General features: G+C 57.2%; 60 protein-coding genes and 1 other RNA gene (2 of these 61 running past the window's edge). 26 read left to right on the plus strand and 35 right to left on the minus strand.

Annotated elements, in window-relative coordinates:
- Positions 1-1,077: the 3' end of a double-strand break repair helicase AddA gene (gene addA, locus KORM41_RS08265; protein WP_068143323.1), read on the plus strand. The gene continues 2,367 nt to the left of window position 1, outside the view; only the last 1,077 of its 3,444 coding nucleotides appear in the window; the start codon falls outside the window, past its left edge; its stop codon occupies positions 1,075-1,077.
- Positions 1,078-1,161: 84 nt separating this feature from the next.
- Positions 1,162-1,560 carry a thioredoxin gene (trxA, locus tag KORM41_RS08270; RefSeq protein WP_331709186.1) on the plus strand — a complete coding sequence of 133 codons (399 nt, stop codon included), beginning with the start codon at positions 1,162-1,164 and terminating at the stop codon, positions 1,558-1,560.
- 166 nt (positions 1,561-1,726) lie between these two features.
- Here trxA and KORM41_RS08275 read toward each other — a convergent pair whose 3' ends face one another.
- From KORM41_RS08275 to KORM41_RS08320, 10 genes are all read right to left on the minus strand, one after another.
- Complete coding sequence (locus tag KORM41_RS08275) at positions 1,727-3,046, minus strand: bifunctional folylpolyglutamate synthase/dihydrofolate synthase (protein WP_156431840.1); 1,320 nt, start codon at positions 3,044-3,046, stop codon at positions 1,727-1,729.
- Positions 3,047-3,110: 64 nt separating this feature from the next.
- Positions 3,111-3,983 carry an acetyl-CoA carboxylase, carboxyltransferase subunit beta gene (gene accD, locus KORM41_RS08280; RefSeq protein WP_068143327.1) on the minus strand — a complete coding sequence of 291 codons (873 nt, stop codon included), beginning with the start codon at positions 3,981-3,983 and terminating at the stop codon, positions 3,111-3,113.
- A gap of 47 nt (positions 3,984-4,030) precedes the next feature.
- Positions 4,031-4,858 carry a tryptophan synthase subunit alpha gene (gene trpA, locus KORM41_RS08285; protein ID WP_068143329.1) on the minus strand — a complete coding sequence of 276 codons (828 nt, stop codon included), beginning with the start codon at positions 4,856-4,858 and terminating at the stop codon, positions 4,031-4,033.
- A gap of 3 nt (positions 4,859-4,861) precedes the next feature.
- Positions 4,862-6,070: a tryptophan synthase subunit beta gene (gene trpB, locus KORM41_RS08290; protein ID WP_068143331.1), complete on the minus strand. Its 1,209-nt coding sequence runs from the start codon at positions 6,068-6,070 to the stop codon at positions 4,862-4,864.
- A 36-nt stretch (positions 6,071-6,106) separates the two neighbouring features.
- Complete coding sequence (locus tag KORM41_RS08295; protein ID WP_068143333.1) at positions 6,107-6,751, minus strand: phosphoribosylanthranilate isomerase; 645 nt, start codon at positions 6,749-6,751, stop codon at positions 6,107-6,109.
- A gap of 43 nt (positions 6,752-6,794) precedes the next feature.
- The gene (locus tag KORM41_RS08300; RefSeq protein WP_068143335.1) at positions 6,795-7,628 is read right to left on the minus strand and encodes a crotonase/enoyl-CoA hydratase family protein; all 834 of its coding nucleotides are present in this window, start codon (positions 7,626-7,628) and stop codon (positions 6,795-6,797) included.
- Between the two features lie 76 nt (positions 7,629-7,704).
- On the minus strand, positions 7,705-9,201 hold the full coding sequence (locus KORM41_RS08305; protein WP_068143336.1) for a hypothetical protein: 1,497 nt from the start codon (positions 9,199-9,201) through the stop codon (positions 7,705-7,707).
- A gap of 91 nt (positions 9,202-9,292) precedes the next feature.
- Positions 9,293-9,934, minus strand: a complete 642-nt coding sequence (locus tag KORM41_RS08310; RefSeq protein WP_068143339.1) for a B3/B4 domain-containing protein — start codon at positions 9,932-9,934, stop codon at positions 9,293-9,295.
- An 88-nt stretch (positions 9,935-10,022) separates the two neighbouring features.
- A complete protein-coding gene (locus tag KORM41_RS08315; protein ID WP_068143342.1) occupies positions 10,023-10,676 on the minus strand; it encodes a TVP38/TMEM64 family protein in 654 nt (217 codons plus the stop codon).
- A gap of 1 nt (position 10,677) precedes the next feature.
- Positions 10,678-11,412 (minus strand): SDR family oxidoreductase, encoded by a 735-nt coding sequence (locus KORM41_RS08320; RefSeq protein ID WP_068143345.1) that lies wholly within the window; start codon positions 11,410-11,412, stop codon positions 10,678-10,680.
- Positions 11,413-11,492: 80 nt separating this feature from the next.
- Between KORM41_RS08320 and KORM41_RS08325 the strand changes: the two genes are divergently transcribed.
- Entirely contained in the window at positions 11,493-12,032 is a 540-nt protein-coding gene (locus KORM41_RS08325) for a Crp/Fnr family transcriptional regulator (protein WP_068143347.1), read from the plus strand.
- Here the strand turns inward: KORM41_RS08325 and KORM41_RS08330 are convergent.
- The 7 genes from KORM41_RS08330 to KORM41_RS08360 form a co-directional block, all read right to left on the minus strand.
- Positions 12,029-12,823: a formyltransferase family protein gene (locus tag KORM41_RS08330; protein WP_068143349.1), complete on the minus strand. Its 795-nt coding sequence runs from the start codon at positions 12,821-12,823 to the stop codon at positions 12,029-12,031. The genes KORM41_RS08325 and KORM41_RS08330 overlap by 4 nt on opposite strands.
- Positions 12,823-14,178 carry a DUF4910 domain-containing protein gene (locus KORM41_RS08335; protein WP_068143351.1) on the minus strand — a complete coding sequence of 452 codons (1,356 nt, stop codon included), beginning with the start codon at positions 14,176-14,178 and terminating at the stop codon, positions 12,823-12,825. Before KORM41_RS08335 ends, KORM41_RS08330 begins: the two co-directional genes overlap by 1 nt.
- 125 nt (positions 14,179-14,303) lie before the next feature.
- Complete coding sequence (locus KORM41_RS08340) at positions 14,304-15,206, minus strand: hypothetical protein (RefSeq protein WP_068143353.1); 903 nt, start codon at positions 15,204-15,206, stop codon at positions 14,304-14,306.
- A 106-nt stretch (positions 15,207-15,312) separates the two neighbouring features.
- Positions 15,313-17,529 carry a 3-hydroxyacyl-CoA dehydrogenase NAD-binding domain-containing protein gene (locus tag KORM41_RS08345; protein ID WP_068143355.1) on the minus strand — a complete coding sequence of 739 codons (2,217 nt, stop codon included), beginning with the start codon at positions 17,527-17,529 and terminating at the stop codon, positions 15,313-15,315.
- Between the two features lie 24 nt (positions 17,530-17,553).
- On the minus strand, positions 17,554-18,759 hold the full coding sequence (locus tag KORM41_RS08350) for an acetyl-CoA C-acetyltransferase (RefSeq protein ID WP_068143357.1): 1,206 nt from the start codon (positions 18,757-18,759) through the stop codon (positions 17,554-17,556).
- Between the two features lie 30 nt (positions 18,760-18,789).
- Positions 18,790-20,583: an acyl-CoA dehydrogenase C-terminal domain-containing protein gene (locus tag KORM41_RS08355; RefSeq protein WP_068143359.1), complete on the minus strand. Its 1,794-nt coding sequence runs from the start codon at positions 20,581-20,583 to the stop codon at positions 18,790-18,792.
- 49 nt (positions 20,584-20,632) lie between these two features.
- On the minus strand, positions 20,633-21,076 hold the full coding sequence (locus KORM41_RS08360) for a MerR family transcriptional regulator (RefSeq protein ID WP_068143362.1): 444 nt from the start codon (positions 21,074-21,076) through the stop codon (positions 20,633-20,635).
- Between the two features lie 217 nt (positions 21,077-21,293).
- Here KORM41_RS08360 and KORM41_RS08365 point away from each other — a divergent pair, with 217 nt between their 5' ends.
- The 4 genes from KORM41_RS08365 to KORM41_RS08380 all read left to right on the plus strand — a co-directional run bounded on the left by KORM41_RS08365 (position 21,294) and on the right by KORM41_RS08380 (position 23,734).
- Positions 21,294-21,659: a DUF962 domain-containing protein gene (locus KORM41_RS08365; protein WP_068143364.1), complete on the plus strand. Its 366-nt coding sequence runs from the start codon at positions 21,294-21,296 to the stop codon at positions 21,657-21,659.
- Positions 21,660-21,769: 110 nt separating this feature from the next.
- A complete protein-coding gene (locus KORM41_RS08370; RefSeq protein WP_068143367.1) occupies positions 21,770-22,711 on the plus strand; it encodes a sulfite exporter TauE/SafE family protein in 942 nt (313 codons plus the stop codon).
- The gene (locus KORM41_RS08375; protein ID WP_068143368.1) at positions 22,711-23,478 is read left to right on the plus strand and encodes a TIGR02186 family protein; all 768 of its coding nucleotides are present in this window, start codon (positions 22,711-22,713) and stop codon (positions 23,476-23,478) included. Before KORM41_RS08370 ends, KORM41_RS08375 begins: the two co-directional genes overlap by 1 nt.
- 7 nt (positions 23,479-23,485) lie before the next feature.
- Positions 23,486-23,734, plus strand: a complete 249-nt coding sequence (locus tag KORM41_RS08380; protein WP_068143370.1) for a hypothetical protein — start codon at positions 23,486-23,488, stop codon at positions 23,732-23,734.
- A gap of 3 nt (positions 23,735-23,737) precedes the next feature.
- On the opposite strand, the gene KORM41_RS08385 is transcribed toward KORM41_RS08380, so the two are convergent.
- From KORM41_RS08385 to KORM41_RS08405, 5 genes are all read right to left on the minus strand, one after another.
- Positions 23,738-23,992, minus strand: coding sequence for a sulfurtransferase TusA family protein (locus tag KORM41_RS08385; protein WP_068143371.1), 255 nt, complete (start codon positions 23,990-23,992; stop codon positions 23,738-23,740).
- 161 nt (positions 23,993-24,153) lie between these two features.
- On the minus strand, positions 24,154-24,936 hold the full coding sequence (locus tag KORM41_RS08390) for a helix-turn-helix transcriptional regulator (protein ID WP_068143373.1): 783 nt from the start codon (positions 24,934-24,936) through the stop codon (positions 24,154-24,156).
- A 262-nt stretch (positions 24,937-25,198) separates the two neighbouring features.
- A complete protein-coding gene (locus tag KORM41_RS08395) occupies positions 25,199-25,423 on the minus strand; it encodes a hypothetical protein (protein ID WP_068143374.1) in 225 nt (74 codons plus the stop codon).
- Positions 25,424-25,638: 215 nt separating this feature from the next.
- The gene (gene bioD, locus KORM41_RS08400; RefSeq protein WP_068143377.1) at positions 25,639-26,325 is read right to left on the minus strand and encodes a dethiobiotin synthase; all 687 of its coding nucleotides are present in this window, start codon (positions 26,323-26,325) and stop codon (positions 25,639-25,641) included.
- 1 nt (position 26,326) lies between these two features.
- Complete coding sequence (locus tag KORM41_RS08405) at positions 26,327-27,517, minus strand: aminotransferase class I/II-fold pyridoxal phosphate-dependent enzyme (RefSeq protein ID WP_197420910.1); 1,191 nt, start codon at positions 27,515-27,517, stop codon at positions 26,327-26,329.
- Between the two features lie 130 nt (positions 27,518-27,647).
- Here KORM41_RS08405 and bioB point away from each other — a divergent pair, with 130 nt between their 5' ends.
- On the plus strand, positions 27,648-28,628 hold the full coding sequence (gene bioB / locus KORM41_RS08410) for a biotin synthase BioB (protein ID WP_068143379.1): 981 nt from the start codon (positions 27,648-27,650) through the stop codon (positions 28,626-28,628).
- Between the two features lies 1 nt (position 28,629).
- Positions 28,630-29,892 carry an adenosylmethionine--8-amino-7-oxononanoate transaminase gene (locus KORM41_RS08415; protein WP_068143381.1) on the plus strand — a complete coding sequence of 421 codons (1,263 nt, stop codon included), beginning with the start codon at positions 28,630-28,632 and terminating at the stop codon, positions 29,890-29,892.
- A gap of 3 nt (positions 29,893-29,895) precedes the next feature.
- Here the strand turns inward: KORM41_RS08415 and KORM41_RS08420 are convergent, their stop codons facing one another.
- The 5 genes from KORM41_RS08420 to KORM41_RS08440 form a co-directional block, all read right to left on the minus strand.
- Positions 29,896-31,080 (minus strand): DUF547 domain-containing protein, encoded by a 1,185-nt coding sequence (locus tag KORM41_RS08420; protein ID WP_068143383.1) that lies wholly within the window; start codon positions 31,078-31,080, stop codon positions 29,896-29,898.
- Positions 31,081-31,262: 182 nt separating this feature from the next.
- On the minus strand, positions 31,263-32,348 hold the full coding sequence (locus KORM41_RS08425) for a DUF547 domain-containing protein (RefSeq protein WP_068143385.1): 1,086 nt from the start codon (positions 32,346-32,348) through the stop codon (positions 31,263-31,265).
- Positions 32,349-32,502: 154 nt separating this feature from the next.
- A complete protein-coding gene (locus tag KORM41_RS08430; RefSeq protein ID WP_068143388.1) occupies positions 32,503-33,231 on the minus strand; it encodes a Bax inhibitor-1/YccA family protein in 729 nt (242 codons plus the stop codon).
- A 139-nt stretch (positions 33,232-33,370) separates the two neighbouring features.
- Positions 33,371-35,905, minus strand: a complete 2,535-nt coding sequence (locus tag KORM41_RS08435) for an ABC transporter permease (protein WP_068143391.1) — start codon at positions 35,903-35,905, stop codon at positions 33,371-33,373.
- Positions 35,902-36,642: an ABC transporter ATP-binding protein gene (locus tag KORM41_RS08440; RefSeq protein ID WP_068143393.1), complete on the minus strand. Its 741-nt coding sequence runs from the start codon at positions 36,640-36,642 to the stop codon at positions 35,902-35,904. The genes KORM41_RS08435 and KORM41_RS08440 overlap by 4 nt, the downstream gene beginning before the upstream one ends.
- 74 nt (positions 36,643-36,716) lie before the next feature.
- Here KORM41_RS08440 and KORM41_RS08445 point away from each other — a divergent pair, with 74 nt between their 5' ends.
- Together KORM41_RS08445 and thpR are read left to right on the plus strand one after the other, a co-directional pair.
- Positions 36,717-37,394: an arylesterase gene (locus KORM41_RS08445; RefSeq protein ID WP_082719640.1), complete on the plus strand. Its 678-nt coding sequence runs from the start codon at positions 36,717-36,719 to the stop codon at positions 37,392-37,394.
- 68 nt (positions 37,395-37,462) lie between these two features.
- The gene (gene thpR / locus KORM41_RS08450; RefSeq protein ID WP_068143395.1) at positions 37,463-38,065 is read left to right on the plus strand and encodes an RNA 2',3'-cyclic phosphodiesterase; all 603 of its coding nucleotides are present in this window, start codon (positions 37,463-37,465) and stop codon (positions 38,063-38,065) included.
- Here the strand turns inward: thpR and KORM41_RS08455 are convergent.
- Positions 38,034-38,918 (minus strand): alpha/beta fold hydrolase, encoded by an 885-nt coding sequence (locus KORM41_RS08455; protein WP_068143397.1) that lies wholly within the window; start codon positions 38,916-38,918, stop codon positions 38,034-38,036. The two genes, thpR and KORM41_RS08455, sit on opposite strands and share 32 nt — an antisense overlap.
- Positions 38,919-39,100: 182 nt before the next feature.
- On the opposite strand from KORM41_RS08455, the gene KORM41_RS08460 reads away from it, so the two are divergent.
- Positions 39,101-40,657 carry an alkaline phosphatase D family protein gene (locus tag KORM41_RS08460; RefSeq protein WP_068143399.1) on the plus strand — a complete coding sequence of 519 codons (1,557 nt, stop codon included), beginning with the start codon at positions 39,101-39,103 and terminating at the stop codon, positions 40,655-40,657.
- On the opposite strand, the gene KORM41_RS08465 is transcribed toward KORM41_RS08460, so the two are convergent.
- Together KORM41_RS08465 and KORM41_RS08470 are read right to left on the minus strand one after the other, a co-directional pair.
- Entirely contained in the window at positions 40,654-41,526 is an 873-nt protein-coding gene (locus KORM41_RS08465) for a fructosamine kinase family protein (RefSeq protein ID WP_082719641.1), read from the minus strand. The two genes, KORM41_RS08460 and KORM41_RS08465, sit on opposite strands and share 4 nt — an antisense overlap.
- A 7-nt stretch (positions 41,527-41,533) precedes the next feature.
- Positions 41,534-42,007, minus strand: coding sequence for a low molecular weight protein-tyrosine-phosphatase (locus KORM41_RS08470; protein WP_068143402.1), 474 nt, complete (start codon positions 42,005-42,007; stop codon positions 41,534-41,536).
- 82 nt (positions 42,008-42,089) lie between these two features.
- Here KORM41_RS08470 and cobB point away from each other — a divergent pair, with 82 nt between their 5' ends.
- Genes cobB through KORM41_RS08485 form a run of 3 tightly spaced genes read left to right on the plus strand, consistent with a single transcriptional unit; the run spans position 42,090 to position 43,528 of the window.
- A complete protein-coding gene (gene cobB / locus KORM41_RS08475) occupies positions 42,090-42,803 on the plus strand; it encodes a Sir2 family NAD+-dependent deacetylase (RefSeq protein WP_068143403.1) in 714 nt (237 codons plus the stop codon).
- A 1-nt stretch (position 42,804) separates the two neighbouring features.
- Complete coding sequence (locus KORM41_RS08480) at positions 42,805-43,104, plus strand: 4a-hydroxytetrahydrobiopterin dehydratase (protein WP_068143405.1); 300 nt, start codon at positions 42,805-42,807, stop codon at positions 43,102-43,104.
- Positions 43,105-43,114: 10 nt separating this feature from the next.
- Positions 43,115-43,528 carry a cupin domain-containing protein gene (locus KORM41_RS08485; RefSeq protein ID WP_068143408.1) on the plus strand — a complete coding sequence of 138 codons (414 nt, stop codon included), beginning with the start codon at positions 43,115-43,117 and terminating at the stop codon, positions 43,526-43,528.
- Between the two features lie 43 nt (positions 43,529-43,571).
- On the opposite strand, the gene KORM41_RS08490 is transcribed toward KORM41_RS08485, so the two are convergent.
- Positions 43,572-44,012, minus strand: coding sequence for a PAS domain-containing protein (locus KORM41_RS08490; protein WP_068143410.1), 441 nt, complete (start codon positions 44,010-44,012; stop codon positions 43,572-43,574).
- A gap of 49 nt (positions 44,013-44,061) precedes the next feature.
- A complete protein-coding gene (gene nudC, locus KORM41_RS08495; RefSeq protein ID WP_068143412.1) occupies positions 44,062-45,039 on the minus strand; it encodes an NAD(+) diphosphatase in 978 nt (325 codons plus the stop codon).
- Positions 45,040-45,124: 85 nt separating this feature from the next.
- Here nudC and ffs point away from each other — a divergent pair.
- From ffs to KORM41_RS08545, 10 genes are all read left to right on the plus strand, one after another.
- An RNA gene (ffs, locus tag KORM41_RS08500) (signal recognition particle sRNA small type) lies at positions 45,125-45,221 on the plus strand.
- 135 nt (positions 45,222-45,356) lie between these two features.
- Positions 45,357-47,147 carry a DNA polymerase III subunit gamma/tau gene (locus tag KORM41_RS08505; protein WP_068143414.1) on the plus strand — a complete coding sequence of 597 codons (1,791 nt, stop codon included), beginning with the start codon at positions 45,357-45,359 and terminating at the stop codon, positions 47,145-47,147.
- A 122-nt stretch (positions 47,148-47,269) separates the two neighbouring features.
- On the plus strand, positions 47,270-47,593 hold the full coding sequence (locus KORM41_RS08510) for a YbaB/EbfC family nucleoid-associated protein (protein WP_068143416.1): 324 nt from the start codon (positions 47,270-47,272) through the stop codon (positions 47,591-47,593).
- 17 nt (positions 47,594-47,610) lie between these two features.
- Positions 47,611-48,330: a CatB-related O-acetyltransferase gene (locus KORM41_RS08515; protein ID WP_082719643.1), complete on the plus strand. Its 720-nt coding sequence runs from the start codon at positions 47,611-47,613 to the stop codon at positions 48,328-48,330.
- Positions 48,327-48,929, plus strand: coding sequence for a hypothetical protein (locus KORM41_RS08520; RefSeq protein WP_068143420.1), 603 nt, complete (start codon positions 48,327-48,329; stop codon positions 48,927-48,929). Before KORM41_RS08515 ends, KORM41_RS08520 begins: the two co-directional genes overlap by 4 nt.
- A gap of 139 nt (positions 48,930-49,068) precedes the next feature.
- Positions 49,069-49,722, plus strand: coding sequence for a DUF5671 domain-containing protein (locus KORM41_RS08525; protein WP_068143422.1), 654 nt, complete (start codon positions 49,069-49,071; stop codon positions 49,720-49,722).
- On the plus strand, positions 49,712-50,161 hold the full coding sequence (locus tag KORM41_RS08530) for a hypothetical protein (protein WP_068143425.1): 450 nt from the start codon (positions 49,712-49,714) through the stop codon (positions 50,159-50,161). The genes KORM41_RS08525 and KORM41_RS08530 overlap by 11 nt, the downstream gene beginning before the upstream one ends.
- Positions 50,142-50,423: a GIY-YIG nuclease family protein gene (locus KORM41_RS08535; RefSeq protein WP_068143428.1), complete on the plus strand. Its 282-nt coding sequence runs from the start codon at positions 50,142-50,144 to the stop codon at positions 50,421-50,423. Before KORM41_RS08530 ends, KORM41_RS08535 begins: the two co-directional genes overlap by 20 nt.
- The gene (recR, locus tag KORM41_RS08540; protein ID WP_068143430.1) at positions 50,424-51,029 is read left to right on the plus strand and encodes a recombination mediator RecR; all 606 of its coding nucleotides are present in this window, start codon (positions 50,424-50,426) and stop codon (positions 51,027-51,029) included.
- Positions 51,029-51,421 carry a GFA family protein gene (locus KORM41_RS08545; RefSeq protein ID WP_068143431.1) on the plus strand — a complete coding sequence of 131 codons (393 nt, stop codon included), beginning with the start codon at positions 51,029-51,031 and terminating at the stop codon, positions 51,419-51,421. The genes recR and KORM41_RS08545 overlap by 1 nt, the downstream gene beginning before the upstream one ends.
- 255 nt (positions 51,422-51,676) lie before the next feature.
- On the opposite strand, the gene dapE is transcribed toward KORM41_RS08545, so the two are convergent.
- From dapE to KORM41_RS08560, 3 genes are all read right to left on the minus strand, one after another.
- Positions 51,677-52,816 carry a succinyl-diaminopimelate desuccinylase gene (dapE, locus tag KORM41_RS08550; protein ID WP_068143433.1) on the minus strand — a complete coding sequence of 380 codons (1,140 nt, stop codon included), beginning with the start codon at positions 52,814-52,816 and terminating at the stop codon, positions 51,677-51,679.
- A 3-nt stretch (positions 52,817-52,819) separates the two neighbouring features.
- On the minus strand, positions 52,820-53,659 hold the full coding sequence (dapD, locus tag KORM41_RS08555; RefSeq protein WP_068143434.1) for a 2,3,4,5-tetrahydropyridine-2,6-dicarboxylate N-succinyltransferase: 840 nt from the start codon (positions 53,657-53,659) through the stop codon (positions 52,820-52,822).
- Between the two features lie 109 nt (positions 53,660-53,768).
- Complete coding sequence (locus tag KORM41_RS08560) at positions 53,769-54,461, minus strand: pyrimidine 5'-nucleotidase (protein WP_068143436.1); 693 nt, start codon at positions 54,459-54,461, stop codon at positions 53,769-53,771.
- Positions 54,462-54,595: 134 nt separating this feature from the next.
- Between KORM41_RS08560 and KORM41_RS08565 the strand changes: the two genes are divergently transcribed.
- On the plus strand, positions 54,596-55,450 hold the 5' portion of the coding sequence (locus tag KORM41_RS08565; protein ID WP_231727048.1) for a sensor domain-containing diguanylate cyclase. The gene runs 795 nt beyond the window's last position; the window shows 855 of its 1,650 coding nt (coding positions 1-855); its start codon is at positions 54,596-54,598; the stop codon falls past the right edge of the window.

A 55,450-nucleotide genomic window follows, 5' to 3' on the forward strand; every position in this document is an offset into this window, starting at 1 on the left:
ACAGCCCACAGCGCCAAGGGCCTTCAGGCGCCGATTGTGTTCCTCTCGGACCTTGTGAGCATGCCGGATGTGAGCCGTGACGGACGCGTGCTGCCCTTGGAGGCAAAAGACCCGGATATGCCGCCGCTATTGCTGTGGACATCGCCTGCCAAGAACCTGGCGATCGTTGAGGAGATGAAAGCGGCGCTGAAGGAGAAGCAGGTTCATGAATATAGGCGGCTTCTTTATGTGGCGCTGACGCGCGCCGAGGACCGGCTTTATATCGCGGGCTGGCAGGACAGGCGGGAGCCGAACGAGCACAGCTGGTTCAAGGCCATCGAGGCCGGTTTTGAGCGCATCGGGGCGGAGGACGTGACGCTTGCGGACGGGCGTGAGGTGAAGCGCCTGACGGTCGAGCAAACTGCCGAAGTGCCACCCGCGAAGGCGAAAGCAAAAGCAGACGCTGTGGCTGCGCTGCCGGATTGGATCACGCAAAGAATGCCCGATGAGCCTGATCCGCCGCGACCGCTGGCGCCCAGCCGCCCGGACGAGGACGAACCTGCCGCCACAAGCCCGACTGCGCGCGGTGACGGCAAGCGGTTCGAACGCGGACGCTTGATCCACACACTGCTAGAGTGGCTACCTGACATGCCTGTGGATACCCGGGCAGACGCCGCGAAAGCCTATCTGCGGCGCTCGGGCGGCTTGCCCGAAAGCGATGTGGATGCCTTCTGGGGCGAGGTGGAAAATATCCTGAATGATCCGGTCTTCAGCCCCTTGTTTGCACCAGGCAGTCGCGCCGAAGTGCAGGTGGCCGGCAGCGTGGGCAGCCGCATCATTTCTGGCCAGGTGGACCGCCTTGTGGTGACCGAATCAGATGTGCTGATTGTCGACTATAAGACCAACCGCCCGCCACCGAGGGATGCCGCGGGTGTGGCGCCAATTTACCTCAAGCAGATGGGGCTCTATAAAAGGGCACTCGAGGGCATATACCCTGGGCGCACGGTCCGTACTGCCCTTTTGTGGACGGACATCGCGCTTCTGATGGAACTCAGCAAAACCCAGATGGATGAAGCACTTAATACCATGGGGCTTTAGCCCATATCTGGTTTGTTTTCACGACCGTGTTACTAAACCTTGACCCCGCGCGGGCCTGTTCTTACGTTAGCTTTCAAGCCGCCAGTGAGGCGGACAAAAGAGGCAACATTCCGCTCGGGCCTTGTAGCGTTCCGGCCCGGCGAGCAAAAGAAAGAAGACAGAGTTATGGCGACTATCACCATCACCGACGACAATTTTGAAGCTGAAGTGCTGAAATCCGACAAGCCAGTTCTGGTTGATTTCTGGGCGCCATGGTGCGGCCCCTGTAAAATGATCGGCCCGGTTCTGGAGCAGATCTCCGGCGAGCGTGACGACATCGTGATCGCGAAGATGGACATCGACGAAAACCCAGAGACGCCAACGTCTTTCGGTGTGCGTTCGATCCCAACCATGCTGATCTTCAAGGGCGGCGAAGCCGTGGCGACCACCATGGGCGCCAAGCCGAAAGCCCAGCTTGAGCAGTGGATTGACAGCGCGCTCTAAGCGTTCGCTTCATCGAGACTTGAGAAAGGCGCCCTATCAGGCGCCTTTTTTTGTTGCGGAAGGCGTCACCCTGAACTTGTTCCAGGGTCCATTGCTTTAGGTGTCAGCGCGGAAGACGAACTGTATGGATACTGAAACAAGTTCAGCATGACAGTTTTTATCCTATTTAGCTCGGCAGGATGCCTGCTTCGCGAAGCACCTGGCCCGCGAGATAGAGCGAGCCTCCGATCAGGACAAAAGGCGGGCGTTCGTCCTGGGCCTTTTCACCCGTCATCTTGAGCGCCGCTGTTACGTCCTTGGCCACCAGTCCATTGATGCCTGCGTCGGTAGCCGCACCCGCAAGGAAGCCGGGTTCCGCGGCACCCGGCTCACCCGGGATCGGCACGGCGATCACTCGGTTGACGATGCCCGAAAGGGGCTTCAGGTAGCCCTTGGCATCCTTGTTCCCGAGCATACCAAGGATCAGAATGATCTCGCGCTCCACCGGGTCCACTTCTGATAGGAACGACCGGATCACTTGCCCTGCCGCCGGGTTATGGCCACCGTCCAGCCACAGGTCATGGCCTTCCGGCAGCATGGCGTTAAGCGGGCTGTTCTTGATCTCCTGGAGGCGCGCTGGCCAGCGCACCCAACCAAGCCCCGCCTTGATTGCGGCATCGGGGATGGTGATGGCCTGTTGCGCGTGCGCAAGGGCAATGGCCATGCCCGCGTTTGTCACCTGGTGTTCGCCCACAAGGTTCGGCATGGGCAGGTCAAATTCGCTTTTCCAGTCACCATAATTGAAGCCGTCACCGCGTGGTTTGATGCTGGCCTGCCAGTCACGCTCAAAAAGTTTCGGCTGTACGCCTTTTTTCTCGCACACGCCCAGGATGGTCCTTGCTGCTTCACCCATTTGTGGGCCAACGACCGTGGGGACGCCTTCCTTGATGATGCCGGCTTTTTCAAACGCGATTTTGGCGAGCGTGTCGCCCAGGAACTGTTCGTGATCCATGCTTACGGGCGTGATGCCCACGGCGGCAGGCTTTGCCACGACATTGGTGGCGTCAAGACGCCCGCCAAGGCCGACCTCGAGGATGCAGAGGTCTGCCGGCGTGCGCGCGAACGCAAGGATGGCAGCGGCAGTGGTCACTTCAAAGAAAGTGATCGGGTCTTCGCCGTTCGCTTGCTCGCATTCTTCCAATAGTTCCGTCAGCGCGTCTTCGGAAATCAGCTTGCCTGCAACACGGATGCGCTCTGCGAACCGAACCAGATGAGGGCTGGTGTAGACATGCACCCGGTGCCCGGCGGCCTCGGCAATCGCGCGCAGGGTAGCGGTGGTGGAGCCCTTGCCGTTTGTGCCGGCGATATGGATCACGGGTGGCAGCTTGTCCTGCGGGCGACCAAGTCGTTCGAGCAAGCGTTCCATGCGGCCAAGCGACAGGTCGATCTTCTTGGGGTGCAGGCGCATCAGGCGCGCCAGAACAGCATCGCTGGCCGATGTATCCACGAATGGGCTCCCTAAAGAAAGGCCGCCTGGCTGGATGCCGGCGGCCGGTCAAGACTTACAAAATTTATTCGGCGGCCTTTTTCTTATGCCGCCCGCCCATCAGGAGGCGGATCATAGTACCCAGCTTTTCGCCCAGCTCATGCCGGTGCACAACCGCGTCCACCATGCCGTGTTCCTGCAGATATTCTGCTGTCTGGAACCGTTCCGGCAGTTTCTCACGGATGGTTTGTTCGATTACACGCTGGCCTGCAAAACCGATCATGCAGCCCGGCTCAGCGATCTGAACGTCGCCCAGCATGGCATAGGATGCAGACACGCCACCTGTTGTCGGGTCTGTCAGCACAACAATGTAAGGCAGGCCCGCGTCGCGGAGCATCTGGATCGCGACCGTGGTGCGCGGCATCTGCATCAGGGAAAGAATGCCTTCCTGCATGCGTGCGCCACCCGAGGCGGTCATCATTACATATGGCGCGCCGATCTTCAGTGCATGGCGAGCGCCGGCAATGATGCCTTCGCCCACGGCCATGCCCATGGAACCGCCCATGAAGAAGAAGTTCTGAACCGCGACGACAACCTGTTCGCCGCCGATCTTGCCCACAGCAACCTTGATGGCATCTTCATCGCCGGTTTTCTTGCGCGCGTTCTTGAGGCGCTCGGAATATCTTTGCGTGTCGCGGAACTTCAGCGGGTCCTGCGTCACGTCTGGCAGGTCGATAAGATCGTAGGTGCCATGATCGAAAAGATTGTCGAACCGGTCGGTGGGCGGTACGCGGTCGTGATGGTCGCAGTGCGCACACACATATTGGTTGGCGACAAATTCTTTCTGGAAGATCATCTGGCCGCAGCTTTTGCACTTGTGCCAAAGGTTGTCTGGTGTTTCCTTTGGGTTCAGTACTTTTTGCAGCTTCGGTTTTACATAGTTGGTGAGCCAGCTCATGCGTCTCAACCCCTTCTCTTATCTGCCTTTTTGGCGCTTGGCGCCCTTCAGCCTTTTGTCCCGGCCCGCACACCTTCTGCGAGTTTCCCGGTAAAGTCCAGCACGTCCTTGACCATACCCTCTTTCGGCATGTGGGTGTCATCGAGCCCGGTTTCAATCAAGGAGACGATTGCGGACCCGACCACAGCCCCATCCGCCACGCGGGCGATGGCTTCGGCCTGTTCAGGCGTGCGGATACCGAATCCGACGGCAACTGGCAAGTCTGTATGTGACTTGATACGCATTACCGCCGATTCGATATCATCTGCCGTAGCAGATTTGCCGCCCGTCACGCCGGCTACGGCTACATAATAGACGAATCCGCTCGCGCCATCCAGTACTGTAGGCAAACGGGCGTCATCGGACGTTGGTGTGGCAAGGCGGATCACGTCGATCCCGGCCGCATTTGCGGGCAGGCGAAGCTCCTCATCTTCCTCGGGCGGCAGGTCGACGACGATCAGCCCGTCAACGCCCGCGGCGGCTGCGTCCGTGCAGAATTTTTCGGTTCCATAAGCATAAATGGGGTTGAAATAACCCATCAGGACAATCGGCGTACTGTTGTCGTCTTTGCGAAACTCACGCACGATTTCAAGGGTCCGATTCATGTTTGCGCCAGCCTTCAGCGCGCGCTGGGCCGCTTTGTCGATTGCTGGGCCATCGGCTGACGGGTCGGTGAAAGGCATCCCCAGTTCGATGATGTCGGCACCTGCGCCGGGCAGGCCTTTCACGATTTCCATCGAGGTCTCATGCGTTGGATCACCGGCGGTTACGAAAGTAACGAAGGCAGCGCGTTTTTCTGCGGCCATGCGCTCAAAGCAATTTGAAAGTCTGCTCATGCTTTAAATCTCCGCACCCAGGGCGTCTGCCACTGTGAAGATGTCCTTATCGCCGCGACCAGACAGGTTCATGACGATGATATGGTCCTTTGGCAGGTCTGGCGCCATGCGGATGACTTGCGCCAGCGCGTGGCTGCTCTCGAGCGCTGGGATGATGCCTTCCGTGCGGCACAAAAGCTGGAAAGCCTCAAGCGCCTCATCATCGGTGGCGGAAACATAGTTCACCCGGCCCGCTTCATGCAGCCACACATGCTCCGGCCCGATGCCAGGGTAATCGAGCCCGGCCGAGATCGAATGCGCTTCGGTGATCTGGCCGTCATCGTTTTGAAGCAGGTACGTGCGGTTACCGTGCAGGACCCCGGGTGTGCCACCGGCGATGGAGGCAGCGTGCTTGTCTGTATCCAGGCCGTGGCCTGAGGCCTCGACCGCATACATCTGCACGTCCGGATCATCAAGGAACGGGTGAAACAGCCCCATGGCGTTCGAGCCGCCACCCACACAGGCCACAAGGCTGTCGGGCAGGCGGCCTTCCTGGGCTTGCAGCTGCTCGCGGGTTTCGCGGCCGATAATGGATTGGAAATCGCGTACCAGCATAGGGTAGGGGTGCGGGCCCGCCACTGTACCGATGATATAGAAGGTGTCATGCACATTGGTGACCCAGTCGCGGAGCGCATCATTCATCGCGTCCTTCAGGGTCGCGGAGCCGCTGGTCACCGGTTTCACCTCTGCGCCCAACAGCTTCATGCGGAACACATTCGGCTTCTGGCGCTCGATGTCCACCGCACCCATGAAGACAGTGCATTCAAGGCCGAAGCGGGCGGCCACGGTGGCGGTGGCAACGCCGTGCTGGCCCGCGCCAGTTTCGGCGATCACGCGGGTCTTGCCCATGCGTTTCGCCAGCAGTACCTGGCCGATGGCGTGGTTGATCTTGTGCGCACCGGTGTGGTTGAGGTCCTCGCGCTTCAGGTAAATCTTGGCGCCGCCCAGATGCTCGGTCAGGCGCTCAGCAAAATAGAGCGGGTTCGGACGGCCAATATATTGGCGGTTCAGTTCGTCCAGCTCGGCCAGATAATCCGGGTCCTTGATGGCGTCGCGGTATGCCTTTTCCACCTGGTGCACCAGTGGCATCAGGGTTTCCGAGACATAGCGTCCACCGAATTTTCCGAAGTGACCCTTTTCATCAGGGCCGGTACGATAACTGTTAAGCGACATTGGTACGTCCTAACTCACATAAAACCACCGGAAACCCTACCTTACGGCTTTCGCAGCACTAAGGAAGGCTTCAATTTTCTCACCGGACTTCTTGCCCGGCGCATCTTCAACGCCCGAGGAGACATCCACGGCGTGGGCACCACTTTCCTGAACCGCCTGCCGGACATTCTCTGGCGTCAGGCCACCTGCCAGCAACCAGGGGTACGGCAGGTCCCTGCCCGACAGCAGGTTCCAGGGGAAGCTGTGCGCGTTGCCGCCCGGGCGGTCAGACCCTTTCGGCGGCTTGGCATCAAACAGGATCGCGTCCACGTGGGGGGCGAACATGTCAGCCTGATCGATATCCTCTGCCGTTGATACCCCGATTGCCTTGATGATTGATACGCCAAGGCGGTTCTTCAGGATCAGTGCCTCATTGGGGTATTCGTCGCCGTGCAGCTGCACCCAGTCCAAATCCAGCGCGTCGCAGGCATCCTCAATGAAATCATGATCCGCGTTAACGAACAGGCCCACCCGTTCAGTTGAGGACGGCAGCTGACGGCGCATGGCAGCAGCGTCCTTGAGCGTCAGGTTCCGGGGCGACTTATCGAAGAAAACAAAGCCAAGCCAGCGGGCGCCATAAAAGGCTGCCAAGTTGGCGTGTTCAGGCTTTGTAATGCCGCAAATCTTTACCGAAACAGACATGCCCCATGGGTTCCTCAAAACCGGCGTGGGGCAGGGTGCGCCCTTAGGCCGGATCGTCGCTTTTCATCAGATCGTCGAATTCCACGCTTTGGCGCGTCAGCGCAGCCGTTGCGGCCTTCATCAGATCTTCGCCAAGGAGCATCCCGCTGTTCCAGGTGGCGACATAATCAAGGCCGTCCGCAACCGAATGATCCCGTGCATGATTGAGTACAGCTTTTGTGCCTGCAACCGCAAGAGGACTTTTGGAAGCAATTTCTTGCGCGATCCGTAAGGCCTGCTGGTGCAAGTCGTCACGGTCTTTCGCGATATGATTGAGGAAACCTAACCTGTGGGCTTCGTCCGTGTGCATCTTGCGGCCCGTGTAGGCCAATTCCTTGACGATGCCGAACGGGAGCACGTGCGGGGCACGCTGCAGCGTGCCCACATCCGCCACGATTCCCACGTTGATTTCCTGGATGGTGAAATAGGCGTCCTCAACCGCCAAACGGATATCGCAGGCGGTGATCACATCCACGCCCGCGCCGATGCAGGCACCGTGGACAGCGGAGATTACAGGCACGCGGCAAGTGTCAATGGCGGTGAAACAGTCCTGCAGCCAGAGGATATGACGGCGGAGCTTTTCACGGATGCGCGCGGGGTCGCCTTCTGTTGCCCCCAGCACCGCGCCGCTTTCCTTCAGGTCCAGCCCAGCGGTGAAATGCTTGCCGTTGCCGGACAGGATCACTGCCCTTACGGAAGGGTTTTCATCAAGCTCGCGGAAGGCTTTGCCGATCTCGCCGAACATGGTGCCGTTCATGGCATTAAGCTTGTCTGGCCGGTTGAAGGCCACATGGGCGATATGGTCCTTGATCTCAACAGTGATGGTTTCAAACGTCATGCGTGGCTCCTCCCGGCTGTTCTGCTCCATTATATTGGGCGAAACAGCCGGGGGGCCACCTTGCTGCCGTGATTTTTTACCGGTAGAGCGCGACCAGCTCTTCGAAGCTTCCGGCCTTGGCCATATCCTTGCCGATGCGGCCTTTCTGGAACCAGTTGTTCGCGAATTTGCGGGCCTTTTTGTCTTTGATGTGCATATCCAGATGGTCTGCGACAGACTGCATATCGGCATAGCCGACGCTCAGGTCCGCGCGCATACTGCGCACCAGGGCGAAGAACTCGTCGCGGCCGAGGAGTTCATCTAATACATTGAAGGTAAGTGTGCTGACGGTATTGATCTTGCTGTCAAATCCTTCAACTGCATACTCGGTCAAAGGTGTCTTTGAAAACATTGGGTCTTTGGACGCGAATTCTCTGACGGATCTGTAAGCGCCTTTTCTCAAGTGCGGGAGGGCGACCTCTTCATTCAGTCGAATCTGAAGATACCGATCAATCCCAACAGCCCAATGATCCTGCTTGCCTCTTGGGTTCAAACGCCATAGGTCGATCAAGTTTGATCGTACAAATCCTTCGGACAGGTGACCAGTGACACCATTGGCCTGAAAGATATCGTCTGTATTGTCTTCAATTGGATGGACCCGTCCTGTTTTTTGCGCCAAATCAGGGACATTGATCTGATCCAGAGTTAGCAGGGCAAGGCCGGTGTCGCGCGGGTGTTTAAATCCATCGGGGATTTCGGCGATTGTAAGGTGTTTGGAATTTGGCAGTGGACCCAGAATATTCGACAGGCTCGATATTTCCCTTTCCAGAGATACGGCCACAGCTGCTGCAGATGATTGGTCCATAGTCATATACGCCAGGCTTGCCGCTGGTTGCGGCATGAACTTATAAGGCCCTATGGCGAGTGTCATCAGGCCGGTGGGTTGCTCGCTTTTCATTTCGAACTTGGTGATGTCGCCATCGGTGGTTTTCTGGGCAATCTTCAGGTTGCCGACCACGGAGTTCAAGCCGGGCACGTCAAGGAAGGCGACCTGATAAAAGGGTTTGTGGGTCCACGCCTCTTGGATGGACAACCTATCTGCGTCTGCGAACACAGGATAGCCGAAGCTTTGGGCGCGGATCATGGTGAAATCTGGGTGCAGCGTTTCCTTGACCCCCACGAGGCCGGTCTGCGAGAGGTCCTGCAGATACCCGCGGTAATGCACTACGATCTCCAAGCGGCTTTCACCCTTGCGCAGCGATTTTGGCAGGGTCACCTCGGCGACGTTCAGCTCTAACGGACGCATACCCGTTGCGGACGCAACCCGGCTGGTCAATTTGAGCGTCTTGCCGCCTGGACCCACAACTTTGTCGAATTGCAGGCCGGGGTTGAGAAGGAGGGAGATCTTGCTTACCGGCGTGTCGCCAATGTTGCGGAAGCTGACCTGATAAGCCCCCACCATCTGGCCGTCAGGTGCCTCTTCCGCGAAATGGAACTTGGCCACCAGTGTGGCGTTCAGAAGCTCGATATCGCTTTCCGCCCTGGCGCTGACAGCCCCCAGCAACAGCAACAATGCCCCAACCAACAATCGCATGATGTTCCCCAACTTCATTAACGTAATAGAATAACATAATGATAATTGGAGGGAAGGATCAAGCTAAAAAATGCGGGTGGTTGCCCTGGGGTCAGTCCGGTGCGCAGAAACGGGTGATCAGCGTATCGCCGATCTCGGCTGCCGCTTCCACGTGCGCGATATCGATATTCAGGCCAAAAAGCACCATTACGATGTGCGTGGTGTCTTCCGTCACCGCCGTGCGGGCGCTGTCGGAAAAGGGGGTGCCGAAGGGGCCTTTGTCGTCCTTCAGGACCGGTAGGCCCTCAAGGTTGATCGGCCCGCGGCCGATGCCTTCGTATGTGTCGCCTTTCGCACCGATGGTCAGCGTCATATCGCCATCGATTTTGGCGGTGTCATAGATGCCGATCGGGATGCCGGTCATCAGCGACACAAGGTTGCCGCTGTCGACCACATTATTGACCTGATATAAGGGCTTGCCCGCGATCACTCGGCGGGTCAGGGATTCAGATGACGGGCGGTAGCGGCTCGGGTCCTTGCCGCAGGCCTTGAAGGCGGCTCGCACGTTCGCGATCACCGGGTCGCTCGCCGCCGCTTCGCCCAAAAGTTCCTGCAGCCGCATCTCTGCGCCGTCCTCAATGGAGGTAACAAGGCCCGGCGGTGACGGCCGCACAGCGACATCATAATCAAGCGCGCCCACATGGACGGCAAAACCAAGTTCCTGAAACCGGGGATCGATGGATAGCTGCGGCATAATATACTCCCTGACTACCTCCATCTTAACGGGCGGTTTCCGTAAAGGCCATAATCTCCGCAGCACAAATTTCCGGCCGCGTGTGGGCTCAGATTTTGGCCCATATCCGCCGGTGAAAATAGAACCAGGCGCCCCAAAGGGTGGCCGAGAGCGTAAGCGCGGCATAGATGGCGGGCATGGGGTCATCCACCGTGCTGACTGAACCGGCATAGGCCGCGATCAGGCAATAGGGGACGGTGCCCAGCCACCATGCTGTCAGGAAGCGGCTGAAGCGCATCCGCGTGATACCCGACATGCAGGCTGACACTTCCGGGATGATGGGCATGGCGCGCCCGATCAGGATCATCAGGAAACCGTGCTTCTGGAACATGTCCTTGGCTTCAGCCACTTGCTGTGGGTTTCGGGCAATGCGCGCGAGAAGCTTGTCGCCATACAGGCGGCTCAGGCCGTGGCCCGCTATGCCTGCCAACGTCAGGCCGGTGATAGACGCCATGCTGCCGACGCCAAAGCCCAGAAAATAGCCCGCGAGCAGGCATAGCGTCAGGGTTGGCATGGCGATGAACAGGTCTGCAAACAAAAGGGCGGCGATGATGGCGGCGACAAGGCCCGGCGACAGGTTCGAGGCGGCATCAAGCCAGCCTTCGATCTGCGCGACAGAAAGAATGCCAGTGGCTTTCAGCACCACAAATGTTGATGCGAAGGCGAGCGCCAGCATCAGGAATATTTTCACAAGGGCTGCCATGTCATGCTCCCTTCAGGATGCGTGCGGCCAGTGCCGGGCTCAGGCGGCGGATGAACATCAGCAATTTCACTTTGCCAATGAAGTTGTCCGGAGTCCCGCGCTCAAGCCCCTTTAGGATGCCCTGCGCGGCCTCCAACGGGGATATCTTGCCGCTGCCCCGGCCTGTGGTCATGGCCGTGTCAACAAGGGGCAGGAAAGCCTGCTGAATCTCAACCCCCGTGTCTTCAAGCTGATACCTCAGCGACTGCGTCAGGATGTTGAGCGCGCCTTTGGTGGCGCAGTAAACAGCAGAGCTTTTCTTTGGTACCAAGCCGAGGGCTGAGTTGATATTCAGGATGCGGGCGTCTCCTGCGGCCTCAAGGCAGGGCAGCAGGCCATGGATCAGGTAGCAGACGCTGGTGAAATTGGTCGTGACCTCTTCCGCGATGGATGCTGGGTTGAAACCCGGGTCCGTGAACAGGGGCGTATGCTGGATGGCGGCATTGTTGATCAGGACATCAATTGGCCCCAAAGTTTGCAGGTGCTTGATTGCGGCGCGCAAGGCCTGAAGGTCTGTAAGGTCGGCGCGGATGGTCGTAACATTTGGCGCGGCCTGTGCCAGTTTCTGAAGTTTCTCTTTGCTACGGCCCAGTACGATCACCTGGTTTTCATGGCAGAGCATCTCCACAAGCGCGCGCCCCACGCCCGACGTGCCGCCCGTGACCAGAATCCGCTTATCCTTCAATTGAAATTGCATTTTCGCCTCGCTTGTTCCTTATTTGTGTGCGGACCATAAGGCGCGGCCAATGGGGCGGCATTAACCTGGGTTAAGAGGCGATGGATTTTTCCGAATTCCTGAATGAGCATGCAGAGACGCGCCAGTTTGTGCGGGGTGACCATGTCTTTCGGCAGGGCGACGCGGACCGCAGCCTTTATTTCGTGAAGGCGGGTTTCCTCAAGGCCTATTACCTGACAGAAAGCGGTGGGGAGCAGATCAAGTCTTTCATGGATCAGGGCAAGGTGATCGGCAGCCTGACGGCAGCGGTTGCGGCGGAACCCAATACCTTCAGCCTTGTGTGCCTTGAGGATTGCACATTGATGCGCTTCTCTTTTAGTGCCCTGCGTGAGAAGGCAGCGCATTCGCCCGCATTATCAGACATGGTGACCGGCCTGCTCCTGGAACTTGCGATGAAGAAAGAGCGCCGGGAATATGAACTTCTGTGCCTGTCGGCCGAGGAACGCTACCGACGCCTGCTAAAGCGCATGCCTGAGCTGACGTCACGCGTGCCCCAGCAGGACATCGCGCTTTATCTTGGCATCACGCCTGTGGCCCTTAGTCGGATCAAGAAGCGGCTTGCTGAACGGGGCGCGACTTAAAGAGGCTGGCGATGCAGGCTCGGCGCGCGCTGTTCGATCTTGCCGTCTAGATACATATCGACAATCCGATCACCGTACACTTCATAGACCATCCTAAGGTGTTCGGGCCTCCAATCTCCGGATGGCCAAAGCTTGCCGGATGTCTTGTGGTCTTTTTTGGCAATCTCGTGCCCGGCCGCGAGGCGCGCGACAAGCGCAGGCAGGTCGGCTGCCAGGCTCAAAACGGCGCGACAGGCCAGGTCATGCAGGCCATCGCCGCGAACCAGTTCGGCGACGCATTGGTGAACTACGGCACCAGCGTCCAGTTGGTTGGTCAGATCATGCAGTGTCATGCCGGTCATCTGCGGCTCCAGCATGTAACTGGGCCAGAAATGAGTAATAGCGCCCTTGTACCAGGGGGACAGGCCGCCATGGATGTTCCAGCGCTCGCTCGTGGCACAAGCCAGCGTTTCGTCCGACAGCTTGTGGCAGCCATAGGACAACAAGAGATCGGGTGCCTGCTTCTTGATGAAAGCCTGCACTTCTTTGCTATTACAGTCGGCCGGGTCAATGGACATCAGCGGCACATCGGGCCATTCGGCCAGGCCGTAGAACTTTTCTTCGCTGGCGATATGGCGTTCGAAATGCGTTCGGTACAGGGCCTGCAGGTCGGGTGCGAGATCTTCCGGCGGCTCCGGCAGGAACAAGGCGCGCTCCTCGCGAATGATGGCTGCCAGGTGGCCGGTGGCGGCTAGGGTGCGAGCCATGAAGGCGTGACGCCTGTGATTGCCGGTGAAGAAAACGATTTTCATCAGACAGGGTCCTTCTGGTGATAGGAAATCAGCTTTTCTTCTTCCAACCGTTCAATGATGCCCTTCAACTCGCCAATGCTGCAACCGCACTTGTCGGCAATTTCCGCAAGGGAGGTTTGCCCGTCCGCCATATTGAGAACCCACAGAAGCCGCTCCAGGCTGGTTCGACCGTCTGACAAGGCATCGTTTGAATCCGATCGTGTCTTTTCGGAATTCATGTTGGGGTAGAGATTACGTTTCCCAAGCTGTGGTTCGCCAAAAGGCGAATGATTGACCGGGTTGCCAGCAATCTCACCAAGTGACAGGAAGTGTTCTAGCGCGTCAACGCTTTCCACAAGATTGTCGATGCCCATGAAGTCTTTGGTGTCGTGCGAATTGTGGTAGCCGTCATAAAATCCATATGCTGCGCGTGCCACCTGTCCCATCGGCAGGTTAAAGCCGGGCGCACAATATTGCCGTTCATCACTGCCGCCGGTGGGGGTGAAATCCATATAGCTGAATGGCAAAGGGCCTTCTTCTTTCCCATTCGTGAAGCGCATGGCCAACGAATCAAAAAGGCTGTTGCCGCGTCGGCTGGCCTTATAGCGCAGGCCGGGTGCGCCGCCGCCGATACAGGTCACAATCAGGCCCGCTTCCAGCTTTTCCCGAAGGTGGTTGTGATAATCATAGAGGAAGCAAAGAGACCCGATGGTCTCTGGATTTAGCACGAAGCGATAGCTATAGCGCCGCTTGGGCCAAGCCTTGATGCGGCGATAGAGTGCGAGAAGCGTCAGCGGACCGCTCAGCTCATTGTTGGCCAGCGACGGGTGGCACAGATAGCTTGTCAGCATGATTTCCCTGTCGCTGTCGCCGGGCAAAACGCACGTGGCGTAGGGAACGCCGCCGTCCTTGAAGTCGCTCTCGATCAACACACGGTACTGGCCGGGCTGCAACGATTGCCGCGTCTCGTGGCTCATGCAAAAGCCCCAGGTGCGCTTATAGTAGCTTGTCACATACGGGATGGCGTCGGGAAGATCGGGCAGGCTGTGGAGATGCGGCTCTAGTTCTTCAAGGCTGAAGGTGCCGTCCACCGGCTCCGCATAGTTCACGACCGACAGGTTGTTCACCTCTGTGTCGCATAGAAGCGTGCCGTCGGGCGCCCAAAGGCGGGCTCGCTTGCAGTGCCACTCAGGCGGCACCGTCCAGTCGAACACCTCCGAACCGGTAGGAATCTTTTTGACTTCCAGGGGCATAAATTGCCTGAAATAGTCGATGGACGCCTCAATTCCCGGCCCGGTGATCGAACGGAAAAGCGGAAAAAGGTGGTCGAAACTCTGGTCAAGGAGGTCGAAATCCGTCTGAAAGCGGTCAAACATGCAAGAAGCCTACACTCAAATTTCTGAAAAATATGGTTTTCTTCGATCTAAAGCTCAGCAAGCACCATGCCAACGATGTCGTAAGGTCAAAACAAACAACTAACAGGGCTGTCCTTCCCTAGGGCTCACTTTGTCTGAATGGCGGCCAAAAACTCAGAGAAATGGGGCCGATTATGCTGGTATGTACCGTTTATCCCCATATATGCGACGCCGATAACGCCATTCGATGTAGGCCAAGATACAAATTCTTTGTGCAAAGCTGTGGCCTCATCCAGAATATGATCGCTGGTAAGTGGTGTGCTTGGGATTTTCAGTTTGGTTGTCCCAGCGGACATTCCAAATTGCTGCGTCCAGAAAGACTTGAACTTTTCTTCGTCAGAATCTGCGGTGTAGATAAGCATCAGGGTCGCTTGTGAATGCCCGTCTTTGCCTTCATGGTGCGCCGAGCCCGTGGATATAATCGCCAATTGGGTCTGTTGGCCATTGTTGGCTGTGAAATCGCGCAAGTCGCCAACCATAAAATAGTAAGGAACTCGCGTATGCCATGCTCCTGTTTTGGAGCCAACTTGAAGCATGCCATTTTCAAAGGTGAGAGTGAATGAATCTGGTACATGGCGAGAAGAGGGGATTGGTCCCATCTTCAATGGCTTGACTGCTTCATAAACCATAGACCCACCATAAACACCTAACCGCTCCGCCCATGAAAAGAGCGTGGCCAATATAAGGTCCGGTTCGCCTATTGGTGCGGTTGCAACCCCGCCATATTGGTTCTTATTGTGAGAATTGATCAGGTAATACAGGTGTTCACGAATTTGGGGTAGGCGATCTTCTGAGATTCTATCAATGTTTGCGTTGAGCCAATTATTGAGTTTCGCTGTGTAAACTGCGACCTCGGCCTCAGAATAAATTGCTTTGAGCGGTGTTATAGCTGTGTAGTTAATTTGTTCTAGCGAGGCAGGGTTTTGTGTCGCGGTGGCGGGCGAGTTTGTGATCAGAAAACCGGCGATCAGAAAGAGCAAGAATTTCATTATTTCCCCCATGGTTTCCAGCACGCTAACAAAAAGGGGCCGCCTAAGCGACCCCTTTGATACTCGATACAGCGCCAGAAACTGACATTTAACTGGCTGATCTGTTTTACGCAGCCTTGGCCGGGATTTTCCCGCGGCTGTCGCCCTTCGTGTAGAAGGTCTCGCCCTTGTCGGCCATGTCGCGCAGAAGCTGCGGCGGCGTGAAGCGGGCACCGTAGGCTTGCGCCAGGCGGTCGGCTTCTGCCACGAACTCATCCACGCCCATGGTGTCGATGAAGCTGAACGGGCCGCCGGTGAAGGGCGCGAAGCCCCAGCCGAAGATGGCGCCGATGTCGCCCGAGGCCGTGTCGCGCAGGACGCCTTCCTCGAAGCAGCGCGCGCATTCAACAGCCATGCGCACCATCAGGCGGGATTTCACCTCGTCAACGCTTGGCTGGTCGTCCGCCAGCGGGAAGTGCTCGGCAAGGCCAGGCCACAGGTGCTTGGGGCTACCGTCGGTCGGATAGTCATAGGCACCCTTGCCGTTCTTGCGGCCGAAGCGCTCCAGCTTTTCCACCATGGTTTCAACGAACCCGTCAGCAGGGCTTGGGACATATTTGTCGCCAAGGGCTTTCCTTGTCGCCATGCCCACTTTGTAGGAAAGGTCGATCGCCACTTCGTCGCCAACCGCCAGCGGGCCAACCGGCATGCCGGCCATCTTGCCTGCGTTCTCGATGAGCGCCGGGTTCACGCCTTCCTTGACCATCGCATAGCCTTCCTGCACGTAGGTGCCGAAGCAGCGGCTGGTGTAGAAGCCGCGGCTGTCGTTCACGACAATCGGGGTCTTCTTGATCTGGGAGACATAATCGAGCGCGAGCGCAAGCGTTGCGTCGTCGGTCTTTTCACCCATGATGATCTCAACAAGCGGCATTTTGTCCACCGGCGAGAAGAAGTGAATGCCGATGAACTGGTGCGGGCGGGTGAAGTTTTTCGCCAGGCCCGTGATCGGCAGTGTGGAGGTGTTCGAGGCGAACACTACATCCTTGCCGATAACCGCTTCGGTCTTTTCCGTAACGTCCTTCTTGATGTCTTCGGCCTCAAACACGGCCTCGATGATCAGGTCGCAATCCTTCAGGTCGTCGTAATTGTCGGTCGGGATGATGCGCTCAAGAAGGGCGTCGCCCTTTTCCTGGGTTACCTTGCCGCGCTCCATGCCTTTCTTGACCAGGTTGCGGCTATAGTCCTTGCCTTTTTCAGCAGCGGCCATGTCGCGGTCCAGAAGCACCACTTCCATGCCGGCTTTTGCGGAAACATAGGCAACACCTGCGCCCATCAGGCCCGCGCCCAGCATACCAAGGCGCTTCACTTTCTTGCGCTCAAACCCAGCGGGGCGGAGCGAACCCTTTTCAACGGCCTGCTTGTTGATGAACAGGCTGCGGATCATGTTCGGTGCCACAGGGCCCGAGAGGAGCTTCATGAAATATTTGCTCTCGATCCGGATTGCGGTGTCGAAATCAACAATGCCTCCTTCATAAAGGCACGAGAGAATCGCTTCCACAGCTGGGTAGTTGTGCTGTGTCTGCTTTTGCGCCATGGCGTTCGCGCCAATGAAGGTCTGAACGGCCGCCGGGTTCATGGCACCTGCACCGCCCGGATATTTGAAGCCTTTCTTGTCCCATGGGGCAAGCGCGGATGGCGTTTTCTTGACCCATTCCTTGGCCTTAGCGACAACCTGGTCGGTGGGCACCATTTCCTGAACGATGCCAAGGCCCATGGCGATCTGGCCATTATATGGCTTGCCGGTGGTGATGGCTTGCGCCGCTGCCTGAATGCCCGTCAGGCGTGGCAGGCGCTGAGTGCCGCCAGCACCAGGCAGCAGGCCAACCATCACTTCTGGGAAGCCAAGTTGCATGGCAGGGGTGTCGGAGATCACGCGGTGGTGGCAGGCAAGCACCAGCTCGAACCCGCCGCCGAGCGCGAGGCCGTTCACGGCTGCTGCGAAAGGCTTGGTGCCTTCCTTCATCAGTACCTTGCGGTCTTTGTCGCCAGTTTCCATTTTGCGGAAAATTTTGTTCAGACGGAAAGCGTTCTCAAACGCCTGCTCAGGCGTCTGGTTGGCGTCCGCGCTGCCGAGCATATTGAGGTCAGCGCCAGCGAGGAACGCATCCTTGCCGGAGGTGATTACAGCGCCCTTGACGTTTTCGTCGGCCAGCACTTTGTCCACACACGCGTCCAGATCTTCAATGAGTTGCGCGTTGAAAACATTCATGTTGGCGTTTGGCAGGTCGATCGTCAGAAGCGCGATGCCGTCGCCGTCTACTTCATAGCGGATGGTCTCAGTCATTGGTTTAAACTCCCCTTGCGCTTCTTAAACACGTTCGATGATGGTTGCGGTGCCCATGCCGGCGCCGATGCAAAGTGTTGCGAGCGCGGTGGATTTGCCGGAGCGCTCCAGCTCATCGAGAACCGTACCCAGGATCATTGCGCCGGTCGCGCCGAGCGGGTGGCCCATGGCGATTGCGCCGCCGTTCACGTTGATGTCGCTATGGTCGATATCCAGCGCTTCCATGAAACGCAGAACAACAGACGCGAAGGCTTCGTTAAGCTCCCACACATCAATATCGGATTTGTCCATGCCGGCGCGCTTAAGGGCTTTCTGGGCCGCGAATTCAGGGCCTGTCAGCATGATAGTTGGCTCAGAGCCGATAGACGCCATTGAACGGATGCGGGCACGAGGCTTCAGGCCGAACTTCTCCCCCATTTCCTTGCTGCCGAGAAGGATAGCAGCGGCACCGTCCACGATGCCGGAAGAGTTGCCCGCATGATGCACGTGGTTGATGCGCTCATACTCAGGGTATTTCTGTAGGGCCACATTGTCGAAGCCGAACTCGCCCATCTGCACGAAGCTTGGCTTCAGGGCGCCAAGGCTTTGCATGGTTGTCTCTGGGCGCATGAACTCGTCATGGTCCAGCACAGTCATGCCGACAACGTCCTTGACCGGCACGATGGACTTGGAGAAACGGCCTTCGTCCCAAGCCATTTTCGCACGCTTCTGGCTTTCAACAGCATAGGCATCTACGTCATCGCGGCTGTGGCCGTATTTGGTGGCGATAAGGTCAGCCGAAACACCTTGCGGTACGAAATAGCTGTGGAAAGCGACAGATGGGTCAACTGGCCATGCGCCGCCGTCGCTGCCCATAGGCACGCGGCTCATGCTTTCGACACCGCCGCCGATGGCCATGTCGGCCTCGCCTGACATGATTTTTGCGGCCGCGATGTTGGTTGCTTCAAGGCCAGAGGCACAGAAGCGGTTTACCTGAAAACCAGCTGTCGTCTCAGCGTAACCTGCGTTGATCGCGGCAACGCGGGCGATATCCGCCCCTTGCTCACCTACAGGGGAAACACAGCCAAAAGCGATGTCATCCACATTTTCAGTGTCGATCTCGTTCCTGTCACGCACCGCCTGCAGAACCTGTGTCGCCAGCTGGATCGGTGTGATTTCGTGAAGGCTGCCATCCTTGCGGCCACGGCCCCGTGGCGTCCTGACGGCATCATAAATATAGGCTTCGGTCATTTTGGATTAACTCCCCTTGGATCCCTATGCTTAGAAGTTCGCTGCGTCGAGCGCCATGACGTCGTCGGCGCCAGTCTCAAGCTCAGCGAGCAATGCTTTGATCTCTGGCATGCGGCGCTTCATATAGTAGCGACCCGTGGCCAGCTTGTTCTCATAGAAGGTAGGATCGGATGTGCCCGCGTCCAGCGCATCAGTGGAAACTTTTGCCATCTGGGTCCACATCAGGCCCAGAAGCACATGACCAAAGAGGTGCATGTAAGGCGTGGAGGCGGCCCCGGCATTGTCCGGGTTGGCCATGCCGTTTTGCATCAGCCACATGGTGGCTTGCTGAAGGTCTTTCAGGCCAGAGCCAAGCGCGTCAGTGAATGGACGCAGGCGGTCGTCGCCCTTGGCGCTTTCGCGGATTTCACCGGCATATTTGAAGAAGGCCTGCATCGCGCGGCCACCGTTGGCTGGCAGCTTGCGGCCCACCAGGTCAAGCGCCTGGATGCCGTTTGCGCCTTCATAGATTTGTGCAATGCGGGCATCGCGCACGAACTGTTCCATGCCGGTTTCAGCGATATAGCCATGGCCACCAAAGATCTGCTGGCTGGACACGCAATACTCAAAGCCGCGGTCGGTGAAGACGCCTTTGATGATTGGCGTCAGGAGGCCGATCATATCGTCCGCCCATTGGCGCTCTTCTTCGGTTTCGGCCTTGTGCACAAGGTCAACGAGCAAGCCACACCATAGGCTGGCGGCGCGGGATGCCTCATTGAACGCCTTGGCGTTCATCAGCATGCGGCGCACGTCAGGATGTACGATAATCGGGTCCGCCGGGCCGTCCGGGTTCTTCGGCCCCGTGAGCGAGCGGCCCTGGATGCGGTCGCGGGCGTATTCAACAGCGTTCTGGTAGGCGACTTCAGAGTTCGCAAGGCCCTGCATGCCAACGCCGATCCGTGCTGCGTTCATCATGATGAACATGGACTTCAGACCCTTGTGCGGCTCGCCGATCAGATAGCCTTCGGAGCCCTCATAGTTCAGAACGCACGTGGAGTTGCCGTGAATACCCATCTTTTCTTCGATGGAGGCCACATTCACATTGTTGAATTCACCCGGCGTACCGTCTGCGTTCAGCTTGTATTTCGGCACAATAAAGAGGGAGATACCCTTCACGCCCTTCGGGGCATCGGGCAGGCGCGCCAGCACCAGGTGGATGATGTTTTCCGCCATGTCGTGGTCGCCGGCGGAGATGAAGATTTTCGTGCCGGAAATGGCGTAGGAGCCATCTGCATTGGGCTCGGCTTTGGTGCGCAGCATACCCAGGTCGGTACCGCAGTGCGGTTCCGTCAGGTTCATGGTGCCGGTCCATTCGCCGGTGATCATTTTCGGCAGGTAGGTCTGTTTCTGTTCGTCCGACCCGTCGATGCTGATCGCAGCTTGCGCGCCGGCGGCCAAGCCTGGATACATGGCAAAAGCGTGGTTCGAGCTGATCATCATTTCTTCAAAGCAGAAGCCCAGCACATGCGGCATGCCCTGACCACCATATTCAGGGTCAGACGTCAGGCTTGGCCAGCCGTTCTCAATGAACTTCTGATAGGCTTCCTTGAAACCCTTGGGCGTGGTGACAGAGCCGTCTTCATGACGGGTGCAGCCTTCGCGATCGCCGGAATAATTGAGCGGCTGAAGCTCGTTCTCACAGAATTTGGCGCCTTCCTCAAGGATGGCGCTCACAAGGTCTGGGGTCGCTTCCGAATAGCCCGGCAGGTTGGAATATTTGCCGATATTCAGCACTTCATTCAGGATGAAGAGCTGGTCTTTCACAGGGGCGCGATAGATTGGCATTTTAGGTCCTCAACTATGTTGTGTGTTCTGATGAATCGATGAATGTCTGTTACGGCTGATATTTACCGAGCGGTTCACCGGTGTCCCGGCGTACCCAAAGGCCGCGGTCCTTGTCGCGGACCAGATTGGAGATCAGCTCGCTGAATTCTTGAAGCTCCTCGATGGTGGCGTTGATGTCGTCCCGCTGGGCTTCCAGTGCGCGAATACGCTCGCGGCAGCGCTCAGCCGTCACGGCGCGCTGGGTCTCGCGGCCATCGCCGACATTGTAGAGATCAAGCATCTCGCCGATCTCTGACAGTGAAAAGCCCACGCGCTTGCCGCGCAAAATCCAGGCAAGGCGCACGCGGTCCTCAGCGCTGTAGATGCGGTTCTGGCCCTGGCGCTCGGGCGAAATCAGGCCCTGGTCCTCATAGTGACGAAGCGTTCTTGGCGTCACGCCGAAGTCGCAGGCCAGCTCTTTGATAGAGTATGTTTTTGGCTTGTCTGCAGGCATGAAAGGTTCCCTCTAATGTGCCCCATTAGATAGTTGACGTTTACGTTAACGTCAACCTTGATCCGATCACAATTGCTAGACTCTTGGAAATCCTTTATATTTTCTGGACGCATGAGTTTGATTTCGGCCGAAATGGTATATTTCAATGGCTGAAGAAGGTGCGACTCGAGGCCTTGGGGGAGGCTTTGGCCGCAATAGCCTGCGAAGGGGAGAGAAAATGGCACCAAAATTTGACAGTTTCCGGGAGTTTTTCCCTTACTATCTGGCCGAACACGCCGACCCGGTGTGTCGGGCGCTCCATTATATGGGCACAACATTGGCGACACTGGTTTTGCTTTATGCCCTTTACAGCCAGAATTGGTGGCTGCTTCTGGTGGTGCCGCTGTGTGGCTACAGCTTTGCCTGGGTTGGCCATTTCGTGTTTGAGAAGAACAAGCCTGCGACATTTGATTATTGGAAATGGTCCCTGATCGGGGACTATAAAATGTACAGCCTTTGGATCACTGGAAGGCTTGGCCCGGCACTTGAAGATGCGCTTGCACAGTATGGTCGCCGCAACAGCAAAGGCGTCACTGGCGCGTAAAGGCACATAAAGGCCCTATTTCGTTAGGCCTTTGTTTGCATTTTACAATTAGTTTCGGTAGGTCTTAGCCTTAAGTCGTCCGCGGTCCATCTTTTGGAATCCGAAGCAGCATGCCTCTGTATCTACCCATTGCAGAACTGTCGATGAATGTCTTTGTTGTCATGGGCATGGGCGCCCTTGTGGGCCTTTTGTCCGGCATCTTTGGCGTGGGCGGCGGCTTCCTGATGACACCGCTACTGATTTTCGCAGGCGTGCCGCCGGCCGTTGCTGTGGCGACCCAGTCGAATCAGATTACCGCAGCGAGCGTATCGGGCGTGATTGCTCATTGGCGCCGTCAGGGCGTCGATGTGAAAATGGGCGTTGTGTTGATTGCGGGCGGCGCGGTGGGCGCTTTCATCGGCGCTGAAATCTTCACCTATTTGCGATCGCTCGGGCAGGTCGATCTGATGATCTCGATCGCCTATGTAGTGTTCCTCGGGCTCATTGGCGGCCTGATGTTCTGGGAAAGCATGCGGGCGATCATGCGCCAGCGGCGCGGCTATGTGCCGCCGCGGAAACCCCGCGAGGAAAGGCACAAGGCCTGGATTCACGCGCTACCTTTCAAGATGAGGTTTCGCAAATCCCGGCTCTATATTTCGGCGCTGCTGCCGCTGTTGATCGGCTTCTTTGTTGGTGTGCTTTCAGCCATCATGGGCGTGGGCGGCGGTTTCGTGATGGTGCCCGCCATGATCTATATCCTTGCGATGCCAACCAACGTGGTGATCGGCACCTCGCTGTTCCAGATCATATTTGTGACGGCCCTGACCACCATTTTCCATTCGGTGAATACCCAGACGGTGGACATCTTTCTTGCGATCCTGTTGCTGCCGGGGGCCGTGATCGGCGCCCAAATCGGCGCCCGGATCGGTATGAAGCTGAAAGCTGAACAGCTTCGCGCGCTTCTGGCGCTGATGGTGCTACTTGTGTGCGCAAAGATGGCTGTGGCGCTGGTGGTTGAACCGCCAGAGCTTTATTCGGTCGCAGACCTCGAGGAAATCGGGGAGCGGCACTGATGGCGATCAGGAAGGCAATGGCCCTCATGTTGCTGCTTGGCCTGGCACTGGTGCCAAGCTCATCTGCGCATGCCCTGGTGACGGATCTATCGAACAAGCGGATCGAAATTCGCTACAGCTTCTCTGGCGCCGAACTGATCCTTTTCGGCGCTGTCGGGTCCACCAACATTGATGTGCGGCAGGAAGACTATGACGTGGTCATTGTGGTGCGTGGTCCTGAAGCGCCTGCGGTTGTGCGCAAGAAGGCCAGGGTAGGCGCCATCTGGGTCAACGCAGATGATATGCGCTTCCCAAGTGCGCCTGGTTATTATGCGGTGGCGGCCACGCGCCCGCTCAATGAAATTGCCAATCCGGTTGCTTTCGCGTCATACGGCATTGGTTTCCATAACTTGCCGCTGGTGGCAGACAGTGGCAATGGCCTGATGATGCCTGATCCAGAATTTCGCGAGGCGCTTTTCCGTCTCAGAAGCGGTGATGGCCTTTACCGGCAGGAAAAGGACGAAGTCGCGATTATCGGCCAGGGTCTGTTTCGCACCAATGTGCACCTGCCCGCCAATGTGCCGGTTGGCGAGTTTATTGTGGAAACCTTTATTTTCCAGCACGGTAGCATGCGGTCCAGAAACCGGATCAGCCTGACTGTGGACAAAGAAGGCTTTGAGCGGGCGGCCTATAATTTCGCTCACGGCTATCCCTTCTGGTACGGCATTGTGGCCGTTATTGTGGCGCTTGCTGCCGGTTGGCTTGCTGGTGTGCTGGGCAAGAAATAGAATTTTCATGAGCCGCGCGAACAAACTTTTTTTCTTGCTGTTGCTGGTGATTACGGTTGCTGGAGTATCACACTGGCCCTCTGTTTGGTTTGCGGTTTTTTGCTTCTTTGCGTGGGCGGCACTGTTTGCGCGTCTATATGCCGAGCAACAGAAAAAATGCCCGGCTTGTGGGCTTGAGGTTTACAAAGATAAGAACGGTATCTTGCACGCCTGGAACAAACGCTTTGCCTGCCCCCATTGCGGCGCAAAGCTATAGCGATTAACGCTCGCTACTGCCTTTCCTGATCTCAAATAAATATTTGTCACCTTCAACGCGTGCCATCACCAGTGTATGGCCAGCCATTGAACAAAAGGCTGGCATATCCTGAACCACGGCCGGATCAGTTGCGGTCAGCAGCAGCATATCGCCGGGGGCAAGATCATCCAGCTTTCGCCGGGCGCGAAGGATCGGCATCGGGCATAACATGCCTGAAACGTCCAGATGAGCTGCGAACCGTTCGTCGGTATCATCCATTATTCATAACCCTAACCCAATGGGTGACAGGATCGCCGCGGTTTAACCGGGCGCTACCTTGGCTTTGAGTTTAATGGCCATTTCTCAATAGCGCGTTAACAGGCGCGCTATATAGAAGCCGGGCGGGGGTATGGCAAGGCGGTCTTCGCCGTTTGATGAGGTCAGTCTTCGAGAATGCCAAGGCGAAGGGCGCTTGGTAGGATCTCGCGGGTGGAGGTGACCTCAAGCGCGTCTTTCAGTTCCTTGATGTGAAAGGAGACCGTTGGTGCGCTGACGCCAAGGCGTTCGGCGATCTGGCCGTTTGTAAGGCCCGCGTTCAGTTGCTGCAGGACTTCGAGCGGGCGTCCCTTGATGCCGACGCTTGCGGCACGCTCGGTGCGCTCCAGCGGCTGATAGAAGGTGTGCATATAAAGGCTTGCCAGATGCACCTCGTCGCCGTGCATTCGCATGATGTTCTTGAGGTCACCAATCCGCTTTTCGCAGTGCAGTGTCACTTCCCCATGGCCGCGCCCAAACGGATGCCTGAGCGGGAAGCCGACGGCAGAAAAGATGCCATAATGCTCGGCTCGTTGCAGAATGAAATCGAAGCCTTCGAAATTGGGATCGCGAGGGTCCAGAAGGTCGCGCGCCATGTAAAGTGGCTGCATGGACCGGCGTTCGATCTGGTGGATCATCGGGTCCACCTTTTCGTATTTGCGGCTCAGATATTCCTCGACGCCTTCTTTGGGCATGCTGGTGATCCAGGTTCTGCCTGCCAACGACACCCGGACGTGTGTATCTTTGCCGTTTTCAGTTACAATTCGGGAATTGATGGGTGCATAGCTATAGCCATAAGTGGCGCATTTAAAGCCACGCTCGCCAACAAAATCAAGAAACAGCTGCCATACATCATGGCTGGTATCGACCGCCTCCAGTTGGCCGATCAGGGTGCTGACACTTTCCACAAAAGAGTCTCCGTTTGGTGATCGGTATTGCTTTATTATTTGTAACAATGAGCAGAACAGCCGCCAATTAAACGAAATATATACATTTCACCGAACAATGTCGCCCCTTGATCGTGATTATTTCTGGTGGCCATAAATAAAGCCCGCCCTGGGTGAGGGCGGGCTTTTACCGGGTTGGGTGTTCCCGGTAAAACGGACGGAACGGTTGGGTGCCGGGTGCTGAGAGATGTTCCGTCCGCAAACTCAAAACTGAAACTGGTGCCTAGTGAACAACGGCCCGGTTGGGTTTGAACGAACCTGCTGCGATCGTGGTCAGATGCTCATGAATCGATAGCCACAGGTCGAAACCCTCGTCGTCACCAATTGCCTTCATCTTGGAAAGCGCCTCATCCGCATAGTCGAGCGCCTTGGGGCCCAAATTCTTCAAAAGGTTCTCGGCGACGAGACCAAAATAAAAGTTTGGGTCGAATGGCTGGGACTGTTGCATCTGATTAACTCCTCGAAGCGGCGTTTGAAACTTGCCCTCCTTATGAGCAACAGGCGTGCCAACTTTTGGCCTTTAGGGTTTTCAAGGGGTTGGGGGGATATGCCCGCTATTGTGTCACCCGTCAGGCGTGAGAGCGGACAAAGCTGCCGGGTGAAAGCTGCCGCCTGTTGGTAAGGCTTGCCGTGTCAAATTGGGGCAGGAGGGTGCTTGCCCGTTCAGGCCTCAAGCAGATGCAGTAGTGCTGGCGCATGGCGCCACGGGTCGGTTGCCTGAATACGGGGAATAGTCGCAACCGGTAGGTTGGTCAGGCCCTCGATCTCCTCTGCCGTCTCGGACAGGTCAGGGTTGTCATAGATCGTGCCGGGCGCGCTTTCACTGACAATGATACCCCGCACCTTTAGCCCGCGCGCCTGCATGGCCTCCACTGTACTGATGGTGTGGGAAATGGTGCCCAGGTAACTGCCGACCACCAGCAGGCTTTCAAGCCCAAGGTCCGCGATCCAGTCGGCCACAAGCCGGTCGCCGGTGAGCGGCACAAAAGATCCGCCAACGCCCTCGATAAGCGTGAAAGTATCAGCCTCAAGGGCTTTCCTGCATGTGCTGATCACGGCATCATATTCAAGCGTGCGGCTTTCTGCCTTTGCCGCCATCGTAGGGGCCAGCGGGGCCTTGAAGCGGAACGGTGAGATCTGGTCCAGCGTGTCGGCGTGGATGGGCAGTCCAAGCGCTTTGGCGATCACAGCCGTGTCGCTTTCAGCCATGGTGTTGTCGTCAAAGCCGCTGATAATGGGCTTCAGGGCTGTCAGATCCATGCCCATTTCGCGGGCCTGATGGCACAGTGCTGCGGTCACAAGTGTCTTGCCGATCTCAGTGCCGGAGGATGTGATGAAAAGTCCAGCCATATCAGTCTCCCAAACCAAGTTTTTTGCATACGGCAATCAGCCTGTCGACGTCAGCATCCCGGTGGCTCGCGGAAAAGCTGAACCTGAGCCGCGACGTGCCTTCAGGCACAGTGGGCGGGCGGAAGGCGATCACCTTGAAGCCTTCAGTGGCCAGTGCGTCGGATGCCCCTAGCGCGTCAGCCTCTGTACCAATCACAAGGGGAACGATGGGCGTGTCGGGTGCTGGAAGGCCAAGTGCAGCCGCAAAGGTTCGCGCCAGTTTGACGGGGCGCGCGACCTTTTCCTGGTCGTTTTCGATGAGTTCAAGCGCTTTCAGGCTGGCACCAACGGCGGCAGGCGGCAGGCCCGTCGTATAGATGAAAGACCGTGCGCGGGTCTTGATCAGGTCAATCACAGGCTTTGATGCAGCCAGGTATCCGCCGTACGAGCCAACAGCTTTCGAGAGCGTTCCCATCTGCAGCGGCACCAGGCCTTCAGCGCCAGTGGCGTGCATGGACCCGCGCCCGCCACCGATGGTACCCAGTGCGTGGGCGTCATCTGCCAGAAGCCAGGCATCATGGTTTTGTGCAAGCAGGCCAAGTTCCTTCAGGGGGGCGATGTCGCCGTCCATGGAATAGACGCCGTCCACAACCATTAGGCAGCGGCCATGAGCTGCTCTGTGCTCCGCCAGCAATTCTGCCGCGTGGCCCACGTCATTATGGCGGAAGAATTTCACGGTGGCGCGTGAAAGCTGGACGCCCGCGTGGATGCAGGTATGCACCAGCTCATCTGCGATGATCAGGTCTTCCTTGCCCACAAGGGTTGGGATAATGCCCACGTTCGCCAGATAGCCTGACCCGAACACGGCAGCATCTTCTGTGCCTTTGAGGGCAGCGATCTTCTGTTCCAGTTTGCGGTAAAGCGGGTGATTGCCGGTCACGAGGCGGCTGGCCCCGGCCCCGGCCCCGAACTGGTCTGCGGCTGCCTTGGCAGCGTCGATAACGTCTGGGTGGGTTGACAGACCCAGATAGTCATTGTCCGTGAAGCTGATAAGCGGCGCACCACCATCAACTGAAAGCGCCATGGCCATGGACCGCGCCGTGTCCACAAGCGTGCGCCGCTGGTTTTTTGCTTCAAGTGAAGCCAGCTTTCCAAGGGCAAAATCTGACAGGCTGTCTGGCATGGCGGGGTGGGGCTTTTTGATCTGTTGCATGGGGGCTGACTTAAGGCCTGCGGAAGGCCCAGTCAATGCCCGTTTTTCCTTGACTTCCCAGCCTATCCCTTCACATTAGCGCCCGCAAAAAGACCACCCGCACACAGGCGTGCGGCAAGGAGAGAAACGCATGAACGCCCCAGCTAAAATCGACACTCAGGACGCCCCGATCCGCCATGACTGGACACGGGAAGAGGTTATGGCCTTGTTTGAAAAGCCGTTTATGGATCTGGTGTTTGAGGCCGGGCGTGTTCACCGCCTTTATCATGACCCCAACAAGGTGCAGCTTAGCCAGCTGATTTCGATCAAGACGGGCGGTTGTGCCGAAGATTGCGGCTATTGCTCCCAGTCAGCGAAGTACAAGAACGGTACCGGCCTTGACGCGACCAAGCTGATGGAGGTCGAGCGCGTGGTGGAAGCCGCGAAGAAAGCAAAAGCCGGTGGTGCGTCACGCTACTGCATGGGGGCGGCATGGACGAGCCCCAAGGACCGCGACATGGACACCATTGTCGCTATGGTCGAAGGCGTGAAGGAATTGGGCATGGAAACCTGCATGACACTGGGCATGCTCTCCGATTGCCACACAAAAAAGCTGAAGGACGCGGGCCTCGATTACTATAACCACAATGTGGATACGTCCGAGGAATTTTACGGTGAAATCATTACAACACGGACCTATCAGGACCGCATCGATACACTGAATCGCGTCCGTGAGGCGGGAATCAATGTCTGCTCCGGCGGTATCGTCGGCATGGGCGAGCGCGTTGAAGACCGTGCGGGTATGTTGCAGACGCTCGCGAACCTGGACCATCACCCGGACAGTGTGCCGATCAACATGCTGGTGGCTGTGCCGGGCACGCCGCTTGAACATGTCGAACGGCTCGATCCGCTTGAGTTCGTGCGCACCATCGCGGTCGCGCGCATCATGATGCCGAAATCTGAGGTGCGGCTTTCTGCAGGCCGTCAGGAAATGACGGAAGAGGCGCAGGCGCTGTGTTTCCTCGCGGGCGCCAGCAGCATATTCTATGGCGAGCAGCTTTTGACCACGCCGAACCCGGAAAACAACAAGGATATGGCCCTGTTCCAAAAGCTCGGCCTCAGCCCGGCATAAGATGACAGGCCAGCCAACATGGTTTGACGAGGGTATCGGGCATATATGGCTGCCCTATACCCAAATGAAAACCGCTACCCCACCGCTGCCGGTGAAGGCGACAAACGGCGTGCGGATCACGCTTGAGGACGGGCGCCAACTGATCGACGGCATCTCCAGTTGGTGGGCTGCGGCGCACGGCTATAACCACCCGCATATCATTGAAGCCATGAAAGCCCAGCTGGATACCATGCCGCACGTGATGTTTGGTGGTTTGGTGCATGAGCAGGCGCTGAAGTTGTCGAAGCGGCTGGCCGATATGCTGCCGGGGGACCTGAACCGTGCATTCATCGCCGAATCCGGTTCTGTGTCGGTCGAGGTGGCCATGAAGATGGCGGCGCAATATTTCATGAACCGCGGTGAAAAGCGCACCAAGTTTGTTCATTTTCGCGGCACCTACCACGGTGACACGCTTGGCACCATGGCAGTGTGTGACCCGGAAGAGGGTATGCACGGCCTCTTCAAAGGCATGCTGGCGGAAAACCTGCTAACGGATTTGCCGCGCACCCCGGAAGATGCCGAACGCTTCGCCGCCTTCCTCAAGGTGAATGCCCCCGACGTGGCCGCGGTTATTACAGAGCCACTGGTGCAGGGTGCGGGCGGCATGGTGTTCCACACGCCTGAAACGCTCAAGTGGATCCGTATGGCGTGCGATGCAGCGGGCGTGCTGATGATCGTGGACGAGATTTTCACAGGCTTTTACCGCACAGGCACCCGCTTCGCCATCGATCAGGCCGACATCGTGCCTGATATGGTAACGCTGTCGAAAGCCTTGTCTGGGGGTGTGGCGCCGCTCAGCGTCTGTGTGGCCCGGGACGCAATATTTGATGCCTTCTATGACGACGATCCGATGAAGGCGCTGATGCACGGGCCCACCTATATGGCGCATGCGCTTGGCTGTGCGGCGGCCAATGCGTCGCTTGATCTGTTCGAGCGGGAAGATTACGCCGCGCGGGCAGAAGCTATCCAGCATCAGATGATGGCGGAGCTGGCGCCGTGCGGGTTTCTGGACAATGTGAAAAGCGTGAGGGTGAAGGGTGCCATCGGTGTTGTGCAGCTTGAAGACGCGTCAGGCATTGAAGCGCTGAAGCCGAAGTTTGTGGCAGAGGGCGTGTGGATCAGGCCTTTCCGCGACATTGTCTATCTGACGCCGCCACTTATCATTGAGCCGGCGGACTTAACGAAGCTCACCGGCTCAATCTACAAGGTATTGTCTGAGGTTTAAGGCTTAGCGGCCATCTGGTTCGCCATCCTCCGCCTTGGTTGGCGCAACCTCGATTTCCTCATCCATTTCTGTTTCAGGTGCTGCTTTTGGATCCAGCTTTACTTGCTGGATGCTGACATTTCCGGCGCGATTCATGTTCCGCCTGACAACGTCCACTAACAGGCGCTGCACATGTGGCGGATACATGCTGACATCAAGGTTTCGGCCATTTCGACCAACTGACTGGAAGTTGGCGCCGCCGTTGGCAGCGCTAAGATAGCCATTATAGAGATCGGCGATATGCCAGTCCTCCAGCTTCACCTCGATGCTGGTCACGGGACCAAGCAGGAAGCCGAAATCACGTCGGGCGTATTTGTTGATATGTGCCAGAAGGTCGCGTTCGAAATTCGGGAACTTTTGCGCGACATCCCGATAATAGGTAGAGACGCGGAGAATATAATCATCCTTGATACGGGTGCCGCGAATGCTGTTCACAAAGTCTCGCGCGTTGTCTTCAAGGTCGGCATAGACGGTCTCTCCAGTGTAAGCTTTGGTACGCAGGTTGGGCGAACCCACCGAGCCCAGGAAGAAGCCGTAAATGACAACCGGGTCATCCCAGTTATCGAGCACATGCTGGCGGATGTCATAAGGTGAAACCATGGTGCCCATGACATCAAATTGGCGGTCGCAATAGAAACGGTCTTCATGGTCTGGGTCTGTGCAGTCACCATACAGGCGGTCAACAAGCGTGACCGGATAGCGGTCAGCAATCTTGGCATAGACAATCGCGTTGTGCAGGTTCAGCCAATAGGCCAGTTGCTCGTTTTTGTTCAACCTTGTGAGGTCAATTTTCTCCGGCAGGTCCAAGAGCACGTCCCGCACCTCGCGTACCACGAACTCCTGCTCGCTGGTCTTGATGTCATGGAACATGATCCGGTTGCCCTCAAGGCGCGAAGGTTCGGGGTTGTCGCGCACGAAACGTGTCCCGGTGCCAGAGCCCGGCCAAACGCGCCGGGCTGGCTTATGGTCGGACCGTCCCAGTGGCAGGACTGTCTTTTCCAGAAGATAGTCCATGTCCTCATACTTGAGGGCAGTTTGTGAATTCGGATTATAGGCTGTCGGCAAAAGCGGCTCAGAAGCCGTTGCAGAGATGCTTACGGTCAGAATTGCGCCGGTGATGGCCGCGCAGGCACCCTTGATGATGTTCATTGAAATTCCCCACTATCTCGCGTCAATGAAGTTGTTTTAATTATAAGAAAAATATAGGGGCAGTATTCCAAGTCTACAAGTATGACTGGTCTGAAACTATGCTTTGCGGAGTATTTTTATAACTTTAGCTCGGTGTAGTAATCGGTCAGGCTGCGGGTGTCACACCAAATACGGGCTATGAGCTATTGATCTGCAATCTCTCCTGGGTCGAGCTCTTCAATCCCAACCTCTGCTTCCCGCAGGTGTCGCTTCCGCTCAACCAACTCTGTCAGGAATTCCTGCACATGCCTGGGGTATTTTCCGGATGATGAAGTTTTTCGGATTATAGCAGCGATGTCTTGTGGGGACGCATTTGGGTTTGATGCGGTGGCTAAAACAATTCTTGCCGGGTTCGTGTTGGCGGAGGTCGTCAGACCGAGATGTCCGTTATAGAGATCGGCTATGTACCAGTCTGAAATGTCAGGCTCGAATGTGCTCAGATTGGCAATCAGGCTGGTCATGCGAACGTCTGTATAGCGCATCAGGTGAGCTTTCAGGTTCCGGTCAAAGTCGGGAAATAAGGAGGCATAATTGGCATAAAGCGTTGAGACGCGCGCACCTTCATCCCACAACTGGATGCCGCGCAGGCTGTTAACAAATTCGCGCGCATTATCTTCAAGGTTGGCCCAAACATTTTGCGCGGTATAAGCCTCGCGTCGCAGGTTTGGCCCGCCGATGGTGCCCTGGTAGAAACCATAAAGCACCCGGGGATCCTGCCAGTGGTTTACCACATAGGTTTCAATATCCTTGAGCGACATCCGCTTGCCTGCAACGGTTAGTATCTTTCTTGTCCAGTTTTCTTTGTGAAAGCCCTTCAAGTTTGATTGGGGATACACTTGGGCGATCTGGGTGAAGGCCGTGGCGTTATGTAGGTTCAGCCAGTAGGCGAGCTGCTCATCTGGTGAAAATTCGGTCAGCGGAACATCATCTGGCACGCGGGACAGACCGTCTACAATCGCAGCCACATAGGCTTTGTTGCTGTCCCCAAGTGCATGGAAAAACACTCTGTTGGCTTCAAGTCGGGTGGGGTTGGGGTTGGTTTTTGTGAGCCTTGACGCTGGGGCGGTTTTAATACGCGCTGCGGGTTTGCGGTCAGACCGCCCTGTATCCATCACAGTTTCCTTCAGAACCATGTCCCAGTCGGCATAGCTGATGGATAGTTTTTCCTCTGCGAGTGCAGGGTGCGCGAATAATAATGCGATTGTCAGTATGGCTAAAAGCGGTCGCATGCAAAGTCTCTCCCCCAGTATCGAGTTGAAGAGATGTTAGCCTTAAAGTGTTATTAAGACAACTATTGCGATGAGGAGCTGTCTACACGCACAGGCCAAAGAAAAAGCCCGGCGGTGAGGCCGGGCTTTGTGTGTTTCTTATGCAGCTTTTCGCCTATTCGCGATTGCCAAGGAAGCTCAGCAGATACATGAACAGGTTCACGAAATCGAGGTACAGGCTTACAGCACCCATGATCGCGCCTTTGGCGACAGCTTCGCCCGTGGCCATCATATAGTAGCTGTGCTTGATGCGCTGCGTGTCATAGGCAGTGAGGCCAGCGAAGATCAGTACGCCTGCAACAGAAATAACGAACTGCATCATCGAAGACTGCATGAACATGTTCACAACGCTTGCGATGATCAGGCCAATCAGGCCCATGAACAGGAAGGTGCCCATGCCGGACAGGCTTTTCTTCGTGGTATAGCCGTAAAGGCTAAGCGCACCGAAAGAAGCTGCAGTGATGAAGAAAGTCCGTGCGATACTCTCACCGGTGTAAACTAGGAAAATCGACGCCAGCGACAGGCCCATAACGGTGGCGAACGCCCAGAAGACCATCTGCAGTGTGCCGGAGCTCATTTTTTGAACACCGAAGCTCATCACCATAATGAAGGCTAGCGGCGCGAGCGCCAGAACCCAACGAAGCGGCGAGCCGTATACAGTTTGAACCAGCTCCTGGCTGCCCATCAGCATGTTGCCAAAAACCATGGCAACAATGCCGGTCAGCAGAACGCCGGACGCCATATAGTTATAGACCTTGAGCATGTAGGCGCGCAGGCCTTCATCGAACTCAGCAGTTTGGGTGGCAGAGCCAGCCCGGAAAGTAGTATTGTATCGTTCCACGATAGTTGCTCCCCATGGGGTTACAGTCAGTTGCAGCTAATATGGGCATTCGCCCTTTTGCTTGCAACCGTATTCGCAAGAATTTGATCGCAGAATTTCCAAGGCGATAGACTTTATCTATCACTGAAAATCCTGCATTTGATCACTCGGTCCGCAGGACCGCGTTCGGCTTGATCCCCAGTGCCCTGTAGCTAGAGCCCAAACCGAACAGAATGGTCACCAACAGGCTTGTGACCACGGTGAAAATCATCGGCGCGGGCAGGAAGCTGAATTCCATATCCATGACGAAATCCACCACGATCCATCCCGTAAGGCTGCCAAGCCCCAGCGCGATGGCGGCTGTAATCAGGCCGATAAGGGTATATTCCAACAGGTATGCCCTGAGAATCTGGCCCCTGACGGCGCCCACCACCTTCAGGATCACGCTTTCATAGACCCGCTGGCGGAAACCGGCAGCAATCGCGCCCGCCAACACCAGAATGCCGGCGATGATGGCAACAGCGGCTGTCGCCCGCACGGCAGTGCCGATCTGGTCCATCATGGTGTTGACGCTTGAGAGCACCTCTTTCATGCGGATGGCCGTGACATTGGGGAAAGCGTTCGTCAGCACTTTGTGGGCTTCCACTTCCGCTTCGTTCGACGCCTTCAGTGTTGCCATATAGGTGTGCGGCGCGGCCTTGAGCGTGTTCGGGTCAAACAGGATCACGAAATTGAAGCCGAAGGTGCCCCAGTCAATCTCCCTGAGCGACCGGACTGTCGCTGTGATCTCACGCCCCAGCACAGAAACGCTGATGGTGTCGCCTATTTTGAGGCCGAGGCCGTCTGCAGCTTCCTTGCCTAGGCTGACTTCAGGTTCACCTGCATAGCCAGCGGGCCACCAGTCGCCTTCAACCAGATGGCTGCCGTTGCCCAGCTCTTCCATATAGGAAAGGCCGCGGTCCCCGCGCAAGATCCAGCGCACATTCTGGGCCACTTCAACTTCAGACGCGTTCACGCCGTTCAGTTTGGTCACCCGGCCCCTGAGGTTCGGCACACTCACCAGCTCCTCAACCCCGTCGATGCCCTTGGCTTTCGCTTCGAATTCCGCAAGCTGATGGCCCTGAATGTCCAGAAGGAAGAAGGCCGGGGCCTCTTCCGGCACCTGTTCAGTCAGGCGTTCTGACAAGTTGCCTTCAATCAGCGCCAGCGTGGAAAAGAGCGTCAGGCCAAGCCCGAGCGAGATCACGACCGCACCCGTGGCCGCCCCGGGCCGGTGCAGGTTCGCAACGGCCATGCGGATCAGTGGGTTTCGTGACCGCGGCGCCTTGGATGCCAGCCGTTCAATCAGCCAACTGGTGAACCTTAGAAGGCCAAGTGTCAGCCCAGCGCCGCCCATGAAGCCTGCCGCGAGCATACGGTTGTCTGACATGCCAACCGCCAGCAGCACTACAACGGTGGCGGCACCGAAGATGGTGGCAACATAGATGAAGCGCGGCCAGCGGCTCTCAGGTGCCACGAGCGCCCGGAACAGGCGCACCGGCGGCAGGTCCCGCGCTTTGCCAAGCGGCCAAACCGCGAAGGCGACGGTGATCATCAGGCCATAAAGGGCAGAGAGGAAGAGCGCCAAAGGGTAAACCCCGCCATCGGGGCGGACCGGGAGCGTGTCAGGCAGGAACATCGCCAGCACGCTCGGTAGCATTGAACCCACGATCATGCCAACCGCGATGGCGATCAGGCCAATCAGCAGTATCTGGAAGAAATAGGTTTTGAAAACTGTGCTGCCGTCCGCACCCAGTATCTTGAAGGTGGCGATGGTCTTGGTCTTGCGGTCCATATAGCCGCGCACCGCATTGCCCACACCCACACCGCCAACAACCAGCGCGGAAATGCCGACGAGCGTGAGGAAGATACCCATCTGGTCAATGAAGCGGCGAAGTCCCGGCGCACTCGTGGACCGGTCACGCACCCGCCAGTTGGCGTCCGGGAAAGCTTCCTTCAAATCTTCGCGCACGGCCTTGATATCGGTGCCTGCAGGCATTTTAAGTTTGTAATAGAAGTTCACCAGGCTGCCGGTTGTGATCAGGCCGGTTTCTTCAAGGGCTGCGCGGCGGATCATCACGCTGGGGCCAAGCTGGAAGCCCATGTTGGCCTTGTCGGGTTCCTTCTCAATGAACGCGCGGATATCGGCTTTCACGTTGCCGAAGATCAGTGTGTCGCCGGGTTCAACGCCCAGGCGGTCAGCCAGCAGCGGGTCAATCGCCACGCCCCATTTACCCGCGCGCTTTTCAAACAGCGCTTCGTTATCGAGCATTGGTTTGGTGACGAAATCCCCATAAAGCGGGTATAGGCCATCGACCGCCCGGAGTTCCACAAGGGTGGACCGGGGCGCGCCGTCAACCCGCGCCATGGTGCGAAGGCGCGCGCTATCGGAAAGCGTGCCGCGTTCATTCAGCCATGTTCTGGCTTCAGGCCCCAGTTGAGCCTGGAAAATGTTGATCTCCATGTCGCCGCCAAGGATCGATTGTCCTTCGCGCTCCATGCCTTCCTGGATCGCGCGGGTGAGCGAGCCGACGGCGGCGATGGCAGTCACGCCCAAAATCAGGCAGGCCATGAAGATGCGGAAGCCCGAAAGGCCGCCACGAAGTTCCCGAAGCGCCAGCCTTAACGCCACTGGCAGGGCGGGGTTGCGGCTGATCATTTGTTTGACACCTTGCCCATAACGCCCATGTCGCCAGTGACGGACTTGGTGTTGCCCGTATCGTCCACCACTTTACCATCGGCCATTGAAATCACACGGTCGCAGCGGTCGGCGAGCTCCGGGTCGTGGGTCACCAGCACAAGGGTGGACCCGCGCGCTTCGGCGAGATCGAAGATCAGTTTGATGATGGCATGGCCGGTCTTGCCGTCCAGGTTGCCTGTGGGTTCGTCACCAAACAGGATTGCGGGCTCAGGGGCCAGTGCGCGGGCCAAAGCCACTCGCTGTTGTTCGCCGCCCGAAAGCTGCGCCGGGTAATGGTCCATCCGGTGCGCAAGGCCCACAGCCTCAAGTTCCTTGGCCGCGCGGTCGAAGGCGTCGTTGACGCCCGCAAGTTCAAGTGGCACGGCCACGTTTTCCAATGCCGTCATGGTGGGGATCAGGTGGAAGGCTTGCATCACGATGCCCACGCCCTTCAGCCGGTGGCGGGCAAGCGTGTCTTCGTCTGCGCCCTCGAATGTCAGGCCGTCAACTTCTACTGATCCGGTCGTTGCCTGCTCCAGGCCGGTCATCAGGCTCATCAGCGATGATTTGCCGCTGCCCGATGGGCCAACAATGCCCACAGTTTCGCCTTTTTCGATGCCGAAACTGATGCCCTTCAGGATATTCACAGGGCCCGCGCCGCTCTCGAGCGTCAGCGTGACATCGGATAATTTGATGATGCTGGAAGTGTCAGCCATTGTAATTGTCTCTCTTCGCTGCCAGATATTCTGATTATGGTTTTAAACGTCTCTATAAGCTGGGAGTTTGCCTCGTGAAGGTCAATCAAACGCTCAAACTTTTTTTCTATACGCTTACTGCGGTCATTTGGACGACTTTTGCGCCCGGAAGCACCGTAAGCGCGACGGATGGCGAAAGTGCGGCAGATACGGTTGAAATACTGGCGTTTGGCGACAGCTTGACCGCAGGCTATGGCCTTGAGGCAGGAGACGGTTTCACGGACCAGCTTGAAGACTGGCTGAATGCCAATATGAATGTCCCGGTAAAGGTGACGAATGCGGGCGTGTCTGGTGATACCACATCGGGCGGCCGGTCACGGCTTGAGTGGGGGCTTGCACCTTTTGAAGGCGGCAGGCCGGATCTCGTGATCCTGACACTGGGCGGCAATGATGGCCTTCGGGGGATCGACCCAAAAATCACTCGCGACAATATTGATGCCATGGTCGGGCTTCTGACCGAACGCGGTATCCCGGTGTTGATTGGCGGCATGATGGCGCCGCCAAACCTGGGCCCGGATTATGCTGAAATCTTCAATCCATCCTACAAGGCAACGGCGGAAAAATACGGCCAGCCGCTTTATCCCTTCTTTCTTGAAGGGGTGGCAGCCGATCCGGCGCTTAACCAGACTGACGGAATTCACCCCAACGCCGAGGGCGTAAAAATTATCGTGAATAATATCGGACCAGTAGTCAAAGACCTGATTTTACGCTAGAGTTAGTGTGTCGTGGGTATGTGACCCACGAAATCTTGTCGCTTACGACTCTTTTAGGGAGGTCGACCATGGTTCGTTTATTTGTCGGCCTGGAAATTCCCGAAAATGTGCGATCTGCGCTCGATGAGGCGCGCGGCGGTGTGGAATGTGCACACTGGCAGCGGGATGACCAGCTCCATCTAACCCTTGCTTTTATCGGCGATGTTCCCAAGCGAACAATGCATGAAATCGAAAGCGAGCTTTCCCGGATAATTGTGACGCCCTTTGAGCTCGACCTCAGGGGCGTTGGTCTTTTTGGGAAGCCCAAACAGCCCAAGAACCTGTGGGCCGGTGTGTCTGACAGAAAGCCACTTGTACATTTGCATGAGAAGATTTGCTTCGCGCTGGAAAGCGTGGGGGTGGATGTGGAACGCAGGAAATACAAGCCGCATGTTACGCTGGCGCGGTTTCGCCGGGGGGCGCAGGCTCGCATCGGCGACTGGCTGACGGAGCATGAAATCCTGCGGACACCCGCGTGGACGGTGGATCATTTCACGCTGTTTTCCAGCCAGCTGACGTGCGAGGGGTCCTTCTACACCGTCGAAAGCCGGTTTGGCCGTGCCTATGAGGGCGAGACCGAGGACGAGGATTTCACTGCCTTCAGCGGCTTTGAACTGGAACCAGCCTGGTAGCAGGCAGCCTGGACGCCATGTCGGTTATGGCGTCCAACAGCGCGCCGCGCGCATTCCAGGGCAGGAAATGGTTGGTGCCTTCAAGGGTAACCAGCTTTGGCACCGTGTCCGTAAATTCCCGCAGCATATAATCCGTGTTGGCATAGGGTACCAGCTCGTCTGCCGTGCCGTGCACGATGGTGACCGGCACATGGATGTTCTTGAGGCGTGGCTCAAGGGCGCGTAGTTCATCTTCAAGGCCGATCAGCTCAAGATTGGCATTCCTGAGTTCCCGTTGCAGCAGCCAGGAAAAGGGTGGCACGGCCCCCAGTCGCTGTATCCACATGACTTCTTCAAGGTCAGGATCCAGTGCACCCGCTGCGATGATGATACCGCCAACCTTGTCACCATACAGCGTGGCCGCTGCAGCCACAATCGGGCCGCCCAGCGAGTGGCCGACCAGAATGGGCTTGCCGCGTTCCGGCATGGTAATGAGCGGCCCCAGCGCCTGGGCCTGTGCCATGATGGATGTCTGGGCACGGTCAGGTCGGGTCTGGCCAAAGCCGGGCCGATCAACGGCGATAAACTGAAACCCATCGGGTGCGTTCTTCAGCATGTCATACCAGTCTGATGAATCGCCGGGCGTGCCATGCACAAAAATAACCCGCTGACCCGTAGGGGCTCCGCCCTCAAGATAGCTGAGCTGGTAGAGCTCCTCGGCCTTGGTGGCAACAGCCCGGCGCATGGCGAATTCGTCATGATCGAACCGCGGCTGCATGGAGATATAAGCGGAGGCGCAACCAACCAGAAGAAAGGGAAGCGCCAGGAGACAGCACCAGAATTTCTTTGATTTCAGGATCGCCAGTATGCGCATGGGTAGTCCTCGCTTTATGCCTTTATGCCTGCCCCATTCAAATCATAGGCGGTCAGGACCATGCAGCCAGTGACATCATCTCAACTTTGCGTGACGCGATTGCTTCCCATTTGGTCATAAATCTGTGACACTCGCCGCGTAATCCTGACTGTTCAGACAAGATTTTCCAGAAGGGGGCTTTCATGGGCAATTTTTCACGGCGTCAGATTTTGCGGGGGGCTAGCCTTCTTGGCTTGGCGGCATTTTCGAAACCGCTCTTGGCTACGCCAGCATGGTTGACGGGTAAACCTCGTTTTGCCAGCTATCCCTTCACATTGGGCGTGGCATCGGGCGACCCGCTTCCCACGGGTTTTGTGATCTGGACACGGTTGGCCCCCAACCCGCTTGACGCGATGGCTGTGGGCGGCGACCCGGTCCCTGTGCGCTATGAAGTGGCTGTGGATGACCGGTTCAGGAAAGTGGTGCGACAGGGAAGCGCCATTGCTTACCCTGAAAATGCGCACGCGGTGCATGTGGATGTAACGGGGCTGGAGCCGGGCAGGCCATACTTTTACCGCTTCATGGCGGGGGATGAGGTCAGCCCGGTGGGGCGGGGCCGCACCACGCCAGCCTTCATGGCACCAACAGACTGCTACCGTTTTGCTTTTGCCTCCTGCCAGAATTACACTGTCGGTTATTTCAAGGCATACCGCGATATGATCGCGCAGGATGTCGACCTGATCGTGCATCTGGGCGACTATATCTATGAGCACTCCTATGACCCGATATTGCGGCATGTGCCGACGATGCTGGCCCGATCGCTTGATGACTATCGCGCGCTGCATGCGGCCTATAAGCTTGATACAGACCTGCAGGCCGCCCATGCCCATACAAGCTGGCTGCTGACATGGGATGATCATGAAGTCGCCAATGATTATGCCGCAGACCAGGATGCGCTTTATGAAGACCCGCGCACCTTCCTGATCCGAAGGGCGGCTGCCTATAAAGCCTATTTTGAGCATTTGCCGCTGCGCCGGGCAGCCACGCCGGCAGGGCCCGATATGCATCTCTATCAGCGGGTCAATTTCGGTGACCTGATGGAAATCAGCATGCTGGATACGCGCCAGTACAGGTCAGACCAGCCGTGCCAGACACCGGAAGACGGGGGTTGGCAGCAGGTGAATTGCGCGGAGCGGTTTGACCCCAATCGCACTATTCTGGGCGAGGCCCAGGAAAAGTGGCTGGGCTGGGGGTATGGCCGGTCCGGGGCGAAGTGGAATGTGATGGCCCAGGGCATGCTGTTTTCCAAGCATGACTATCAGTTGGGCGAGGGCGAGCTGATTGGCAGCGAATATTGGGACGGCTATGTGGCCTCGCGCGACAAGGTGCTTGACCTGATCGAACAACGGCCCGTCTCAAACCCGATCATTATCGGCGGCGATGTGCATGCGTCCTACGTGTGTGACGTGAAGCAGGACTTCAGCGACCCGGCATCGAAAACACTGGCCAGTGAATTTGTCGCAACCTCGATTACAAGCGGCAACAGCCATTGGCCGAAAAACGTCAGGTCCTTGCCGGAAAACCCGCATATCAAGCTCTATGAAGGCAGGCACCGTGGTTATACCCTGTGCGACCTGACAAAGGACACATTCACAGCCGACTTGCGCGTGGTTAACGATGTGCTGAAGCCGGACCTGGAGGCCAGCAGTTTCAAGCGATATGTGGTGGAAGACGGCGTGGCTGGCCCACAGGAAGCTTAAACGCCGAAGCGCTCCAGAATGTTGGCTGTTTGGTGAACGTACCCGCCACCGAACAGCCGTACGTGGACCAGAAGCGGCCATAGCTGATAGAGCGCCGTGCGTTCTTCCATAAAGCCGGGCTCGATGGCGAAATGCGCGTGATAAGCATCGAAGAAAGCCGGGTCCATTCCGCCCATCAGCTGAATGAAGGCCAGGTCCATTTCGCGGTGGCCATAGGATATGGCGGGGTCGATAAAGCCAGCGGCACGGTCACCATCAATCAGCATGTTCCCGGCCCACAGGTCACCATGCAGCAGGCTAGCGCCGGGGTCGGCAGGGATTAGGTCTGGCAGTTTGACGGCCAGCGCCTCAACCCTTTTCATGAAGGCTGCGTCAATGCGGCTGGTGTTGAGGCATGACCGCGCCATGGCCAAGAGGCGGTTGTCACGGAAAAAAGTGATCCAGTCTGCGCATAGCGTGTTCTTCTGCGGCAAGGGGCCGATCACGGTGTCCGCCTTGAAGCCATAGGGCTTCTTGCCTGTGTCTATCACGCGGTGAAGTGCCGACACGTGCTTTGCCACATCCTCAGCCGCCGCGCGCGGGTCAATGATGCCCTTGTGGTCTATATGGCTGATCACCAATATGCCGGCTTCCTGGAACAACACGTCCGGTACCGGCAGATCGCTCGCGGCCCGAAGATGCTTCAGCATCATGGCTTCAAGCTTGGTGGTGTCACCCTGATCGGCGCGTGGGCGCTTGGCCACTACCTTGCGTCCGTCCCCCAGTGTCAGGCAGGAGACATCGGCGATGTCGCCGCCGCGCATGGGTTTTGAGGCCGTCACGGGGCTACCAAGTGCTTTCGCGAGTTTCTGTGCGAGCGGGGAAGCCATGGCGCGTCTAAAGGTGTCGCGCTTTGATGGCTTCAAGAAGGCCCGCGGCAGCTTCCGCTGCTGCCTCAAAGCACAGGTCGAACTGGTTCACTTCACCATAGTATGGGTCTGGCATTTCTTCATAAGGGTGGTCGGGCGCGTAGCTCATGAACAGCTCGATCCGGCCCTGGTGTTCAGGTGCTGCGCGGTCCATCAGGTTCTGCAGGTTGTCGTGGTCCATCACCAGGATATGGTCGAAGGTGTGGAAGTCGTCGTCGCGCACCTGTCGTGCCCGCTGGCCGGAAATATCGATGCCGTTCTTTTTCGCGGTGGCCTGGGCGCGACGGTCGGGCGGGTTGCCAGCGTGATAGCTGATGGTGCCGGCGCTGTCGATTGTGATGCGGTCTGAAAGCCCCGCTTTGTCGACGGCAGCACGGAACGCACCTTCCGCCATCGGGGACCGGCAGATGTTCCCCATGCAAACAAACAAAACTTTCACCATCTGGATTTGCTCCCGCGCCGCTTTTGCCTATAAGTATCCCTTGTTAACCAGTAGCGTATCTTGACGGGGAGAGAAAGAGCGCATGGGGCCATACAGGGACATCGTCATACTGACCGGGGCGGGTGTTTCCGCCGAATCCGGCGTGCGCACCTTTCGCGACAATGACGGGCTGTGGGAAGAACACCGGGTGGAAGATGTGGCCACACCTGAAGCCTTCGCGCGTGACCCCAAGCTGGTGCAGCGCTTCTATAACCTTAGGCGCGCTCAGCTGCCTACTGTTCAGCCCAATGATGCTCACAAGGCCATCGCCCGTCTCCAAAAGGAGCTGGATGGCCGCGTGACGGTGGTGACCCAGAATGTCGATAACCTGCACGAGCGCGGCGGAGCAGAGGGTGTGATCCATATGCACGGCGAACTCTGCCGGGTCAGGTGCGTGCACTGCGGCATGCGCCATGATTGGACGACCGATTGCACGCAGGCAACACCCTGCCCATCATGTGGCGCTGCACCCGGACTTCGGCCCGACATCGTCTGGTTCGGCGAGATGCCATACCATATGGACCTGATTTATACGCGCCTCAGGGCCTGCGACCTGTTCATATCGGTTGGGACCAGCGGCAATGTCTATCCGGCGGCCGGCTTTGTGGCAGAGGTGCGGCGGATCGGGCACGCACATACAATTGAAGTCAACCTGGAGCCCAGCGCGGGCGTCAGCTATTTTGAAGAATGCCGCCACGGCATGGCAGGCGAACTGATGCCGCCCCTGGTGGATGAGTTATTGAAGAAGGGACAGTAAAATGAGTGACAGACCAACAAAGATGACAGACGCCGAACGCGATGCAGCCCTGGCTACAGTTTCCGGCTGGGTCTATGATGCGGATGAGAAAGCCATCAAGAAGACTTTTCAGTTTGCCGATTTTTCCGAAGCCTGGGGCTTCATGAATCGTGCTGCTCTTCTGGCCGAAAAAATGGACCATCACCCTGAATGGTTCAATGTCTATAACCGGGTTGAGGTGAAGATGACCACGCACGACGCCGACGGTGTCACAACCCTTGATTTCCAGATGGCGACCGCGATGGATGGTTTCGCCGCTTAAGGAGACTGCCATGAAAACCACGGCAATGGCCCTTGCGGTCAGCATGTTTGTTGCTGGACCTGCAATAGCGGGGGCGGATGTGAAGCTGAAGGGCACAGAAGACGTTCTGGGGAACAAGATCGGTTACCCGGAAGGGCAGGCAGAGATCACAGGTGTTGACGTGGTGCAGAAGCCCGGGGAATGCAACGGCTGGCATAGCCACCCGGTGCCCACCTTCGGGCTGGTGAAATCAGGGGAGCTGACCGTCACTTACGCCACGGGTGAGGTGAAGCTGTTCAAGGCCGGCGATATGCTGATCGAAGCGCAGCATGTCGCGCATGAGGGCTGCAATACAGGTAATGCGGACCTGGAAGTCCTGGTGTTTTACGCCGGGTCCAAAGGTGTGCCTAACACGAACATGCGCGAAGACGAACGACCGCAATAGCGGCTGGGACCCGGGGCTGGCCGAGCTTCACCCCCTTGGGTGGTCAGGCAGTCTTGGAAATGAAGTTGCTCACCAGCAAAATTTTGTCCGGTGTCTGGTGGTCGTTCGCAAGTGGCAGGAAAAGAAGCGTGGAGCGCAGGAAGGCCTTTTGCGGCCCGACATAGGGCACTTCGCGGAAAAGCGGTTCCTTGCTGGTGCGCACGGTGTCCAGAAATTCCCAAATCTTGCTGCCGGGGCCCTTGCCTTCCATCTCGCTCAGTTTCATGCCTGTATAGTCGCCGTGCGTATGGGCGCGAACTTCGGTGCCCACAAGGCGATAATGAAAGTCGAGCGGGTCATCAAGGATGTCAAAGATGACAACATGCGGCAGATATTTGCCGACAGTGCGCACGTCCAGATCTCTGCGCGCGGGCAAGCCGCCATGGTTGGCGTGCCAGTCTTTCCAATAGTCCAGCAATAGATTTTGTATGCGGGAAAGATCCATCACAGAGGTCCAGCTTTGCTAAAATCGGGTCAGCCACCCATGGCTGACGTTACTCTTCCAGCCACGCTTTAACAAGGTTATGCGCAATTGCAAAGGGTGGCGGTACCAATCGGTAGGCGCTTTCACCTTTCTGGCTTGCACGGACATCGTCTTTAGAAATCCAGAGCGCTTCGGCGATCTCAGCCTCTTGAAGGCTGATTTCGCCTTCTTCCACCCAGGCTTCCACACCGATCATCAGGGTCGATGGCCAGGGCCATGGCTGGCTGGTGACATAGCGCACGCTCACAGTCTTCAGGCCGACTTCCTCAAAAACTTCCCGCGCAACGGCTTCTTCCATACTTTCGCCCGGCTCCATGAAACCCGCGAGCGCAGAAAAATTGCCTTCGGGCCAGCCTTTGCCACGCCCCACAAGTGCCATGTCGCCGCGCCGCACCAGCATGATCACCACGGGGTCCGTGCGCGGAAAATGATGGGCGTGACAAGCCGGGCATTCACGTTCGTAGCCCGCTTTGATCAATTCGCTTTCCACGCCGCATTTGGCGCAGAAACGGTGGCTTTCATGCCACATCAGCATGCTCTTGGCCTGCGCGACGATCCCCAGCGAAGGATGTGGTTCACCCACCGGATCGGTCAGTTTGTGAGCGACATTGCGGCCATCACGAAACTTGGCGCCCTGTGGCTCGAAAAATGGGGTGAAATCATCAGTTGTGCCATCAAGCAGGATGGCATAACGGGGCGCACCCTCAGCGGTAAGGCCAAGAAAGATGGTGTTCTGTGCGGGCAGCAGGCGGATCGCAGAGGGTTTTTGCCAGGCGATGTCGCCGGCCGGTTCTGTCAAAATCCAATAGTCATTGCGCGGCAGGAAGCTGCTACTGTCCTCATCCCGCGCACCTTCCGCGGCGAACAGCACGACTCGGGCATCGTCCCGGTCCATGCAGGTGCCGAATATTTCCGGGTCTTCCCTCATGTGCTCGGCACGGTCAAGCGGATTGCCGGAAAAAGCGGTCGGTACGGGCGAAAGCGCCATAAAAAGCTCCCAAATTAGACAACCCATTACCTAGGGCGGACACATTACTCTTGCAAGTCACTTCAAGAATCGCCATATACACCCCCGGGAGAGCCGGCGGACATTCCGCTCGCCAACCCGGTCAGGTCCGAAAGGAAGCAGCCGTAACGAGTTAGGCATGGGTCGCATTGGCCCTCCCACCCTTTCAGGGGATCAAGATGAACGCGCAAGGAATTTGCGGGTTCATTTTTTTTGCCTGCAACACCCATGCTAAAGCCTTTTCCCCCGCTTCCAGACCTGCTAGTCATATGCCCTCAGTATTACAGGGATGAGGCTTTATGAGCGATAGCGCACCAAAGACTGAATATCAGGTTCTGGCCCGTAAATACCGGCCGTCGGATTTCGACAGCCTGATTGGGCAGGAAGCCATGGTGCGGACGCTTTCGAACGCCATCGATACAGGCCGCCTGGCGCACGCTTTCGTGCTGACGGGCGTTCGCGGTGTGGGTAAAACCACCACGGCGCGGATCATCGCCAAGGCGCTCAACTGTACAGCCCACGACGGCCCCACCATCAACCCATGCGGCAAATGCGAAAACTGTAAGTCCATTGCCGAATCGCGCCACGTTGACGTGCTCGAGATGGATGCCGCGTCGCGTACAGGCGTGGACGATATCCGCGAGATTATCGAAAGCGTGCGCTATGCGCCGGTGTCCGCGCGCTACAAGATTTACATCATCGACGAAGTGCACATGCTGTCGAAAAACGCCTTCAACGCACTTCTTAAGACGCTTGAAGAACCGCCTGAGCATGTGAAGTTCATCTTCGCCACCACGGAGATCCGCAAGCTGCCTGTGACGGTTCTTTCCCGCTGTCAGCGCTTTGACCTGAAGCGGGTGGAAGCCGAAACGCTGATCGCGCATCTGGCGAAGCTTGTGGAAAAGGAAGGCGCGAAGGCAGACGAGGGCGCGCTGAAGCTTATTGCGCGAGCCGCCGAAGGCTCGGTGCGTGACAGCCTGTCGCTTCTGGACCAAGCCATCGCCCACGGCGGTGGTGAGGTGTCGGAAAGCCAAGTCCGCGATATGCTTGGCCTCGCGGACCGCGCCCAGGTGCTGGACCTGTTTGAGCAGGTGATGAAAGGCGAGATCAAGGAAGCCCTTACCACGCTTAGGTCCCAGTATGACTCCGGCGCTGACCCGGCTGTTGTGCTGAATGACCTTCTGGAAGTTACCCACTGGCTGACCCGCCTCAAGGTGACGCCGGATACCGGCACAGATACTCTTGTTTCGGAAGCGGAACGAAAACAGGGTGGCGCCATGGCTGAAACGCTTGGCATGCCGCACCTGACCCGCGCGTGGCAGATGCTCTTGAAGGGTGTGGGCGAGGTGAAGGTTGCCCCAAGCCCGATTGCGGCGGCTGAGATGGTTCTCATTCGACTGGCCTATGCTGCCAACCTTCCGGCCCCGGCCGACCTGGTGAAGCAATTGCAGAACGGTGGCGGTACGCCCGCGGCTGGTGGCGCTGCACCTGCCGGTGGTGGCGGACCAGGAGCAGGCAACGTGACCGCCATTGGCGGCCAGCAGGTCCAGGCCGGCGCGCAGGGCGGCCCAACGGCCAATATGCAGAGCGCGCAGGTTGTGGCGCTGAGGCAGGACCAGTCGGGCGACCACCCAATGCATCCGATGCCGGTTGATTTCGAGAAGCTGGTGGCGCTTTTTGAAGCCGAGCGCGAACCCACGCTTGCGGTCGTGCTGAAGGACCATGTGCGGCTGGTGGACTATAAGCCTGGTCGGGTCAGCTTCAACACCACGCGCCAGACACCGCCTGATTTTATCATGCGTACCAAACAGTGCCTGAAGGCCTGGACCGGCGTTGATTGGCAGATCACCATCACCAAAGAGGTGGAAGGTGACGACACGATCCGCACCAAGGAAATCCGCCGCGACAAGAAGCGTCGTGACGAAGCCATGGCGGAGCCGATAGTGAAGGCGCTGTTGTCGACCTTCCCAGACGCCGAATTGTTGGCCGTGCGCGACAGCCGCACTGAAGAAGAGCTTGAAGCCGATCTGGCGGATGACGCGATGGAAGGCATCAGTTTCGATGACGACGCCAGCGAATTCGATTTTTAGCGCACTATAGATGATAGCGACGAGTACAAGGCTCCGCCGTTGATGAAGGGCGGGCCGCAAGATAAGCGACGAGAACAGGACACGGTTGGGGATGTCGCGCCAGCCGCAAGGAGCAAACAACAATGAAAAATCTTTCCGAAATGCTAAAGAAAGCCCAGGAAATGCAGGCCCGGATGGGCGACATGCAGGCCGAACTTGACCATGTTGAGGTCGAAGGCACGGCGGGCGCCGGCATGGTGAAAGTGGTGCTGACGGGCAAGGGCGATATGAAATCCGTGTCGCTCGACCCGTCGATCTTCTCAAGTGAAGACAAGGAAGTGGTCGAGGACCTGATTGTCGCAGCGCACAACCAGGCCAAAACCAAAGTGGCTGACGCAGCGGCAGAGAAGATGAAAGACCTCACCGGCGGCCTGGACCTGCCACCCGGTTTCAAGATGCCTTTCTGAAAGTTGGATGTTACCCGATGCAAATTAGCACAACGGCCGCCAAGACACTTGAAGAGCGATATCAGTTGCGGTCTTCGGGGTTTCGTCTGACGGGGCCTCTCAAGTTTGAGCCTGAAGCCCGTATTTGGAACGCACGCCGTATCCAGTCGGTTCAGATCGGTAAATTCAGTTCAATAAGCCCGCAGGCAGTAGTGGTCAGGGTACGAATGGGGCGTTATTGCTCTATCGGGCACCAAGTGGAAATCGGGATGTCTCGTCATCCTGTGGGCTGGCTGACGACGTCCGCAGCTACTTACGCGCCGGAAAAAATCTCACCGAAATTGTCTCAAGAGAGTAATGATTTCGACAGCAAGCCGGAAGATACCTTCATCGGGGACGATGTATGGATTGGTGCACATGTGTTGGTCCCTGGCGGGATTAAAATTGGCACAGGCGCCATCGTCGCTGCAGGGTCTGTGGTGACCAAAGATGTTCCCCCTTATGCCATAGTTGGCGGAAATCCAGCGCGAGTGATCAAATACCGGGTGGATGAAGAGTTGATTGAGCCGCTGCTTGAAAGCAAGTGGTGGGAATATGACGTCTTTAGCGCTGGCAAACGCGAGCAGATAGATTTCGAAAATCCAGCTGAGGCTCTGGAAACGATTGAAAAGTTGAAGCAGGCAGCCGAGCTTGAGCTATTGGAGCAGGTTTGGTTTCGCGTATATACCAAAGGTGAAAATCTTCACGTTGTGTCATGATCCAGCGAGATGCTTCACCTACTGACCAGCTTCAAGATGCCGTTATAGAGGAACATGTGTTTACACATCTGATCGAGCAGCATTTCACAATATTAGTGATCGTCTTTGTTGCGGGCTATCTGCTCGCGAAGATACCAGCAGTTTTGTGGGCTATCAGACAAGATCAAGACCGTCAGAAACTTTTGGCTTTGGGAAAGGCTGAAAAAAAAGTCCGCCAGCGCGCTTGGATTCTGGATCCGTTTGAAGCCAAATCGTCGACTTCCTTGCCCGAGACTTTAAAAAGCCAGATTGCGCTATTGACACCGCAAGATGGTATCCTGATGGCCAATGTTGAGGCAGACAGGCATGATTATGCCGCCCGAGAACTCCAAGCGTCAGATTTCTTTGAGGTCTATCCGGATGCCAGCAAGGAGTCCATCGCAAATGCGCTTATACTCGCTAACGCACTGATGGCCAAGGTCACTTGGATTGGAGAGGCCTGCCGTAGTGAACTTGTTGCTGCCGAGCAAATAAAGGGCTATCTAAAACAGCACCATCCGGGGTTTGAGGCGGCAAGTTACGATGCGGTAATCCATTATAGCATTGTTGCAACCCGGTAGGTGTCATGGCGGACAAAAGCTTCACTTACATTCTTGGTAGTGTGAAAGACGGCAAGGCCCGTAATTTGTTGCCTTGAAAAAGCCGGCTTTTTCCCCCTATCGTTAGCGACAGCGTGATTGTCAGTGATGGGGGAATGACATGGCAACCAATCAAAATCTTCTGCAATTTGTCGAAAAGGCGCTCGGGAAAGGCCAAGGCCGCGAGGATATAGCGACTGCCCTTGAAGCTGCAGGCTGGGACAAAGGCGAGATCAAAAAGGCCCTGGCCGCTTTCGCCCCGATGGATTTTCCGGTTCCCGTTCCAAGCAAGCATTATTCACTGGCCGCGCGGGACACAGTTTTCTACCTGTTCCATTTCTGCGCCCTTTATCTGGCGAGCTGGGGCATCATTTTCCTGTTCTTCAATATCCTTGATTTCACTATTCCAGATGCGTCCAATTCCATGAATGCCGATTATATCGAAGGCAATATTCGCTACTGGGTCGCTTGGTCGATTGTTTTCGTTCCAGCTTACCTCATCGCTGCATGGAAAGCAGAGCAGCGCACAAAGCAGGACCCTAATTGCCCCATGTCCAGCGGCCGACAGTGGCTGACCTATCTGACCTTGTTTCTGGCCGGGATGACGGCGCTTGGTGATCTGGTAGCCCTTATTTACCACTTTCTGGACGGCGCCGCGACGATGCGGTTTTTGTTGAAGGTGGCTGTGGTTGCTGGCGTGTCCGGTGGTGTTCTTCTCTACTATTTTCGGTCAATCAAGGCGGTTGAAGATGCGGAGGCTGGTGATGCAGCCTAGTTCGTCCGCTAAACTGTTCCTGGGCATTGCAGCAGCCCTGACCCTTTTGTTGGTCATTGTTGGCACCGTGCTGGTGCGCTCGCCTTCTGAAATGAAGCTGGTGAAAATGGATCAAAAGCGGGTGCAGCACTTGCAGCAGCTTGCCCAATCGGTGCGTGTTTTTTATCGGGGCGAAAAGGCCTTGCCGGAAACTTTGGTTGCCCTGAAGGAACGAGATGACCGCGTCAAGCTGTCTGCCGATCCTGTTTCGGGGAGAAGCTATCAGTATCATTCTATCGGCGAGACTTCGTTTGAGCTTTGCGCTACATTTTCTTTGTCCACCCTTGAAGGCGACCGGCCAATGTATGGATTGATATATGACGTGGACTGGCGGCACCCTGCCGGTGACTATTGCTTCAAAATCGATATTGATAGCCAGAATGACCTGCGCGGGCTTTGAGTATCCCTGCTTCGTTTATGTCCTCGGGAGCGTGAAGGACGGCAAGGCTCGCACCTATGTGGGCTGGACCAGGGATGTGGAGGCGCGGCTTGCGTCCCACAACGCGGGCACCGGTGCCAAATCCACCCGCGGGCGAGAGTGGGTGGTTTTGCATACAGAAGAGTTTAAAACACGCGGCGAGGCCATGAGCCGGGAATGGCACTTGAAACGCGACCGGAAATTCCGCAAAAAGCTGGTGGAAGAGTTTTTGAAAGGCCAATAGATGCCCCGTTCCCACGGCAGTGAAATTGATACGCTTATCCAGCTCCTGGCCAGGCTGCCCGGTCTTGGGCCACGGTCTGCACGGCGGTCCACGCTGCAGCTTCTCAAGAAACGCGACACCGTGATGAAGCCGCTCGCGGACGCCCTTCACATGGTGGCGGACAAGATTGTCATCTGCGATACCTGCGGCAATATCGATACCCACAATCCCTGCCATGTGTGTGAAGACACGCGGCGTGACCGCAGCCTGGTGTGCGTGGTTGAGGATGTCGCCGACCTTTGGGCGCTTGACCGGTCCGAGACCTTCAAGGGGCTTTATCATGTTTTGGGCGGCACACTTTCGGCACTCGATGGTGTGGGCCCAGACGAGTTGAATATCACCCCACTGATTGACCGCGTTCAAACAGGCGAAGTGCAGGAGGTGATCCTGGCGCTTAACGCCACAGTAGACGGGCAGACCACCAGCCACTATCTGGCGGAGCGGCTGTCGGGTAGCGGGGTAAAGGTTACGGCGCTGGCGCACGGCGTGCCCGTGGGCGGCGAGTTGGATTATCTGGATGATGGTACGCTGGCGGCAGCGCTGCGTGCCCGAGGGAGTATAAGCTGATGACAGACCATGTGAAGCACAAGGGCGGCTGCCACTGCGGCGCAGTGACGTTTGAACTGACAGCCCCGGCAACACTCAAGGGAAAGCGCTGCAACTGCAGCATCTGCAGCATGACAGGCTTCATCCATGTGTTTGCAACAAAGGACGAATTCCGCATCACATCAGGCGCGGACAACCTGACTGACTACCGTTTCAATACAGGCACTGCGCAGCACCTCTTTTGCAAAACCTGCGGTGTCAAAAGCTTTTACGTGCCCCGCAGCCATCCGGACGGCTGGTCGGTCAACCTCAACTGTATCGACAAAACGACGGTTACGGACATTGATGTCGCTGATTTTGACGGCGCTAACTGGGAAGCCAATATTGCTGGCCTGCGCTCCGAAGGCGCTTAAGGTACAGCAAATCCCCCAAAAAGAGGGTCGGGGCCTGCGCGCTTTGGCAACAGACCCCGAGGGGAGCCCAGGCGTCAGCCAGGGGCTCGGGAGTGTGAAACGTCTCTCTAAGGGGAATATCCCCACCTATCATCGCAAATCGGAAGGCCGAGTTGGGCGGCCAACCATCGTCACTCGGGAATATTCTCATCCGCTTGAGATTGAAAATACTCTTCCAGTGCGAGCATCAAAACTAGAAAGAATTTAGGTGGGGTTTTAGCCCAGCAGGCGGTTGATCACGTCTTCATAGATGTCGGTCAGCGCTTCGATGTCGGCTACGGCCACATGCTCGTCGATCTTGTGCATGGTGGCACCGACAAGGCCGAATTCCACCACAGGGCACATGTCCTTGATGAAGCGGGCGTCCGATGTGCCGCCGGTGGTCGATAGCTCGGGCGTTACACCAAGCCGGGCGCTTGCGGCTTCCTGCACGGCGTCCGAAAGCGGCCCCGCGGGTGTCAGGAAGCTGTCGCCACTGAGCCACCAGTCGATCTCATAATCCACACCCGCGCCATCCATGCGGCGGGTTAGTTCCGCGCGCAGGGCTTCGGGGGTGAATTCATTATTGAAACGCACGTTGAAGCGCGCCTTGGCCTCGGCGGGGATCACATTGTGGCTTTCGTTGCCCACGTGAACATTCACGATCTCAAGGTTAGAGGGCTGAAAGCGGTCGTTCCCGTCATCAAGTGGGCCATCCAGCGTGGCCAGCAGCTTGACCATATCCGGGATCGGGTTCTTGGCCACATGCGGGTAGGCCACATGGCCCTGCGTGCCCTTGACCGTCACGATGCCGTGCAGGCTGCCGCGGCGGCCTATCTTGATCATCTGGCCCATCTCCGTCGGGTTGGTGGGCTCGCCCACCAGGCACATGTCTATCTGCTCGTTGCGCTCGCGCATCCAGTCCAGCACCTTTTTGGTGCCATTGACCGCGTCGCCTTCCTCATCGCCTGTGATCAGAAGCGAGATCGAGCCTTTCGGCGTTCCCTTGGCAAGGCGGCGCTCAACCGCAACCACGAAGGCGGCGATGGCGGATTTCATGTCAGAGGCGCCGCGGCCATATAGCTGGCCGTCGCGCACTTCAGCAGTGAAGGGGTCAACTGACCAATGGTCCTTCGCACCCACGGGAACCACATCTGTGTGACCGGCAAAGCAGAAGTTCGGGGCCTCACTCCCTAGCCGGGCATAGAGGTTCGGGACAGGGGCATAGCCTTCTTCCTCGAACACCAGTTTTTCGCACTTGAAGCCCATCTCGGTCAGGTAGCTTGCAAGCAGATCCAGCGCGTCGCCCTTGTCTGGGGTCACGCTTTCAAGGCGGATCAGTTCCTGGCTGAGGGTAATGGGGTCAAGGCCTGCCATGGGTTAGTCTCTCAACAACTCGTTCACCGAGGTTTTGGATCGCGTGCGCTCATCCACCCGTTTCACGATTACGGCGCAGGCCAGATTGGGGCCCGGTGTGCCGTCTGGAAGCGGTTTGCCCGGCAGCGTGCCAGGCACCACAACACTATAGGCCGGAACGCGGCCCATGAACACTTCGCCGGTGTTGCGGTCAACAATCTTGGTGGATGCGCCGATGAACACGCCCATGGAAAGGACAGCGCCTTCCTCAATAACCACACCTTCCGCCACTTCGGAGCGCGCGCCGATGAAACAGTTGTCTTCGATAATCACCGGGCCTGCCTGCAGGGGCTCCAGCACGCCGCCAATACCTGCGCCGCCTGAGATATGCACATTCTTGCCAATCTGGGCACAGCTGCCCACGGTGGCCCAGGTGTCAACCATGGTGCCTTCGTCCACATAGGCGCCCAGGTTCACGAACGACGGCATTAGTACTGCACCCTTGCCGATAAAGGCAGAGCGGCGCACGATGGCGCCCGGCACGGCGCGGAAGCCTGCGTCGCGGAAGCGGTTTTCACCCCAGCCTTCGAACTTGGAGGGCACCTTGTCCCACCAGTTGGTATTTTCACCCGGGCCGCCGGCGATGGTTTCCATGTCATTGAGGCGGAACGACAGCAGCACGGCTTTCTTCAGCCACTGGTTCACCACCCATTCGCCACTTTCCTTGCTGGCCACGCGGGCTTCGCCACTGTCGAGCAGGTTCAGCGCGGCTTCGACAGCGTCGCGGATTTCGCCGGTGGTTGCGGCAGAGGCCTGGTCGCGATTGTCGAACGCGTCGTTGATGATGGTTTCCAGTTGGCTCATGGGTGCGGTTCCTTGGGCTTAAGGTCGTTCACAAAAATCGCAAGAACAATAGCGTCCGCGCCCCTCAAGTCAATCGCGGGAACAGGCTGGCCGCCCTAGAATTCCTAACCTACCGGTTTAAAAAAGCGTGCAGCCAGGTTGCCAGATTGCCGGTTTCCGCATGCACGGTTTCCGGGTCGTGGTCTGCCTTGCCCCAGATATTGCCTGTGTTGATCCACACCGTGGCCATGCCCATGGCGTGCGCTGGCACAAGGTTGCGGGCCATGTCTTCAAACATCACGGCGCGCTTGGGGTCAATGTCGTATTTGGCGACGAACTTGTCGTACACTTGCGGTTTCGGTTTGGGCTCCAGGTCCGCTTCGTGAATGTCGAAGATATCTTCGAACAGGTCGTCAATACCAAGGCGGTCCAGCACCTTGGCGGCGTATTTCGCGTCTGCATTGGTGAATACCACCCTGCGGCCATCCAGCCGGGTGATGGCATCGCGCAGATGATCGTCGCGCTCAATCGGTGCGAAGTCGATATCATGCACGCTGTCCAGATAATGGTATGGGTCCACCGAATGGTGCGCCATCAGGCCCTTCAGCGTGGTGCCGTGTTCCAGCAGATACTGTTTCTGTACCTTGCGGGCGTCCTCGGCGTTCAGGCCAAGAAGCGTCTGCACATATTCGCCGATCTTCTGGTCGATCTGGCTGAACAGGTTGCATTCCGCCGCATAAAGCGTGTTATCAAGATCGAAAACCCAGGCATCGCGCGGGGTGTCGAAGGTGGGGTGAAAGCTTTGCTTTTTAAAATCCAACATGGTGCATATGATACTGCAATAATTGTCATTAAAGCTAGATTAACCGCAAGCAACATAGTTTTTATGACAGGGGGCCAGATTTCAGGCAATCTGGAGCTGGAAGCGAAAGGGAAAATGTGGCGCCACTGAAGAAAATGGCAGGTATTTCAGGCAGTTTGAGCCGGTCGAAGTCCAGCGCCTTCCGCGTTGCGGCAGGTGGAGATGTGCTGGACCAAAGCCCGTCTGCGGGCCCGCTAGTGGCCTTGTGGCAGCAAGATGAGGGTCCGCTGCATCACACGGTTCATGAAGCACTGACATCCGGCCTGCCAACGGACGCCCGCATCGAGGACGGTAAGGGCTCAACCTACTGGCTGGTGGCCGTGCCGCAGGGCAATGAGGTCGTGGTGGTGACGCGCGATACAACTCTGCCCGACAAAGTGACCGAAGCGCTTCTGAAAAGCCGCACCATGCTGAAGGAGCTTTTGGACGGCGCGGTCGATTTGTCTTTCGAGCTTGATGAAAACTACAGGTTCCGCTTTGTGTCGCCTCACGAAGCGTTCGGGCAGGATACGGAACAGTGGCTTGGCCGGAACGCCACGCGCATTTTCTGGCCGGATGGCGAGGCACCTGTACGCAATCCTTTCACAGCAAAGCGCGAGGCGCAGTTTGATAATGTCCCGGCTCTGTTTGAAGGCGATAGCCGTCGCTGGCTGCATTTCAATGTGCATCCGCTTGTAAATGAACGCGGTGAGCAGACCGGCCTTCGGGGCACGTGCCGCGACATGACAGACCGCTATATGGCCGCCCGAAAGACAAAGCAGGACGGCCTGCGGTTCATGCTTTTGCAGCGGATCACCCGCATCCTGAATACGGCTGAAAGCGCCGATGACCTGTTCGACAGTGCGTCGGCCGCACTTCAGGAAGTGCTGCGAGCCGATATGGTATGGGCAGCGATGCATTATGAAGAAGGCCTCGTGCCCAGTTCCATCGTCGGCAGCTATCAGGAAATA

The sequence above is a fragment of the Kordiimonas lipolytica genome, from assembly GCF_001550065.1.

Bases quoted from the DNA above. Each gene is read 5' to 3' on its own strand.
- KORM41_RS08355 (WP_068143359.1), bottom strand. From the start codon at position 20,583: ATGCCAATCTATCGCGCCCCTGTGAAAGACCAGCTCTTCATCCTGAAT.
- cobB (WP_068143403.1), top strand. From the start codon at position 42,090: ATGGGGCCATACAGGGACATCGTCATACTGACCGGGGCGGGTGTTTCC.
- KORM41_RS08350 (WP_068143357.1), bottom strand. From the start codon at position 18,759: ATGACCGAAGCCTATATTTATGATGCCGTCAGGACGCCACGGGGCCGT.
- bioD (WP_068143377.1), bottom strand. From the start codon at position 26,325: ATGGCTGGACTTTTCATCACATCCTCCGGCACTGAGATCGGCAAGACA.
- KORM41_RS08310 (WP_068143339.1), bottom strand. From the start codon at position 9,934: ATGCCGCAGCTATCCATCGATCCCCGGTTTCAGGAACTTGGTTTTGCC.
- nudC (WP_068143412.1), bottom strand. From the start codon at position 45,039: ATGGCGCTTTCGCCCGTACCGACCGCTTTTTCCGGCAATCCGCTTGAC.
- accD (WP_068143327.1), bottom strand. From the start codon at position 3,983: ATGAGCTGGCTCACCAACTATGTAAAACCGAAGCTGCAAAAAGTACTG.
- KORM41_RS08405 (WP_197420910.1), bottom strand. From the start codon at position 27,517: ATGCAACAGATCAAAAAGCCCCACCCCGCCATGCCAGACAGCCTGTCA.
- KORM41_RS08385 (WP_068143371.1), bottom strand. From the start codon at position 23,992: ATGGATGATACCGACGAACGGTTCGCAGCTCATCTGGACGTTTCAGGC.
- KORM41_RS08295 (WP_068143333.1), bottom strand. From the start codon at position 6,751: ATGTCTGTTTCGGTAAAGATTTGCGGCATTACAAAGCCTGAACACGCC.
- KORM41_RS08340 (WP_068143353.1), bottom strand. From the start codon at position 15,206: ATGAAATTCTTGCTCTTTCTGATCGCCGGTTTTCTGATCACAAACTCG.
- KORM41_RS08395 (WP_068143374.1), bottom strand. From the start codon at position 25,423: ATGCAACAGTCCCAGCCATTCGACCCAAACTTTTATTTTGGTCTCGTC.
- KORM41_RS08325 (WP_068143347.1), top strand. From the start codon at position 11,493: ATGGATTTTTCCGAATTCCTGAATGAGCATGCAGAGACGCGCCAGTTT.
- dapE (WP_068143433.1), bottom strand. From the start codon at position 52,816: ATGGCAGGCCTTGACCCCATTACCCTCAGCCAGGAACTGATCCGCCTT.
- KORM41_RS08370 (WP_068143367.1), top strand. From the start codon at position 21,770: ATGCCTCTGTATCTACCCATTGCAGAACTGTCGATGAATGTCTTTGTT.
- KORM41_RS08330 (WP_068143349.1), bottom strand. From the start codon at position 12,823: ATGAAAATCGTTTTCTTCACCGGCAATCACAGGCGTCACGCCTTCATG.
- KORM41_RS08560 (WP_068143436.1), bottom strand. From the start codon at position 54,461: ATGTTGGATTTTAAAAAGCAAAGCTTTCACCCCACCTTCGACACCCCG.
- KORM41_RS08320 (WP_068143345.1), bottom strand. From the start codon at position 11,412: ATGCAATTTCAATTGAAGGATAAGCGGATTCTGGTCACGGGCGGCACG.
- KORM41_RS08545 (WP_068143431.1), top strand. From the start codon at position 51,029: ATGACAGACCATGTGAAGCACAAGGGCGGCTGCCACTGCGGCGCAGTG.
- KORM41_RS08470 (WP_068143402.1), bottom strand. From the start codon at position 42,007: ATGGTGAAAGTTTTGTTTGTTTGCATGGGGAACATCTGCCGGTCCCCG.
- KORM41_RS08525 (WP_068143422.1), top strand. From the start codon at position 49,069: ATGGCAACCAATCAAAATCTTCTGCAATTTGTCGAAAAGGCGCTCGGG.
- KORM41_RS08515 (WP_082719643.1), top strand. From the start codon at position 47,611: ATGCAAATTAGCACAACGGCCGCCAAGACACTTGAAGAGCGATATCAG.
- KORM41_RS08480 (WP_068143405.1), top strand. From the start codon at position 42,805: ATGAGTGACAGACCAACAAAGATGACAGACGCCGAACGCGATGCAGCC.
- KORM41_RS08455 (WP_068143397.1), bottom strand. From the start codon at position 38,918: ATGCGCATACTGGCGATCCTGAAATCAAAGAAATTCTGGTGCTGTCTC.
- KORM41_RS08465 (WP_082719641.1), bottom strand. From the start codon at position 41,526: ATGGCTTCCCCGCTCGCACAGAAACTCGCGAAAGCACTTGGTAGCCCC.
- KORM41_RS08315 (WP_068143342.1), bottom strand. From the start codon at position 10,676: ATGGCAGCCCTTGTGAAAATATTCCTGATGCTGGCGCTCGCCTTCGCA.
- KORM41_RS08335 (WP_068143351.1), bottom strand. From the start codon at position 14,178: ATGTTTGACCGCTTTCAGACGGATTTCGACCTCCTTGACCAGAGTTTC.
- KORM41_RS08345 (WP_068143355.1), bottom strand. From the start codon at position 17,529: ATGACTGAGACCATCCGCTATGAAGTAGACGGCGACGGCATCGCGCTT.
- KORM41_RS08360 (WP_068143362.1), bottom strand. From the start codon at position 21,076: ATGCCTGCAGACAAGCCAAAAACATACTCTATCAAAGAGCTGGCCTGC.
- KORM41_RS08365 (WP_068143364.1), top strand. From the start codon at position 21,294: ATGGCACCAAAATTTGACAGTTTCCGGGAGTTTTTCCCTTACTATCTG.
- KORM41_RS08300 (WP_068143335.1), bottom strand. From the start codon at position 7,628: ATGACGTTTGAAACCATCACTGTTGAGATCAAGGACCATATCGCCCAT.
- KORM41_RS08435 (WP_068143391.1), bottom strand. From the start codon at position 35,905: ATGATCAGCCGCAACCCCGCCCTGCCAGTGGCGTTAAGGCTGGCGCTT.
- thpR (WP_068143395.1), top strand. From the start codon at position 37,463: ATGGTTCGTTTATTTGTCGGCCTGGAAATTCCCGAAAATGTGCGATCT.
- KORM41_RS08420 (WP_068143383.1), bottom strand. From the start codon at position 31,080: ATGAACATCATCAAGGGTGCCTGCGCGGCCATCACCGGCGCAATTCTG.
- KORM41_RS08305 (WP_068143336.1), bottom strand. From the start codon at position 9,201: ATGCGATTGTTGGTTGGGGCATTGTTGCTGTTGCTGGGGGCTGTCAGC.
- bioB (WP_068143379.1), top strand. From the start codon at position 27,648: ATGAACGCCCCAGCTAAAATCGACACTCAGGACGCCCCGATCCGCCAT.
- KORM41_RS08485 (WP_068143408.1), top strand. From the start codon at position 43,115: ATGAAAACCACGGCAATGGCCCTTGCGGTCAGCATGTTTGTTGCTGGA.
- trpA (WP_068143329.1), bottom strand. From the start codon at position 4,858: ATGAGCAGACTTTCAAATTGCTTTGAGCGCATGGCCGCAGAAAAACGC.
- dapD (WP_068143434.1), bottom strand. From the start codon at position 53,659: ATGAGCCAACTGGAAACCATCATCAACGACGCGTTCGACAATCGCGAC.
- trpB (WP_068143331.1), bottom strand. From the start codon at position 6,070: ATGTCGCTTAACAGTTATCGTACCGGCCCTGATGAAAAGGGTCACTTC.
- KORM41_RS08440 (WP_068143393.1), bottom strand. From the start codon at position 36,642: ATGGCTGACACTTCCAGCATCATCAAATTATCCGATGTCACGCTGACG.
- KORM41_RS08535 (WP_068143428.1), top strand. From the start codon at position 50,142: ATGACCTGCGCGGGCTTTGAGTATCCCTGCTTCGTTTATGTCCTCGGG.
- KORM41_RS08520 (WP_068143420.1), top strand. From the start codon at position 48,327: ATGATCCAGCGAGATGCTTCACCTACTGACCAGCTTCAAGATGCCGTT.
- KORM41_RS08375 (WP_068143368.1), top strand. From the start codon at position 22,711: ATGGCGATCAGGAAGGCAATGGCCCTCATGTTGCTGCTTGGCCTGGCA.
- KORM41_RS08425 (WP_068143385.1), bottom strand. From the start codon at position 32,348: ATGCGACCGCTTTTAGCCATACTGACAATCGCATTATTATTCGCGCAC.
- KORM41_RS08510 (WP_068143416.1), top strand. From the start codon at position 47,270: ATGAAAAATCTTTCCGAAATGCTAAAGAAAGCCCAGGAAATGCAGGCC.
- KORM41_RS08530 (WP_068143425.1), top strand. From the start codon at position 49,712: ATGCAGCCTAGTTCGTCCGCTAAACTGTTCCTGGGCATTGCAGCAGCC.
- KORM41_RS08415 (WP_068143381.1), top strand. From the start codon at position 28,630: ATGACAGGCCAGCCAACATGGTTTGACGAGGGTATCGGGCATATATGG.
- KORM41_RS08490 (WP_068143410.1), bottom strand. From the start codon at position 44,012: ATGGATCTTTCCCGCATACAAAATCTATTGCTGGACTATTGGAAAGAC.
- KORM41_RS08460 (WP_068143399.1), top strand. From the start codon at position 39,101: ATGGGCAATTTTTCACGGCGTCAGATTTTGCGGGGGGCTAGCCTTCTT.
- KORM41_RS08380 (WP_068143370.1), top strand. From the start codon at position 23,486: ATGAGCCGCGCGAACAAACTTTTTTTCTTGCTGTTGCTGGTGATTACG.
- recR (WP_068143430.1), top strand. From the start codon at position 50,424: ATGCCCCGTTCCCACGGCAGTGAAATTGATACGCTTATCCAGCTCCTG.
- KORM41_RS08505 (WP_068143414.1), top strand. From the start codon at position 45,357: ATGAGCGATAGCGCACCAAAGACTGAATATCAGGTTCTGGCCCGTAAA.